Annotated in this window: 47 protein-coding genes and 1 pseudogene (2 of these 48 cut by a window edge); 26 read left to right on the top strand and 22 right to left on the bottom strand. The window is 64.5% G+C overall.

The genetic code is table 11. The annotated features are described in order from the left end of the window. The 5 genes from CH293_RS08370 to CH293_RS08350 all read right to left on the bottom strand — a co-directional run. Window positions 1-156, bottom strand: partial view of an enolase C-terminal domain-like protein gene (locus tag CH293_RS08370; protein WP_037112098.1) — the 5' end (the start) only. 1,005 nt of this gene lie to the left of the window's left edge; 156 of the gene's 1,161 nt are visible here — the first part of the coding sequence; its start codon is at window positions 154-156; its stop codon lies beyond the left edge, outside the window. A 12-nt stretch (window positions 157-168) separates the two neighbouring features. Next, complete coding sequence (locus CH293_RS08365; RefSeq protein ID WP_037112097.1) at window positions 169-1,494, bottom strand: sugar ABC transporter substrate-binding protein; 1,326 nt, start codon at window positions 1,492-1,494, stop codon at window positions 169-171. 2 nt (window positions 1,495-1,496) lie between these two features. Beyond that, window positions 1,497-2,378, bottom strand: coding sequence for a carbohydrate ABC transporter permease (locus CH293_RS08360; RefSeq protein WP_170945186.1), 882 nt, complete (start codon window positions 2,376-2,378; stop codon window positions 1,497-1,499). Window positions 2,379-2,382: 4 nt separating this feature from the next. Continuing rightward, window positions 2,383-3,324, bottom strand: a complete 942-nt coding sequence (locus tag CH293_RS08355) for a carbohydrate ABC transporter permease (RefSeq protein WP_052059452.1) — start codon at window positions 3,322-3,324, stop codon at window positions 2,383-2,385. 258 nt (window positions 3,325-3,582) lie between these two features. Beyond that, window positions 3,583-4,563, bottom strand: coding sequence for a dienelactone hydrolase family protein (locus tag CH293_RS08350; RefSeq protein WP_255122765.1), 981 nt, complete (start codon window positions 4,561-4,563; stop codon window positions 3,583-3,585). A 106-nt stretch (window positions 4,564-4,669) separates the two neighbouring features. Between CH293_RS08350 and CH293_RS08345 the strand changes: the two genes are divergently transcribed. Next, window positions 4,670-5,848 (top strand): hypothetical protein, encoded by a 1,179-nt coding sequence (locus CH293_RS08345; RefSeq protein ID WP_094719941.1) that lies wholly within the window; start codon window positions 4,670-4,672, stop codon window positions 5,846-5,848. An 82-nt stretch (window positions 5,849-5,930) separates the two neighbouring features. On the opposite strand, the gene CH293_RS08340 is transcribed toward CH293_RS08345, so the two are convergent. Then, entirely contained in the window at window positions 5,931-6,743 is an 813-nt protein-coding gene (locus CH293_RS08340; protein WP_037112091.1) for an NAD(P)-dependent oxidoreductase, read from the bottom strand. Window positions 6,744-6,914: 171 nt separating this feature from the next. Between CH293_RS08340 and CH293_RS08335 the strand changes: the two genes are divergently transcribed. Beyond that, window positions 6,915-7,994, top strand: coding sequence for an ABC transporter ATP-binding protein (locus CH293_RS08335; RefSeq protein WP_037112089.1), 1,080 nt, complete (start codon window positions 6,915-6,917; stop codon window positions 7,992-7,994). A 162-nt stretch (window positions 7,995-8,156) separates the two neighbouring features. Next, the gene (locus tag CH293_RS08330; protein ID WP_094719940.1) at window positions 8,157-9,371 is read left to right on the top strand and encodes a mandelate racemase/muconate lactonizing enzyme family protein; all 1,215 of its coding nucleotides are present in this window, start codon (window positions 8,157-8,159) and stop codon (window positions 9,369-9,371) included. 3 nt (window positions 9,372-9,374) lie between these two features. On the opposite strand, the gene CH293_RS08325 is transcribed toward CH293_RS08330, so the two are convergent. Both CH293_RS08325 and CH293_RS08320 read right to left on the bottom strand, forming a co-directional pair. Further along, window positions 9,375-10,847, bottom strand: a complete 1,473-nt coding sequence (locus CH293_RS08325; RefSeq protein ID WP_037112085.1) for a mannitol dehydrogenase family protein — start codon at window positions 10,845-10,847, stop codon at window positions 9,375-9,377. Continuing rightward, window positions 10,844-11,866: an NAD(P)-dependent alcohol dehydrogenase gene (locus CH293_RS08320; RefSeq protein WP_037139886.1), complete on the bottom strand. Its 1,023-nt coding sequence runs from the start codon at window positions 11,864-11,866 to the stop codon at window positions 10,844-10,846. The genes CH293_RS08325 and CH293_RS08320 overlap by 4 nt, the downstream gene beginning before the upstream one ends. A 123-nt stretch (window positions 11,867-11,989) precedes the next feature. Between CH293_RS08320 and CH293_RS08315 the strand changes: the two genes are divergently transcribed. The 6 genes from CH293_RS08315 to CH293_RS08290 all read left to right on the top strand — a co-directional run bounded on the left by CH293_RS08315 (window position 11,990) and on the right by CH293_RS08290 (window position 19,098). Then, window positions 11,990-13,000 (top strand): sugar-binding transcriptional regulator, encoded by a 1,011-nt coding sequence (locus CH293_RS08315; RefSeq protein ID WP_027498913.1) that lies wholly within the window; start codon window positions 11,990-11,992, stop codon window positions 12,998-13,000. A gap of 14 nt (window positions 13,001-13,014) precedes the next feature. After that, window positions 13,015-14,349, top strand: coding sequence for a sugar ABC transporter substrate-binding protein (locus tag CH293_RS08310; protein WP_094719939.1), 1,335 nt, complete (start codon window positions 13,015-13,017; stop codon window positions 14,347-14,349). Continuing rightward, a complete protein-coding gene (locus tag CH293_RS08305) occupies window positions 14,346-15,296 on the top strand; it encodes a carbohydrate ABC transporter permease (protein ID WP_019667813.1) in 951 nt (316 codons plus the stop codon). Before CH293_RS08310 ends, CH293_RS08305 begins: the two co-directional genes overlap by 4 nt. After that, window positions 15,296-16,177, top strand: a complete 882-nt coding sequence (locus tag CH293_RS08300) for a carbohydrate ABC transporter permease (RefSeq protein ID WP_019667814.1) — start codon at window positions 15,296-15,298, stop codon at window positions 16,175-16,177. The genes CH293_RS08305 and CH293_RS08300 overlap by 1 nt, the downstream gene beginning before the upstream one ends. Window positions 16,178-16,195: 18 nt before the next feature. After that, complete coding sequence (locus CH293_RS08295; RefSeq protein ID WP_019667815.1) at window positions 16,196-17,302, top strand: ABC transporter ATP-binding protein; 1,107 nt, start codon at window positions 16,196-16,198, stop codon at window positions 17,300-17,302. A 113-nt stretch (window positions 17,303-17,415) separates the two neighbouring features. Then, window positions 17,416-19,098 (top strand): AMP-binding protein, encoded by a 1,683-nt coding sequence (locus CH293_RS08290; protein ID WP_176459945.1) that lies wholly within the window; start codon window positions 17,416-17,418, stop codon window positions 19,096-19,098. 30 nt (window positions 19,099-19,128) lie between these two features. Here CH293_RS08290 and CH293_RS08285 read toward each other — a convergent pair whose 3' ends face one another. Further along, on the bottom strand, window positions 19,129-20,280 hold the full coding sequence (locus CH293_RS08285) for an LLM class flavin-dependent oxidoreductase (protein WP_094720091.1): 1,152 nt from the start codon (window positions 20,278-20,280) through the stop codon (window positions 19,129-19,131). A gap of 101 nt (window positions 20,281-20,381) precedes the next feature. On the opposite strand from CH293_RS08285, the gene CH293_RS08280 reads away from it, so the two are divergent. Further along, complete coding sequence (locus CH293_RS08280) at window positions 20,382-21,698, top strand: MFS transporter (protein ID WP_094719937.1); 1,317 nt, start codon at window positions 20,382-20,384, stop codon at window positions 21,696-21,698. Between the two features lie 169 nt (window positions 21,699-21,867). On the opposite strand, the gene CH293_RS08275 is transcribed toward CH293_RS08280, so the two are convergent. Genes CH293_RS08275 through CH293_RS08265 form a run of 3 tightly spaced genes read right to left on the bottom strand, consistent with a single transcriptional unit; the run spans window position 21,868 to window position 25,927 of the window. Next, complete coding sequence (locus CH293_RS08275; protein WP_094720090.1) at window positions 21,868-22,653, bottom strand: alpha/beta fold hydrolase; 786 nt, start codon at window positions 22,651-22,653, stop codon at window positions 21,868-21,870. A 4-nt stretch (window positions 22,654-22,657) separates the two neighbouring features. Next, the gene (locus CH293_RS08270) at window positions 22,658-24,355 is read right to left on the bottom strand and encodes a SulP family inorganic anion transporter (RefSeq protein ID WP_094719936.1); all 1,698 of its coding nucleotides are present in this window, start codon (window positions 24,353-24,355) and stop codon (window positions 22,658-22,660) included. 9 nt (window positions 24,356-24,364) lie between these two features. Continuing rightward, a complete protein-coding gene (locus CH293_RS08265) occupies window positions 24,365-25,927 on the bottom strand; it encodes an ABC-F family ATP-binding cassette domain-containing protein (RefSeq protein WP_094719935.1) in 1,563 nt (520 codons plus the stop codon). A gap of 268 nt (window positions 25,928-26,195) precedes the next feature. Between CH293_RS08265 and CH293_RS08260 the strand changes: the two genes are divergently transcribed. The 3 genes from CH293_RS08260 to CH293_RS08250 all read left to right on the top strand — a co-directional run bounded on the left by CH293_RS08260 (window position 26,196) and on the right by CH293_RS08250 (window position 30,621). Next, window positions 26,196-27,995: a penicillin-binding transpeptidase domain-containing protein gene (locus tag CH293_RS08260; RefSeq protein ID WP_094719934.1), complete on the top strand. Its 1,800-nt coding sequence runs from the start codon at window positions 26,196-26,198 to the stop codon at window positions 27,993-27,995. A 314-nt stretch (window positions 27,996-28,309) separates the two neighbouring features. Further along, on the top strand, window positions 28,310-29,872 hold the full coding sequence (locus CH293_RS08255; protein ID WP_094719933.1) for an NTF2-like N-terminal transpeptidase domain-containing protein: 1,563 nt from the start codon (window positions 28,310-28,312) through the stop codon (window positions 29,870-29,872). Between the two features lie 11 nt (window positions 29,873-29,883). After that, window positions 29,884-30,621, top strand: coding sequence for a sulfite exporter TauE/SafE family protein (locus tag CH293_RS08250; RefSeq protein ID WP_094719932.1), 738 nt, complete (start codon window positions 29,884-29,886; stop codon window positions 30,619-30,621). Between the two features lie 10 nt (window positions 30,622-30,631). Here CH293_RS08250 and CH293_RS08245 read toward each other — a convergent pair whose 3' ends face one another. The 3 genes from CH293_RS08245 to CH293_RS08235 all read right to left on the bottom strand — a co-directional run bounded on the left by CH293_RS08245 (window position 30,632) and on the right by CH293_RS08235 (window position 33,223). Further along, window positions 30,632-32,080 (bottom strand): peptide MFS transporter, encoded by a 1,449-nt coding sequence (locus CH293_RS08245; RefSeq protein ID WP_094719931.1) that lies wholly within the window; start codon window positions 32,078-32,080, stop codon window positions 30,632-30,634. 45 nt (window positions 32,081-32,125) lie between these two features. Further along, window positions 32,126-32,509 (bottom strand): DUF3054 domain-containing protein, encoded by a 384-nt coding sequence (locus CH293_RS08240; RefSeq protein WP_094719930.1) that lies wholly within the window; start codon window positions 32,507-32,509, stop codon window positions 32,126-32,128. Window positions 32,510-32,671: 162 nt separating this feature from the next. Then, window positions 32,672-33,223, bottom strand: coding sequence for a YceI family protein (locus tag CH293_RS08235; protein WP_019667830.1), 552 nt, complete (start codon window positions 33,221-33,223; stop codon window positions 32,672-32,674). 143 nt (window positions 33,224-33,366) lie between these two features. On the opposite strand from CH293_RS08235, the gene map reads away from it, so the two are divergent. After that, window positions 33,367-34,137: a type I methionyl aminopeptidase gene (map, locus tag CH293_RS08230; protein ID WP_094720089.1), complete on the top strand. Its 771-nt coding sequence runs from the start codon at window positions 33,367-33,369 to the stop codon at window positions 34,135-34,137. On the opposite strand, the gene CH293_RS08225 is transcribed toward map, so the two are convergent. Together CH293_RS08225 and CH293_RS08220 are read right to left on the bottom strand one after the other, a co-directional pair. After that, on the bottom strand, window positions 34,138-35,283 hold the full coding sequence (locus tag CH293_RS08225; protein WP_255122763.1) for a YbhN family protein: 1,146 nt from the start codon (window positions 35,281-35,283) through the stop codon (window positions 34,138-34,140). Between the two features lie 30 nt (window positions 35,284-35,313). Next, the gene (locus CH293_RS08220) at window positions 35,314-36,768 is read right to left on the bottom strand and encodes an adenylate/guanylate cyclase domain-containing protein (protein ID WP_094719928.1); all 1,455 of its coding nucleotides are present in this window, start codon (window positions 36,766-36,768) and stop codon (window positions 35,314-35,316) included. A 187-nt stretch (window positions 36,769-36,955) separates the two neighbouring features. On the opposite strand from CH293_RS08220, the gene CH293_RS08215 reads away from it, so the two are divergent. The 4 genes from CH293_RS08215 to CH293_RS08200 are packed head-to-tail and all read left to right on the top strand — an operon-like array spanning window position 36,956 to window position 40,204. Next, entirely contained in the window at window positions 36,956-38,149 is a 1,194-nt protein-coding gene (locus tag CH293_RS08215) for an AI-2E family transporter (protein ID WP_037112061.1), read from the top strand. Next, entirely contained in the window at window positions 38,142-39,290 is a 1,149-nt protein-coding gene (gene macS, locus CH293_RS08210; protein WP_037112057.1) for a MacS family sensor histidine kinase, read from the top strand. The genes CH293_RS08215 and macS overlap by 8 nt, the downstream gene beginning before the upstream one ends. Further along, window positions 39,287-39,937 carry a response regulator transcription factor gene (locus tag CH293_RS08205; RefSeq protein WP_020112333.1) on the top strand — a complete coding sequence of 217 codons (651 nt, stop codon included), beginning with the start codon at window positions 39,287-39,289 and terminating at the stop codon, window positions 39,935-39,937. Before macS ends, CH293_RS08205 begins: the two co-directional genes overlap by 4 nt. A 42-nt stretch (window positions 39,938-39,979) precedes the next feature. Further along, entirely contained in the window at window positions 39,980-40,204 is a 225-nt protein-coding gene (locus tag CH293_RS08200) for an autophagy-related protein 2 (RefSeq protein WP_241483869.1), read from the top strand. 29 nt (window positions 40,205-40,233) lie between these two features. On the opposite strand, the gene CH293_RS08195 is transcribed toward CH293_RS08200, so the two are convergent. Continuing rightward, the gene (locus CH293_RS08195) at window positions 40,234-40,623 is read right to left on the bottom strand and encodes a MarR family transcriptional regulator (RefSeq protein ID WP_037112049.1); all 390 of its coding nucleotides are present in this window, start codon (window positions 40,621-40,623) and stop codon (window positions 40,234-40,236) included. Window positions 40,624-40,778: 155 nt separating this feature from the next. Between CH293_RS08195 and CH293_RS08190 the strand changes: the two genes are divergently transcribed. The 5 genes and pseudogenes from CH293_RS08190 (at window position 40,779) to CH293_RS08170 (ending at window position 47,154) form a co-directional block, all read left to right on the top strand. Then, window positions 40,779-41,885, top strand: a complete 1,107-nt coding sequence (locus tag CH293_RS08190; protein ID WP_176459959.1) for a glycosyltransferase — start codon at window positions 40,779-40,781, stop codon at window positions 41,883-41,885. 52 nt (window positions 41,886-41,937) lie between these two features. Beyond that, window positions 41,938-42,606 (top strand): DUF1707 domain-containing protein, encoded by a 669-nt coding sequence (locus CH293_RS08185; RefSeq protein WP_094719926.1) that lies wholly within the window; start codon window positions 41,938-41,940, stop codon window positions 42,604-42,606. A 70-nt stretch (window positions 42,607-42,676) separates the two neighbouring features. Further along, window positions 42,677-42,904: a hypothetical protein gene (locus tag CH293_RS08180; protein ID WP_094719925.1), complete on the top strand. Its 228-nt coding sequence runs from the start codon at window positions 42,677-42,679 to the stop codon at window positions 42,902-42,904. Between the two features lie 94 nt (window positions 42,905-42,998). Next, a pseudogene (locus CH293_RS28510) lies at window positions 42,999-44,996 on the top strand (DUF222 domain-containing protein). Window positions 44,997-45,231: 235 nt separating this feature from the next. Further along, on the top strand, window positions 45,232-47,154 hold the full coding sequence (locus tag CH293_RS08170; RefSeq protein WP_255122761.1) for a DUF2339 domain-containing protein: 1,923 nt from the start codon (window positions 45,232-45,234) through the stop codon (window positions 47,152-47,154). Between the two features lie 63 nt (window positions 47,155-47,217). On the opposite strand, the gene CH293_RS08165 is transcribed toward CH293_RS08170, so the two are convergent. The 4 genes from CH293_RS08165 to trmB form a co-directional block, all read right to left on the bottom strand. After that, the gene (locus CH293_RS08165) at window positions 47,218-49,377 is read right to left on the bottom strand and encodes an MMPL family transporter (protein ID WP_094719923.1); all 2,160 of its coding nucleotides are present in this window, start codon (window positions 49,375-49,377) and stop codon (window positions 47,218-47,220) included. Between the two features lie 209 nt (window positions 49,378-49,586). Then, window positions 49,587-53,147 carry an MMPL family transporter gene (locus CH293_RS08160; protein WP_094719922.1) on the bottom strand — a complete coding sequence of 1,187 codons (3,561 nt, stop codon included), beginning with the start codon at window positions 53,145-53,147 and terminating at the stop codon, window positions 49,587-49,589. After that, window positions 53,148-53,852: an NYN domain-containing protein gene (locus CH293_RS08155; protein ID WP_037112035.1), complete on the bottom strand. Its 705-nt coding sequence runs from the start codon at window positions 53,850-53,852 to the stop codon at window positions 53,148-53,150. Further along, window positions 53,849-54,628: a tRNA (guanosine(46)-N7)-methyltransferase TrmB gene (trmB, locus tag CH293_RS08150; protein ID WP_037112031.1), complete on the bottom strand. Its 780-nt coding sequence runs from the start codon at window positions 54,626-54,628 to the stop codon at window positions 53,849-53,851. Before trmB ends, CH293_RS08155 begins: the two co-directional genes overlap by 4 nt. Before the next feature lie 164 nt (window positions 54,629-54,792). Here trmB and CH293_RS08145 point away from each other — a divergent pair, with 164 nt between their 5' ends. The 3 genes in view from CH293_RS08145 to CH293_RS08135 are tightly spaced (at most 5 nt apart) and all read left to right on the top strand, a layout consistent with a single transcriptional unit that may run on beyond the window. Then, window positions 54,793-55,842 (top strand): hypothetical protein, encoded by a 1,050-nt coding sequence (locus CH293_RS08145; protein WP_141217158.1) that lies wholly within the window; start codon window positions 54,793-54,795, stop codon window positions 55,840-55,842. Next, window positions 55,839-57,338 carry a hypothetical protein gene (locus tag CH293_RS08140; RefSeq protein ID WP_094719920.1) on the top strand — a complete coding sequence of 500 codons (1,500 nt, stop codon included), beginning with the start codon at window positions 55,839-55,841 and terminating at the stop codon, window positions 57,336-57,338. The genes CH293_RS08145 and CH293_RS08140 overlap by 4 nt, the downstream gene beginning before the upstream one ends. 5 nt (window positions 57,339-57,343) lie before the next feature. Next, window positions 57,344-57,671: the 5' portion of a DUF6802 family protein gene (locus tag CH293_RS08135; RefSeq protein WP_094720088.1), read on the top strand. The gene runs 11 nt beyond the window's last position; only the first 328 of its 339 coding nucleotides appear in the window; the start codon lies at window positions 57,344-57,346; its stop codon lies beyond the right edge, outside the window.

Here is a 57,671-nt window from a genome sequence, read left to right as displayed (position 1 = left end):
AACGTAACCGCTGGCTCCGTCGGAATCGGTGATGCGCAGCAACGCCTGGGTGGACTGGCTGGACGGGCCGGGGTGACGGTGTCCGTAGGAGTCGACCGACGTGCGCGCCTCCGTCTTGAACACCTGCACGGCAACTTCCGTGATGACGCTGGACATGGTGCTTATCCCCTATTTGCCCTGACGGGCATCGTATTTGGCCTTGGAACGGTTGAGTTTCTCGGCGAAGTCGTCGGCGAAGTCCTGGGCGCTGAGCTGCCCGATCAGAACCTTCTGCCACTGGCCCAGCATCTGCACCTGGACGATCTTGCCGAAGTCCGGCAGGTAGTCCGGCGGCGTGACCAGGACGGTCTTCGGGTCGTCGAGTGCGGCCTGAGCGGCCTGCACGGACGGCATCGTCTGGAACGACGGCGCCGACCGCGCGACGGTGTTGACCGGAATCTGGCCGACGTTCTCGTTCCAGTACGCCTGCGACTCCGGAGACGTCATGAACTCGAGGAACTTCCAGGCTGCAGCCTGGTGCTGACTGGACTTGAAGACCGTGTACGACGGGAACGGGTCGGTCATCACCGTGCGGACGCCGTTGTCCGCGAGCGGAAGTGCGACTGCGCCGACCTTGTCGCCGAGCGCCTTCCTGTGGTTGCTGAGCGAGCCGAGGTTGTGCTGCATCATCGCAACCGACCCGCCCCCGAAGCTGGCCACCATCTGCGGGAATCCGTTGTTGACGTCGGCGGTGGGGGTGTCGACGTCGTACAGGGCGGCGAATCGTTCGATGGCCTCGACCATCTCGGGGCGGTTGACCGTCGATTCGCTGCCGTCGAAGAAGTTCTCGATACCGGTCGTCGCGAACATGTGTTGCAGTAGCGGATAGATCGATCCCGCTCCGCCGCGGATGGTGAATCCGTACCGGCCGGCGGCCTTGTCGGTCAGTGCGTCCGACGCCTCGTAGAACTCGTCCCAGGTGTCCGGTGGTTCCAGTCCTGCCTCGTCGAACCAGTCGGCGCGGTACCACAGTGTTGCGTTGTTACTGGTGAACGGCAGGCCGTAGAGAACCTCACCACCGCCGGACTCGCGAGCGGATTCGATGATCTTGGGGTCGTAGTCGGTCTTCTGCGGCGATGCGTCGAGGAACTGGTCCAGCGGAATGACGGCATTCTGAGCGACGAGCGGCGCGAGGTATGCAGTGGAGACGATACCGAGGTCCGGGGCCGAACCGCCGGCAAGCGCCGTCTGGTACTTCTGCTGCGCGCTGTCCGACGGTAGGCCGACGTACTCGATGTCGATACCGGGATTCGCAGCTTCGAAACGGCGAATCAGCTCTTCGTACAACGGAGTTCGATCAGGTCCGGCATTGTTGTCCCAGAAGGTGAGGGTGCCGCTGTTCGGGTCGCCCAGTGCGCCGTCGGGCAACGATGTTTCCGAGCTGCAGCCCGCGAGGACGAGCGCGGCCACAGTGCCGACGAGGAACGTTCTTCTGGCCAAATGTGTCTTGGTCATGATCAGCCCTTCACCGCTCCGGCGCTGAGGCCCTGGACGAGGTACTTCTGGATGACGGCGAAGACGGCGACCACAGGCACAGCGGCAATGAGACCGCCGGCCGCGAGGACACCGAAGTCGACGTTGTAGGAACCGATGGTGTAACTCAAACCGACTGGCAACGTGAACTTCTCCTGGCTGCTGATGAACATCAGGCCGAACAGGAAGTTGTTCCAGCTACCGATGAAGGCGAACGAGCCGACGGCGATGAGGCCGGGCCGCAGCAGGGGCAACATGATGATTCGGAACGCTTTCATGCGCGAACATCCGTCGACCATTGCCGCCTCTTCGAGCTCCACCGGGATCTGGGAGATGAAACCCGCCATCAGCATCGCGGCCAGAGGTAGTTGGAACACGGTGTCGGCGACGATGAGGCCGAACAGGTTGTTCACCAGTCCCATTTCGCGGAACACCTGGAACAGCGGGATGAGCAGCATGGCGCCGGGCACGAACTGGCTGCACAACAGCGCCATGACGAGGGGGATCTTGGCACGGAACTTGAAGCGCGCCAACGCGTATCCGGTTGCCAGGGCAACGAAGGTCGTCAGGACCAGGGACAGTCCGGCGACGATCAGGGAGTTCTTGAAGAAGAAGCTGAAGCCCAGCGTGTTCCACACGGTGTCGAAATGATCGAACGTGATGGGCCAGGGAAGCATCGAGTTGGAGCCCGCGGGACGGAACGCGAACACGATCATCCAGTAGAACGGAACGAGCGTGAACAAAAGGTAGAGCGCGAGCGGGAAACCGACGCTGAAGAAACGCGGCTTGGTCTTGTGCACACGCAGTTCGGTGTGGGAATCGGGTGCCGGGGTGGCGATCACCGGTCGATCGGCGGTAGTGGTCATGTTCTCAGGCCTTGTCGCTGTTGAACTTGCTCAGGCGCAAGTAGAGGATCGAGCAGAAGAGCAGGATCACGAATGCCACGGTGGTCAGTGCCGAGCCGTATCCGAAGTCCTGGGCAGTGGTGGCGAGTTGCGAGACGTAGAGCGGCAACGTCGTCGTGACGTCTGCCGGTCCACCGGCGGTCAGTGTGTACAGCAGGTCGACGTTGTTGAACTCCCACACGCCGCGAAGCAGCGTCGAGAGAATGATGACGGCCTTGAGGTGCGGGAGGGTGACGAAGCGGAACCGCTGCCAGCGGTTGGCGCCGTCGACGTTCGCAGCCTCGTACAGATCCTTCGGTGCACTTTGCAGTTCCGCGAGGATCAGGATCGCGAAGAACGGGACACCGCGCCACAGTTCGGCCACCGACGTGGCCCAGAAGGCGGTGTCAGGATCGGCGATGGGGGCGGCCGTGCCGTCGCCGATCCCCATGTCGCCGAGAAGCTTGAACAACCCGGTCGACGGGTTGTAGATGAGGAGCCAGATACCGGTAGTCAGAACGCCGGACACGGCCCACGGCGAGAACACCAGGGCGCGAGCGAGGCCGCGGCCGCGGAATACCTCGTTGACCAGCAGCGCCAGTCCGAGGCCGAGAATCAGCTGGAAGACGACCTGGACGCCGACCCATTTGGCGGTGACGACCAGGCTGTTCCAGAAAGCGTCGTCGGCGAACATGAGCTTGAAGTTCTCGAGACCGGCAAAACCGTTGTCCCACGGCGTCGTCGGGTTGTAGTACTGCAGGCTGTAGTAGAAGACACTGCCCACGGGGTAGAAGATGAAGACCACGAGCAGTACGACGACGGGTGCGATGAGTATGTAGGGCGCCGAGATGCGGCGCTTCTTCCGGATCGGGACGGCCGCGGCGGGTGCAGGCTTCCCTCCCGACCTGGGTGGTGTGGTGGTGACCATGGGTGACGCTCCGAGGGTGAGGGCCTGTGGTGGGCCGACGGGCTGTAGGTCTTGGATCTGGCGGGGTTTGCGAAGACTGTGGGGTGCCGGAGAGAGGCAGGTACGGGAGAATGTCAGTGGTGGGCCTACCTGGGCTCAACGTGATGGGACGTTGTGCTCGTTCATCCGTATCCGTTCACATATATGAACTCACATCGTCTATGTGAATCACTGGGATTCACTATGACGGCAGTCACAAGGCATGTCAAGCGTGACGGGTCATACCGTCCGGCGCAGCCAGTCGGTCACGGCGCCCTGCATGTCCGCGCTGAACACATGTCGGTCGTCGAACCACTGCGTGACCAGGGCGTCGGTGCCGCTGTACGCCTGCGCCAGCGCTGCGTCGGCATCGCGCATTCCAGCGAGCCCGAAATGGCTGTCGCGCTGGGCGAATTGGACCAGAAGTGGAGTCGGTGCGGCGGAGGCGGCGACCGCGGGCCAATCGCACACGGCCGGCAATCCCGGAGTGATCATCAACCAGGTGGTGTCGTCGGCATGACCGTCGGCGATGTCGGCGAACGTGCTCATCATGGCGGTGATGACGGCGGCTTTCACGTCGGTCGCGGCAAGGAGATGCGCGACGCGGGCTCCGCCGCCGGAGAATCCGGTGGTAGCGATGCGGGCGGCGTCGACTCCGGGAAGTCCGCGCAGGACGTTCAACGCGACGAGATCCTCGCGAAGAACCTTTCCGGCCAGGGACGACCCGGTCAGCGCCGCGGCCTTGGCGATCCCGTGTTCGTGCTCGCGTGCGGCGACTTCGTAGCGCTCCTCGTTCATGTCGGCGGCTTTGCGGGCGCGGTCGGGGAAGTCGGCCCATGAGATACGGCGACTGCCCCACGGGAAGACGTCGTGAACCAGAACCGCAAAGCCGGCGTCGACGAGTCCCGCCGCCACGGACTGACCGTCGTAACCCTGTTTCCGCAGTTCGGAGACGCCGGGAGCGGGCCCATCGGGCCCATCGGGTCCGTCCGCGACCTTTTCCTTGCCGTAGAACTTCAGCCCGTCGTGACCGTGCATGAGGAGCACCGCGGGCAGGACGCCACCAGCGTGGTCGGCGGGTTTCAGAAACCATGCCTCGGTCGGTGTGCCCTGCTCTGGGGTGGCCCAGGTCAGTTCGGTTCCGACTACGCCGTCGCGGCGCCAGGTGCGGCCGACGACCGGTTCGGGACGGTCGTGGTGCAGGTTGGAGGAGGTGCCCAACGCGTGCAGGATAGCGGCACGTCGGTTGGATCGTGGACAGTTCGACTCTGAATGTGTTCCCATGTGTGAACTCTGTCCTGTCTGTTGAATGCTTGAAGGGCCATCCATGACCGAGAACTCCGTCGATCGCATCGTCGCGCACGCCTATCCGTGGGATGTGCTCGGCGATCCCCATTTCGTCGATCGCGTACACGCCCTGGGCGTCCGTGAAATAGCGCTTGCTGCCAGCTATCACTCGACCAGGGCCGCAACCCCGTTGCACCCGTCGCACAAGGTCGTCGACGCCCACCACGCGGCGCTGTACCGCCCGGTGCGTCCGGAGGCGTGGGGCGGGCTCACGGTGCAGGCGAGGTCGGCCGCCTGGGGCGGATCCGAGGACGCATTCGGTGACGCCGCAGCCGTACTCGTCGCGGCGGGAATCAAGGTACATGCATGGATCGTCCTGTCGCACAGCACGATTCTGGGTCACGCCCATCCGGATACGACCGTCGTCAACGCGTACGGTGACCGGTACCCGTACGCACTTCAACCCGGGCACCCCGACATCGTCGCCTACGCACGCACCCTCGCCGCGGAAGCTGTCCGGGGCGTCGACCTGTACGGCGTGTCCATCGAAGCCGCGGGTCAGTTGGGATTCGCCCACGTCGGACCGCACGAGAAGACCGACGGGGCGTACCCCGAAATCGGTGACACGTTGATGTCGATCAGCTGCACTCCTCGCGAGCTGGCCGCGTGGGCCGAACACGGCGTCGACTCGGACAAGATCGTCGCGAGACTGCGCGACGGTATCGACGCGTTGTCCGCAGGAACGTTGGCCTCGTCGTCGACGATCGAGGACGTCCTCACTCCTGATGAAGCCGGCGCTGTGCTGGCAGTGCGTCACGCCGACGCCGACACGCTGCGCCGCGAAGTGCTCGCAGCAGTGCGCGCGGAAGTTCCCGACGTTCGCGTCACGCTCCACGGGCACCCCGATCCTTGGAAGACCGGTCCGTCTCCTGCCCTCACGAGCACCGCAGCATCCGACGCCGACGCGGTACTTGTCTCGGCCTGGCCAGGAACTGCCGAGACGGTGTCGGTCGTGGAGAAGACTCGCGCGCTGGTCGGTGACGGCATTGCCGTCGGCGCATACGTTTCCGTGTTGCCGCCGAAAAAACTCGACGAGGTCGACGCCCACGTCGCAGCAACCGTCGCAGCCGGAGCGAACGAACTGCACCTCTACCACCTCGGCCTTGTCAACAAGCCGCAACTCGACTCGCTCGGCTCCGTCATCGCGAACTACTCCTAGCCGCCACCCCCGCCGCACCGAACGTGACGTTCGGTCACTTCAAGTGACCGAACGCCACGTTCGGTGCGAACAGGGCAGCCCACTAGTGCATGCGTGTGCCCAGCGGGTGGTCGCAGAATGCACCACCGACGCGCTGGAGGATCGGGTCGTCGAAGGTCCATTCGTGGTCGGCGAGGAATTCGTCGGCGAACTGCTCGGCGTCGTCCTGGGGTTCGTATCCGATGGCGGCGCCCTGTTCGCCCGACCACCAGGCGCGGGAGTTCTTCGAGATACCCCAGACGGTGTGAAATCCCTTGGCGCTGTCGGACAGGGACGCTTCGATGAGGCGTGCGGTGTCGGCCGGCGACATCCAGCTGGCCAGGCCGCGGTAGTTCGGTGGCTTCTCGAAGCTGGAGCCGATGCGCAGGTTGACCACATCGATGCCGAAGCGGTCGTGGTACAGCCTCCCCAGTGCCTCGACTGCAGCCTTCGACCAACCGTAGAAGCCGTCGGGACGTGGAGTCACATCGCCGGCCAAGGGCTCGCCGCCTGCTTCCGCGTGCGTCCAGAAGCCCACGGCGTGATTGCTCGATGCGGCGACGATGCGGGTGACTCCGTGCGCCACGGCGGCGTCGAAGATCGCCTGCGTGCCGTCGACGTTCACCGACAGGATGTTCGCCCACGAGTCCTCGGTGCTCAATCCGCCGAGGTGCAGGATGGCGTCGACGCCGTCCACTGCCCTGGCCACCGCGGCGCGATCCGTGACCGATCCTTGGACGAATTCTTCTGTGGCCGAGTCGGTATCGGTGATGTCAGCGATATCGAACAGCCTGAGCGTGCGATCCGGCCTACGCAGTAGCGGGCGGAGCATCTTTCCCATGTTTCCGGCAGCGCCGGTGATCAACAGCGTCGTCATGTTTCCTCGTTTCCATCGAAAAGTCTTGTGCTGCGCATCACGTTAGTGCATAGTTCGAGACGAAGTCACCATGTTGACTCAAGTTCACATACATGAACACACGTGAACACAGTTCGATACTCCCACTCGGATCGTCCGGCACGTTCCTGCCGGTGAAGGAGCACACTCATCATGGCAACAGTTGCATTCGAGAACGTCACCAAGTTCTTCCCCGGGGGAGACAAGCCCGCCGTCGACCAGCTCGACCTCGCGATCGAGGACGGCGAGTTCCTCGTCCTCGTCGGACCGTCCGGCTGCGGCAAGTCCACGTCGCTCCGCATGCTCGCCGGTCTCGAGGACGTCGACCGCGGCGCCATCACCATCGGCGGCAACGACGTCACCGAGTTCCAGCCCAAGGACCGCGACATCGCGATGGTGTTCCAGAACTACGCCCTCTACCCGCACATGACCGTCGGCGAGAACATGGGCTTCGGCCTGCGCATCGCAGGTGAGGACAAGGCCGAGATCAAGCGTCGAGTCGAGGATGCCGCCAAGATTCTCGATCTCACCAAGTTCCTCGATCGCAAGCCCAAGGCGCTGTCCGGCGGTCAGCGTCAGCGCGTGGCGATGGGTCGAGCGATCGTTCGCAAGCCCCAGGTCTTCCTCATGGACGAGCCGCTGTCCAATCTCGACGCGAAGCTCCGCGTACAGACTCGCGCGCAGATCTCTGCCTTGCAGCGGCGTCTCGCGACCACCACCGTCTACGTGACGCACGATCAGGTCGAGGCCATGACGATGGGTGATCGAGTTGCTGTCCTCAAGGATGGAGTGTTGCAGCAGTGCGATACTCCTCGCCGGATGTACGAGCATCCGAACAACGTCTTCGTCGCCGGCTTCATCGGATCCCCTGCGATGAACCTTCTCGAACTTCCCCTCGTCGACGGCGGAGTGCGCTTCGGCGGCGAGGTCGTCCCTGTTCCGCGTTCCGCGATCGCCGGCATCGGCGAAAGCTCGGTCACCCTCGGCGTCCGCCCCGAGGATCTCGAACTCACCACAGGCGCGGGTCTCGAGGTCACCATCGACGTGGTCGAAGAACTGGGCGCCGACGCCTACGTGTACGGCCAGGCCGACATCAACGGCACCAAGCAGCCCATCGTCGTGCGCGCCGACGGCCGCATCCCGCCTCGCCGTGGCGAGAAGATCACCCTGTCCTACGCCGCCGAGCGCACTCACCTGTTCTCGACCGTCACCGGCGAACGCCTCGTCGACTGACAGGCTCCCGGGGGTGGAAATGCATGCAGCGTGGTGTATTTCCATCCCATGGCGGTGATGCCGAACCCGTATCGATGCATCCACAAATAGTCTTGGACTTGAATGAATCAACCCCATAGCGTGTGAGGTACACCACCAGCCGTTCAAGGGAGATCAGTCGCAGTGTCCATCGACGTAGAGACAAGAACTTCGAAGCCCACCAGCGGACTCACCGCACCCGACGCGGCGATCAAGGCCCTCGCGGCAGGCGACGCGACCATCGACCGGATCGCACACGTCACGCTGAAGTCGATCACGCTGCCGCTGAAGAACCCCATCAGTGATGCCAAGGTGTTGACGGGCCGGCAGAAGGCGATGACCGAGGTTGCATTCTTGTTTGCGGAAATCCGCACGGAGCAAGGGCACGAGGGCATCGGATTCAGTTACTCCAAGCGCGCAGGCGGACCGGCTCAGTTCGCGCACGCGCAGGAGATCGCCCCCGTCCTGATCGGTGAAGATCCCAGCGACATCGCCAAGATCTGGACCAAGCTGCAGTGGGCGGGAGCATCCGTCGGACGCAGTGGCGTTGCGACACAGGCTATTGCGGCTATCGACATCGCGCTGTGGGACCTCAAGGCCAAGCGTGCCCAGCTGCCGCTTGCCAAGCTGATCGGTGCAACGCGTGACTCGGTGCAGACGTACAACACCTCGGGTGGTTTTCTGCACACGCCTATCGAGGAAGTGCTGGACAACGCGACGGCATCCCTCGCAGCCGGAATCGGCGGCATCAAACTCAAAGTGGGTCAGCCGGATTGGCGCACCGACATCGCGCGCGTCACAGCTGTCCGCGAGCACCTCGGCGACGGCGTGCCGCTCATGGTGGACGCCAATCAGCAGTGGGATCGCCCCACCGCCAACCGAATGTGTCGAATCCTCGAGCAGTTCGACCTGGTCTGGATCGAAGAGCCGCTCGACGCGTACGACGCCGAAGGTCACGCAATGCTAGCCCGCACGTTCGACACCTCGATCGCCACCGGTGAGATGCTCGCCAGCGTCGGCGAGCACGTACGCCTGATCGAGGCGGGGTCCGTCGACATCATTCAGCCCGACGCCCCGCGCATCGGCGGCATCACACAGTTCCTGAAACTCGCCGGCCTGGCCGAGCATCGCAACCTGCAGATGGCGCCGCACTTCGCGATGGAAATCCATCTGCACCTCGCGGCTGTCTACCCGCTGCAGACCTGGGTGGAGCACTTCGACTGGCTCGACCCGCTGTTCAACGAGCACCTCGAAACCCGTGACGGCAGAATGCATCTCTCCGACCGTCCGGGCCTCGGCTTCACGCTCAGCGATCAGGCCAAGGCCTGGACCATCGGCACGGCGGAGTTCGGCAAGTAACCCCTATGTGAGGCGGAGGCGTTCCAGGGTCGCGCGGGCGCCTTCGGAGTGCAGAGAGTCCAACTGCGTGCGGTATTCGGCGACGAAGCGTTCGTTGTCGATCAGGTCGCCGAAGACCGCGCGGTTGGCGATGAAGGCCGTCGGATCCTGGTGCTGGCTCGAGGCGATCGGAACGAGCGAGTCCTTCAGCGCGTCGACGATGTCGATCGGTTGACCCTGCTCGTCGACGCCTTCGGCGTAGCGCGCCCAGCTGGCGACGACGGCAGTGGACAACCGGATGTCTCCGCCCGTTTCGAGATTCTTGCGGATGACGGGCAACAGCCACTTGGGAATTCGGTCCGACGATTCCGCGCACAGCCGCGCGACGGTGTCGCGGATCTCCGGGTTGGAGAAGCGTTCGATCAGTGTCTTCTTGTAGTCATCCAGATCGATGCCGGGGACCGGCTGCAGCGTCGGAGTTGCTTCGTTGTTCATGTAGGCCAGCAGGAACTCGGAGAACAGTGAGTCCTGGGCTACCTCGTGCACCAACCGGTAGCCGCTGAGGTAGCCGAAGTACGCGAGTGCCTGATGGCTCGCGTTCAACAGTCGCAGCTTCATCAGCTCGTACGGCGTGACGTCCTCGACCACCTGTACTCCGACGTCCTCGAACGGAGGGCGACCGAGCGTGAACTTGTCCTCGAGGACCCACTGCGTGAACGGCTCGCCCGCGACAGGCCACTGATCGTCCAGCGCGTAACGCTCCGAAAGGCTCTGCACCACTTCGGGAGTGGTCACCGGCGTGATGCGATCGACCATCGAGTTGGGGAATGCCCCCTCGGCGGTCAACCACTGCGCCAACTCGGGATCTTTCAGGTGCGCGAACGCAGTGAACGTCGACTGCGCGATGTGCCCGTTGCCTTCGATGTTGTCGCACGACATGATGGTGAACGGCTTCAGTCCGCGGTCCTTGCGTCGCGCGAGCGCGTCGACGACCAATCCGAACGTCGTCGACGGAACGGCCCCGTCCTTCAGATCGGCCTGAATGGAGGGATTCGCGGCGTCGAATTCGCCCGTCGTCGCGGAGAAGTTGTACCCGCCTTCGGTGATGGTGAGCGAGACGATGCGCGTCGACTCCGCGGCCATCTTCTCGATCACGGCCTCGGGATCGTCCGGTGCGAAGAGGTACTCGACGATGGATCCGATTACTCGGGTGTCCCAGGTGCCGTCCGCGTGCTTGAGCGCCAGCGTGTACAGGCAGTCCTGGGCATCCATGACGTCCTTCATCTTCCGGTCACCGGGGAGGACTCCGACGCCGCAGATTCCCCACTCCGACGCTTCGCCCTGCTGAAGCAGCCGGTCGACGTACATCGCCTGGTGGGCGCGGTGGAACCCACCGACACCGAAGTGCACGATCCCGGCCGTCACCTCGGACCGATCGTAGGTGGGTACCGCGACGTCCTCGATGAAGTCGTCGAGAGTGCGCGAGTTCAGCTTCATACGTCGGTCTCCTTCGAGAATCCTGGGATGACAACAGCTTTGATGCTTCCAGCGACCTTGTCCGCGTTCAACGCGTCCTCGGCGTGAGCGAGATCGAACCGTGCGGTGACCATGGCGTCGAGATCGACGAGGCCTCCGAGCACCAGTTCACGAGCGATGGGCCAGGTGTTGGCGTAGCGGAACACTCCGGTCAGTACCAGTTCGCGGTTCTGGATCAACGAGATCGGCAACGCGTAGTCGGATCCACCCATACCCACCAGCACCACGGTACCTGCGGGCCGAACAGCATGAATGCCGTCGACGACGGCACGGGCCGCACCGGACGCGTCGATGAACGCGTCGACCTCGAACTCTCGAACGTCGTCCGTTGCAGGGTCGAGAACCTGCGTCGCGCCGAAGGTGGATGCGTTGACCCGACGAGCCGCGTCGATGTCGCTGACGATCACGGTCGTGGCGCCGAATGCGCGGGCGACCTGTGCGGTGACGAGGCCTACCGGGCCCGCGCCCGCGATCAACACGCTGGAGCCGGCGGTGATTCGTGCCTTCTGGGCCGACGCGATGCCGACCGACAACGGTTCGAAGAGGGCAGCGGCTTCGTCGGAGATCTCGTCGGGAATCGTGTGCGCGAAGACCGACTGGATCAACACGTACTCGGCGAGGGCGCCGTCGATCGGCGGCGTCGCGAAGAACTCCATGGACGGGCACAGGTTGTATCGGCCGGCGCGCGACTGTGCGCTCGTCGGATCCGGGCGCTGAGGTTCGATCGAGACGCGCTGGCCGATTCGGGTGTCGGCCACTGCGGAACCGACTCCGACGATCACGCCTGCAGCTTCGTGTCCGAGTACCAACGGGCCGTTCACGACGTGGTCGCCGATTCGGCCTTCCCGGTAGTAGTGCGCGTCCGACCCGCAGACTCCGACCGCGGTCACCCGCACCAGCACCTCGTCTGCCGCCGGGGTCGGAACCGGTCGCTCCTCCAGTCGAATCTCGTGGGGTCCGCTGAGAACGCTGACCTGCATCGACTGTGGCACCTCGAACTCTTCATGGGGCGGTGTTGTGTAGATCACACCTGAATGTTAGCTTAATGAGCAGAAGAACACACCCTGAGCATATGCTCACCGCCTGCAGGAGATGTCGTGACAATTTCGGTCCCCGAGGTTCCGGGACCGCAGCGTTCGTCGAAAACCACCGACGACCTGCGGCTCGCCCTCCGTGCGGCGTCGATGTATCACGTCGAGGGGGCGACGCAGGCGGAGATTGCCGCCAAGCTCGGGGTCTCCCGCCCCACCGCAGGACGGCTGGTCGCCAAAGCGCGAGCACTCGGTCTGGTCACCATCGAGATCAACGTGCCCGACGAGTTGCAGGGCACCGTGCACGCCGATATCGAGCGCGATCTCGAGCGAACCTTCGGGCTGACGGAAGCTCTCGTCGTTCCCGACGTCATCGACGGCACCGACCGGGGGTACGGGTCGCTCGGGCGTGCCGCGGCCGCCGTGCTGTCCAGGCGGTTGGCGTCGACCGACACACTCGGATTCACGTGGGGCCCGGAAACCGTGGCCGTCGCGCATTCGCTGAAGTCCAGGGGCGCGAAATGCGCCCAGGTGGTTCAGCTCGACGGGTCGATGAGTTCGGCCGACTACCAGACCGGTGTGGAGTACACCCTGGGCCGCTGCGCGGAGTATCTGCAGGCACGGCCCGTCCGGTTGAACGCGCCGCTGTACGCCGATCCGGCGACAGTGACGGCGTTGCAGCAGGATTCGGTGATATCTCGCGCCCTACAAGCCGGGACCGAGGCCGAAGCGATGATGTACGGCCTCGGTCCCGTTTCCACGTCGACCACGCTGTTCGAGGGCAGCTTCATCGACTTGGAGATCATCGACGAGCTCCGCAGTCTAGGCGCCGTCGGTGAAATCGGTGGACGATTCTTCGACGCCGACGGGACCCCGACGGGCGGTTCGCTTCCGGACCGAACGGTGTCCGTCGGACTCGACGCCATTCGGTCGTGCGACCGGGCAATTCTGATCTCCGGTGGTGTGAAGAAACACCAGGCAATACTCGGTGCACTTCGCGGTGGCTTCGCCTCCGTACTCGTCACCGACATCGAAAGTGCGCGTTGGTTGATGGCGCATACAACGGAAGGTGTGTCCCAGTGAGGTTATTACCCAAGGTGGTCGTCGCGGCCTCGCTCGCGACGACCCTGACGCTGTCCGGCTGTGCCGGCGCAGGTTCGATCGGTGGTGACGGTGACGGCACGACGATCACCGTCGCCATCGTGTCGAACTCGCAGATGTCCGACGCCATCTCGTTGGCGCCCGAGTTCGAGGCCGAGAACCCGGGTATCAATCTGAAGTTCGTGTCTCTGTCGGAGAACGAGGCTCGTGCCAAGATCACCGCGTCCGTCGCCACCGGTGGCGGTGAGTTCGACGTCGTGATGATCAGCAACTTCGAGACCCCGCAGTGGGCCGAGAACGGCTGGCTCACCAACCTGTCCGAGTACGCCGACGCGACGCCTGGCTACGACGAGGACGACTTCATTCCGACGCTGAAGGAGTCACTGTCCTACGAGGGCAGCATGTACTCCGTCCCGTTCTACGGTGAGTCGTCGTTCCTGATGTACCGCAAGGATCTGATGGAAGCGGCAGGCATCACGATGCCGGAGGAGCCGACGTGGCAGGAAGTCGCCGACGCCGCCGCGAAACTCGACAGCCCCGACGTCTCGGGAATCTGCCTCCGCGGAAAGCCCGGCTGGGGTGAGGTTCTCGCCCCGCTGAACACCGTCATCAACTCGTTCGGTGGACGCTGGTACGACGAGAACTGGAACGCGCAGCTCACCAGCCCCGAAACCGAAGCCGCCGTTCAGTTCTACGTCGACACCGTCCGCGACCACGGCCAGCCCGGCGCCGCAACCAGCGGATTCAGCGAATGCGGTACGCAGCTTTCGCAGGGGAACACCGCGATGTGGTACGACGCCACCTCCGCCGTGTCGGTGCTGGAGGACCCGACGTCGAGCAACGTCGTCGGCAAGATCGGATACGCCAAGGCGCCGAGCGAGGCCAAGAGCGACAACGGCTGGCTGTACTCCTGGGCGCTCGGAATCCCCACCACCTCGGAGAATCCCGACGACGCATGGAAGTTCGTGTCGTGGATGACCAGCAAGGAGTACCTGAACAAGGTCGGCAACGAGCTGGGCTGGGAGCGTGTTCCGCCCGGAAGCCGCTTGTCCACCTACGAGATTCCCGAGTACAAGGAAGCATCCGCAGCCTACGGTCAGGTGACGTTGGACTCCATCAACGGTGCCGATCCCAACAATCCGACGGTCGACCCCGTTCCGTACACGGGTGTGCAGTTCCTGACCATTCCCGAATTCCAGGATCTCGGAACCCGTGTCAGCCAACAGATCAGTGCAGCAGTAGCAGGACGAATCAGCGTCCAGGACGCGCTCGAACAAGCGCAGCAGTACGCCGAAGTGGTCGGTAAGACGTACCAGGAGGGCCAGGGATGACCACCACCGAAACGCGATCGGCGGAAGCCGATTCCGAGAAGTTCGTACCGAGACCGAGAACCATCTCCAAGGCCGAGGGGTGGCGTCGACGCGGCCCGCTCCTGCCCGCGATGGTGTTCGCTATCGTCGTCACCCAGATCCCCTTCCTGTTCACGCTGTACTACTCGACTCAGTCGTGGAACCTCGTCCGACCTGGTTCGCGAGAGTTCAACTGGCTCAACAACTACGTCGACGTGTTCCGCGACAGTCAGTTTCGTGAAGTCGCACTGAACACGGTGATCATGATCGTCGGCACCGTCATCATCTCGGTGATCCTCGGTCTGTTCCTGGCGTTGCTGCTGGATCGAAAATTCATCGGCCGCAGCCTGATCCGTACGCTCTTGATCACACCGTTCCTGATCACTCCGGTCGCCGGTGCGCTGATCTGGAAGACCACGATGTTCGATCCGGTCTTCGGCCTGATCAACTTCGTGCTCAGCCCGTTCGGCGTGGACCAGATCGACTGGGTCTCTCGCTACCCGCTGCCGGCCGTCATGGCCAACCTGATCTGGCAGTGGACGCCGTTCATGATGCTGCTGATTCTCGCCGGTCTGCAGTCGATGCCCAAGGACATCTCCGAGGCGGCGCGAGTCGACGGCGCAGGGCCCTTCAAGCTGTTCCGGGAGCTCACCCTCCCGCACCTGCGGCGGTTCATCGAACTCGGTGCCGTCCTCGGTGCGATCTACCTGGTCAACACCTTCGACGCGGTGTACATGATGACCTCGGGCGGCCCGGGTGTCGCCTCGGCGAACCTGCCGTTCTACATCTACCAGCGCGCCTTCCTCGGATTCGACATCGGGCAGGCCGCGGCCATGGGCGTGGTCACGGTGGTGGCCACCATCATCGTCAGCACCTTGGCGCTGAGACTGATCTTCAAGAGCTTCAGTGGAAACGAGGAGGCTGCGTGATGAGTACCGCTACCACGAACAAGAAAGCAGTACCGCAAACATCCGACGGTGTCGCCATCAAGCGCAAGAGCAAGTGGGGCCCGGGCACCATCTGGTCGTTCGTCGCCTGGGTCGCGGGCATCACGTTCTTCTTCCCCGTGCTGTGGATGGTGTTGACCGGTTTCAAGCAGGAGGCCGACGCCTACTCGGACCCACCGAAGCTGTTCTTCACCCCGACGCTGGATCAGTACCGCGGAGTGCTCGAGAGCGGTATCGGCACCACCCTGCTCAACTCGGCGTTCGCGACCGTGGTCTCGACGCTTCTCGTTCTGCTGCTGGGTGTTCCGGCTGCGTTCGCTCTGTCGCTGCGACCGGTGAAGAAGACGAAGGACGTGCTGTTCTTCTTCATCTCCACCAAGATGCTCCCGGTGGTCGCGGCAATCGTTCCGCTGTACGTCATCGTCGGCGACATCGGCATGCTGGACAACATCTGGACACTCGTGATCCTCTACACCGCAATGAATCTCCCCATCGCGGTGTGGATGATGCGGTCGTTCTTCCTGGAAGTTCCGAGCGAGTTGCTCGAGGCCGCCAGCATGGACGGTGCTTCGCTGTGGACCTCGGTGCGTGAGGTGATCCTGCCGCTCGTCTCTCCCGGTATCGCCGCGACGTCGCTCATCTGCGTCATCTTCTCGTGGAACGAGTTCTTCTTCGCCGTCAACCTCACCGCCGTTCAGGCACAGACCATTCCGGTCTACCTCGTCGGCTTCATCACCGGACAGGGCCTGTACTGGGCACAGCTGTCCGCCGCTGCGACATTCGCAGCCCTCCCCGTCGTCCTTGCCGGATGGTTCGCGCAGAACAAGCTCGTGCGCGGTCTGTCCTTCGGCGCCATCAAATAGGTACAGGAGCTCACTGAAATGGCTGCAATCACGTACAAGAAGGCATCCTGCGTCTACGAAGGTGCCGACAAGCTCGCCGTCGATTCACTCGACCTCGACATCCAGGACGGCGAGTTCGTCGTCCTCGTCGGACCGTCCGGTTCCGGCAAGTCCACCGCTCTGCGCATGCTCGCCGGGCTCGAGGAGATCGACGGCGGCGCCATCGAGATCGGTGGCAAGAACATGGTGGGCGTGCCGTCCAAGGACCGCGACATCGCCATGGTCTTCCAGAACTACGCGCTCTACCCCAACAAGACCGTCGGGGAGAACATGGGCTTCGCGCTCAAGATGCGCGGCGTCCCGCTGGAGGAGCGCAAGGCGAAGGTCGCGGAGGCCGCCAAGATCCTCGACCTGACGGAGTACCTCGACCGTAAGCCGGGCAAGCTCTCCGGTGGTCAGCGTCAACGAGTTGCCATGGGCCGCGCCATCGTTCGTGAGCCCCAGGTGTTCTGCATGGACGAACCTCTGTCCAACCTCGACGCCAAACTGCGCGTGCAGACGCGCACGCAGATCGCGGCCCTGCAGCGTCGTCTCGGCACCACGACCGTGTACGTCACCCACGACCAGGTCGAGGCCATGACGATGGGTGACCGGGTTGCCGTGCTGCGCGGTGGCAAGCTGCAGCAGTTCGCGTCGCCCACGGACCTCTACGACAATCCGGTCAACGCCTTCGTCGCCGGCTTCATCGGCTCACCCGCGATGAACCTCATGACGGTGCCCATCGGGTCCGGCGGAGTGCAGATCGGCAACTTCCTGTTGCCTCTCGAACGCGACGAACTGACCAAGCTCGCCTCGCTCGGACTGGACAACGTGACTGTCGGGCTTCGGCCCGAGCAGCTCGGGATCACGCGTGGAAGCGGGGAAGGTTTCGAGGGCAAGGTCGACCTCATCGAGGAGCTGGGCAGCGAATCGTACGTCTACGCCCACCTCGACGACCCCAAGGTCAAGGGACTCGACGGCGGACCGGTGTCCCTCGTCGCACGCTCGGCCGTCCGCGCTCCCGCCAAGATCGGCGAAAGCGTCGCCCTCACACGGCTGGACGGTGCGATTCACCTGTTCCACCCGGAATCGGGTGAGCGGATCTGATCACTCTGCGGCAGGGCGCTACCCCCGTACCCCTGTTCGGGGGTAGCGCGCTCACCACTCGACTCAATAGCGTGGAGAGTAAGTGAGATGTGCGCCACAGCTAGGGAGTGATCATGACGGACGGAACGGGCTACACCGCATTCAAGCAGGCCCGCGACCTGCTGCTGGACGCCTACGGCAATTACGACGCCGCGACGGCGAACTTCCAGTGGCCTACCTTCGGTGAGAAGTTCAACTGGGCGATCGACTGGTTCGACGCGTACGCACGCGGCAACGACGGTATTGCCCTGTGGATCGTCGAGGAGGACGGGTCCGAGGGCAAGTTCACGTTCGACTCCATGTCCCGGCGTTCCGACCAAGTGGCGCGGTGGTTGGAATCTCTGGGCATCGGCCGCGGCGACTCGGTGATTCTGATGCTCGGTAACCAGGTCGAGCTCTGGGAGTCGATGCTGGCCGTCATGAAGCTCGGCGCCGTTCTGATGCCGACGACCACGGCGATCGGCTCCGTGGACCTGACCGACCGCCTGCAGCGAGGGAAAGCCAAGGCCGTCATCGTCAACCCCGCCGATGCACCGAAGTTCGACGAGGTGCCGGGTGAGTATCTGAAGCTGTCGGTCGGTGCGCACGACGGGTGGACCGACTTCCGATCGGCGTACGACGTCCAGGACGCACAACCGTTCGAGACGGTGACAGCCCCCGACGATCGCCTTCTGCTGTACTTCACCTCGGGAACGACGAGCAAGCCGAAACTGGTCGAGCACACTCAGGTGTCCTACCCCGTCGGCCACCTGAGCACCATGTACTTCCTCGGCGTCAGGCCGGGCGACGTCCACCTCAACATCAGTTCACCGGGGTGGGCCAAGCACGCGTGGAGTTGCTTCTTCGCGCCGTGGATTGCCGAGGCGACCATCTTCGTCTACAACTACACCCGGTTCGACGCCACGGCGCTGCTCGCGCAGATCCGTCGCGCCGAGGTGACGACGTTCTGCGCACCGCCGACGGTGTGGCGCATGCTGATTCAGGCCGACATCTCCGGTGGCCGGGGTGCGCTGCGTGAGGCCATCGGTGCGGGCGAACCGTTGAACCCGGAGGTCATCTCGCACGTGCAGAAGCAGTGGGGGCTGAACATCCGTGACGGCTTCGGTCAGACGGAAACCACTGCGCTGGTGGCGAACACGCCAGGCGCGGAGCTGAAGTTCGGTTCGATGGGTCGACCGCTCCCCGGTGTGCCCGTCGTGATCATCGATCCGGTGACCGGTGAGCGCGCCGACGAGGGTGAGATCTGCCTGGACCTCGAGCAGCATCCGTTCAACCTCATGACCGGCTACCTGGACAACCCGGCTCGCAACGCCGAGGTCATGTCCGGCGGGTACTACCACACCGGGGACGTCGCGTCGCGGGATGCCAAGGGCTACATCACGTACGTCGGACGCACCGACGACGTGTTCAAGGCGTCGGACTACAAGGTCTCGCCCTTCGAGCTCGAAAGCGTGCTCATCGAGCACCCGGCCGTGGCCGAAGCGGCCGTGGTCCCTGCTCCCGACGAGACGCGCCTGGCCGTGCCGAAGGCCTACGTTGCCCTCGCCGCCGGCTGGGAACCGAACGAGGACACAGCAATCGAGATTCTGAAGTACGCCCGCGAACATCTGGCGCCGTACCTGCGGGTGCGTCGAATCGAGTTCTTCGAGCTTCCGAAGACCATCTCCGGCAAGATTCGACGCGTCGAGCTTCGAGCCCGCGAGAACTCCGGTGAAGTCCTGTCCGGGGAGTATCGGGACGACACCATCCGCATGTGAGTGGAATGTAGGCCAGGGCCTGCATTCCACTCACATGAAAGGTGTTCCGACCGAAACATTTCTCGAGTCACGGGCCCGCGTAAGACCGCGCTTCTCGAGGATCGGCCGCACGCCTTCGCCGAAGTGGTAGGCCTCCTCGAGGTGCGGGTAGCCGGAGAGAACGAAGTGATCGAGCCCGATCGACGCGTACTCGGCGATGCGATCGGCCACTTCCTCGTGCGAGCCCACCAAAGCTGTGCCCGCCCCTCCGCGGACCAGGCCGACACCCGTCCACAGATTGGGCGCGATCTCCAGTGAGCGGGCGTCGGCGCCTGCCGTGTACGCGCTGCCGCCGCCGTGCAGTTCACGCATACGACGCTGGCCCTCGGACACCGAGCGGGACAGGCTTTCCTGCGCCGCTTCGACGGTCTTGGGGTCGAGGGCACCGAGCAGGCGGTCCGCCTCTGCCCACGCCTGCTCGGACGTGTCTCGTGAGATGACGTGCAGCCGAATGCCGTAATCGAGGGTGCGGCCCTGCACCTCCGCCAGGTCTCTGATCCACGCGATCTTCGATGCCACCGCCGCTGCCGGTTCGCCCCACGTCAGGTAAGTGTCCGCGAACTGCGACGCCACCGTCCCCGCGGCCGGAGACGAACCGCCGAAGAAGATCGGCGGCACCGGATCCGGATGACGCTGCAGCACAGCGTCTTCCACCTTGATGTATTTGCCGTCGAAGGACACCGGCCCGTCGTTCGCCCACAGGCGGCGGGTGACGTCGAGGAATTCACCGCAGCGCTCGTAGCGCTGGTTCTTGTCCAGAAAATCACCGAACCGTCGCTGCTCGTGGTCCTCGCCACCGGTGACGACGTTCAGCAGGAGGCGTCCGCCGGACTGCCACTGGAACGTCGCGGCCATCTGAGCGGCCAACGTCGGACTGAGCAGACCTGGCCGTAGAGCGACAAGGAACTTGAGGGTCTCGGTGGTGTCGATCATCATCGCCGTCGTCAACCACGCGTCCTCGCACCACGCACCCGTCGGCGTCAGGACCGCCTCGAATCCGTTGCTCTCCGCTGCGGCGCCGATCTGGTTGAGATACTTCAGCGTTGCGGGTCGATCCCCGGACATCGACGATCCATGTCCACCCGCCATCAGATTGCGGGAGTCGCCGTACGTGGGCAGGAACCAATGGAAGCGCGCAGACATGCTGAGCAAGTCTGGCAGGGTGGGATGCGCAGGTCCAGCGTTCGAATCAGCATGATTTCAATGGGTGAACCAGTCGGTCTGTCGTCTTACTCTGGCTCCACATGACCACATTTGCCGAGGCCGCGTCGGCCGAATCGGAGCCGGCCCGACGCAAGCGACTACGCACCGTCGTTGCCGCGTCGCTGTTGGGGACGACAGTCGAATGGTACGACTTCTTTCTCTACGCGACGGCCGCCAGCTTGGTGTTCAACCGACTGTTCTTCCCGGATCAGAGTTCGTTCGTCGGCACGATGCTGTCCTTCGCGACCTTCGCCGTCGGATTCGTCGTGCGACCCATCGGCGGCGTCGTGTTCGGGCACTTCGGCGACCGGATCGGGCGAAAGAAAACGCTCGCGTTGACGATGTTCATCATGGGAATCGCCACGGCGCTCATGGGCGCCTTGCCGACAACCGAACAGATCGGCGTACTCGCGCCGATCCTTCTGCTTCTGCTTCGGATTCTGCAGGGCTTCGCACTCGGTGGCGAATGGGCGGGAGCAGTGCTGCTCGCCGTCGAGCACAGCCCCGAGAAGAAGCGCGGACTCTTCGGCAGCATCCCGCAGATCGGACTTGCACTCGGTTTGGCATTGGGGACAGCGGTGTTCGCACTGCTCCAAACCGTGTTCGACGACGAGGCCTTCCTCGCCTACGGATGGCGTATCGCCTTTCTTCTCAGCCTTGTGTTGGTGGCCGTCGGGTTGGTCGTGCGTCTGAAGGTCGAAGAAACCCCTGCCTTCCAAGCGGTTACCGACCTGAAGCAACGCTCGTCGGCGCCCGTACGCGAGGTATTCGCACGCAAATCCATTCGCAGCACCGTCCTGGGTTTGCTCTCCAGGTGGGGCGAGGGGGCCGCGTTCAACACCTGGGGTGTCTTCGCCATCACCTACGCAACGACACAACTGGACTACGAGAAGGTGCCCGTCCTGCTCGTCGTGACCGTTGCCGCGCTGGTGATGGCAGTGCTCCTGCCGGTTTCCGGTCTGTTGGTCGACCGATTCGGGGCCAAGCGGATCTACATCATCGGTATCGCGTTGTACGGCATCGCAGTGTTCCCGGTCTTCGCCTTGTTCGGCACCGGCAGTCTGTGGCTGTTCGGCCTGGGACTGGTATTGGTGTTCGGATTCGTCCACGCCCTGTTCTACGGCGCACAGGGAACGCTCTACGCAAGCCTCTACCCGACGGAAATTCGCTACACCGGATTGTCCATCGTCTACCAGTTCTCCGGCATCTACGCCTCGGGCGTCACACCGTTGATCCTGACGGCTCTCATCGCAGCAGGCAGCGGATCACCCTGGCTTGCCTGCGCCTTCCTCGTCGGAACCTCCGTCATCAGCGTCATCGCCACAGCCCTCGTCCGTAAGCGGGATCTGTACCTCTGACCGTGTCTATTCCGGACCGAACGTGGCGTTCGGTCACTTCAAGTGACCGAACGCCACATTCGGTCCTGAAAAGCGGGTGTCCGAAAGCGGGTGCCCGAAAGCGGGTGTCCGAAAGCGGGTGCCCGAAAGCGGGTGTCGGAAAAGCGGGTGTCCGAAAGCGGGTACGACGCTAAAGCTTCAGGAACGGTTCGACGACGGCGAGGACTTCAGCGCTTGCGGCGGGGGTGGTCGAGTGGTCGAATCCGCGGATGGTGTGCAGTTCGGAGTTCTTCACGAGTGCGGCTGCGGCTGCGGTGTCGTCGAGCCGCGTGGTGTCCTGGGATCCGACGTAGAACAGTGACGGGATCTTCAGGCCGCGCAGGTCTGCGTCGGACAGTCCGGGTTCTGCGTCGGATGCCCGGAAGTAGGCCGCCATGGCGTCCGAGTCGTTGGCGGAGAACACAGCACGTGTGGCTGCGTCGACGGGGAACAGCCGGTGCTTGTTCCACTCCTCGATGAATCCGTCCATTCCTCGGTCGGCGAGGACGTCGGCGCAACCGGGGAAGAACAGCCGGTCGAAGGCGCCTTTCTGCGGTCCGTGCGAACCGCCGCCGGAGATCAGCTTGGTCACCCTCTCGGGTGCGCGTGCTGCCAGGGTCAGGCCGGCCCGGGCGCCGTAGGAGTAGCCCCAGTAATCAGCGCTGGGGACGCCTACCGCGTCGAGGACTGCCACGAGGTCGCCGACGATGGAGTCCATCGTGTACGCCTCGATCTCGTGCGGCTTGTCGCTTCGCCCGTGGCCGCGCATGTCGACGAGGATCAACGTCCGGCTGGGTCGAAGTGCCTTGACGTAGCCGAAGGTTCGCCAGATCGTGTGCGTCAGCAGGCTGCCGTGCACCAGCAGCAACGGTGGTCCTGATCCCACGACCTGGAAGGCGATGCGGGTTCCGTCGGCGGGGTTGGTAGCGAAGTCCACGTGTTCATTGTGCTCCACCCCGGCGATGGAAGGCATCGACGGCTGCTTCGACGGTGTAGTGGAATCTGGACCCGTCGAACCTGCTGCCCACGCCGAAACGGATGAGCCGATCCTTGATCGGGCCTTTCATCTCGGCGAAGGCAAGGCGAATTCCTTTGTCCTCCAGGAACTGATCGAGCTCGACGAGTTCGTCGACGGCTGTGGTGTCGAGCCCGGTGATGGGTTCGGCGGCGACGACCACCCATTCCACCGGCACCGGAGCAGCTGCGACGGCAGTGCGAATGTACTGGTCGAAGATGTCGCCGTTGGCGAAGAAGAGCGGCGCGTCGAATCGGACGAGAAGCAGACCCGGGATCCGTTCACCGTCGGGATGCCGGTCGATGTCGTGGAAGCCAGGACGGTCCGACGTTCGGACCAGCTCGGTGCGGTACGGCTGCCAGGCGCGCGCGACGACGGCGAAGAACGACAGGGCGATCGCGACGAGTATTCCCTGCAGCACCCCGACGAGGACGACGCCGAGGAAAGCGGCTGCCGCCAGACCGAATTCGACCCGACTCATGTGCCACATCCGTACGAGACCGGACACGTCGATCAACGACGTCGCGGCCACGATCACGACGGCACCGAGCGCCGCGTCAGGAAGGTAGGCGGTGATCCCGGGAGCAGCGAGGACGAACGCGAGGACAGCGAGAGCTCCCACGACCCCGGTCAGTTGAGTTCGAGCACCGTTCTGTTCGGCGACCGGTGTCCGAGATCCACTCGCCGAGATCGGGAATCCGCCGAACAACCCCCCGGCGACGTTGGCCACGCCGATGGCTTTCATCTCGGTGCTGCCGTTCACCTCCTCGCCGTGTCGGGCGGCGAAAGTGCGGGACAGAACGCCGGTGTCGGCGAACGCCAGTAGGGCTATCGCTGCGGCGGGCCCGATCAGCGACACGACGTCACCCCAGTCGACCCCACCGAACGAGGGGAGAGGCAGACCGCGGGGTAGTTCGCCGACCATCGACAGTCGATCGGTGAGATCGAGAAACGCGACTGCGACCATTGCGCCGACCACCGCAACGAGAACGCCGGGGATGCGCGGGATCCACCGTCGGAAAGCGGGAATGACGAAGAGGCATCCGAGTCCGACACCAGCGGCGACCGGGTCGATGTCGCCGCCCGGAACGGAACGGACGATCTCCGTGAACTGCCCCGTCACACCGTCCGCAGCCACGGAAAACCCCAGTACTTTCGGCAGCTGGCCGACGATGACGATGAGTGCTATCGCATTCAGATAACCGAGCCTGATGGGTTTCGACAGCAGTTGGGTGACGAACCCGAGCCGAAGGTAACCGCCCGCGATCAGGATCACGCCGACCAGCACGCCGAGGATCCCCGCCAACGCCAGAGCGCTCGCCGGGTCGTCGGTGACGGCCAATGGGATGACGGCGGCGGCGATGAGCGGCGCCAGCGACGAATCCGGCCCCAGGACCAGAATCTTCGACGGACCGACCACGGCGTACGCGAGCAGTGGAACGATCGTGGCGTACAACCCGGCGTATGCGGGTAACCCTGCTGCCTGCGCATATCCCATCCCGGCTGGAATGAGAAGAGCCGTCAGTACCAGGCCTGCCGTGATGTCGTTGCGTAGCCACTCGCGGCGGTAACCACGGGCAGTGACTACTCCGGGCAGCCGGCCGACGATTCCCGCTACGGTCATCGCTCGAACCTACAGCGACTCGGGCAAATCGGTCTCCTCGTCTCGGCCCAACTCCACCCATCTCGTCGGCTGGAGGTCTCGTAGGAACGGCAGATCATGGCTGACGACGACGAGTGCGCCCCGGTAGCTCGCCAGCGCCTCGGTCAGATGCTTCTTGCTGGCGAGGTCGAGGTTGTTCGTCGGTTCGTCGAGCATGAGCAGTTTCGGGGCAGGGTCGGCAAGCAGGATTCGGGCGATCGCCGCCCGCAGGCGCTCCCCGCCCGACAACGTCGACACCACCGCGTCCGCGTCGCTGCCGCGGAAGAGGAATCTCGCGAGCTGGGCGCGGATCTGCTCGTTGGTGGCGTGAACGGCCACATCGGCGACATTCTCTGCCACCGTTCGTGACTCGTCGAACACATCGAGGCGCTGCGGCAGGTACCGCCACGGTACCGACGGTCCAGCCCTGTCGATCGTGCGCAGCAGGGTGGTCTTCCCACTGCCGTTCGGCCCGATCAACGCAATGCGCTCCGGACCGACGATGGCGAGTTCGTCGACCACCGAGATCTGCTGACCGGCAAACACTTCCGTGTCGGGTAGATCGACACGAATCTCCTTGTCGTCACGGAGTCGTTCCTCGGCAGCAGCAAGTACGTCCTGGGCGTCGTCGACCTTCTCGATGTGGTTGTTGCGCAATTTGCCCGCCGATACCTGAGCTGCCCGTTTACGTGCACCCATGACGATCTTGGGCTCGCGCTTCTGCTCGTACATCTTCTTGCCGTACCGCGCCCGTCGATCGATCTTCGTTCTGGCCTCGACCAATTCGCGTTCCTGTTTGCGAACGTCGTTCTTGGCATCGTGCAGTGCGGCCCGCGCAGCCTCCTGCTCGGCATCGATCACCGACCGATAGTGCGTGTAGTTGCCGCCGAACATTCGCAGCCGAGTGGGCCCGGATCGGTCGGCCCTCAGCTCGGCCGTGGAGTCCATGAGATCGAGAAGCTCGATGTCGTGACTCGTCACCACCAGGACGCCGTCGAACGACTGAACTGCCTGGTAGAGCCGGGCGCGGGCGCGCAGATCCAAGTTGTTCGTCGGCTCGTCGAGCAGCAGTACGTCCGGCTCCGCCAGCAACTGTGCCGTCAGAGCCAACAGCATCGATTCACCACCCGACAGGGTTCCTATGACCCGATCCAGATCGGTTCGGACAGAAACGATGTGACCGAGGCCGAGTTGCCCGAGCAAAGCGACGGCCTGGTCCTCGGCGTCCCAGCGGTTGCCGACCACGCCGAAGTCGTCCTCGGATCCGTTCCCGGATTCGATGCGGTGCAACGCTTCTCGGAGAACGCGCAGCCCGAGGATGTCGTCGACCCGGCGATCGGTGTGCAGGGCGACGTCCTGCGGAAGGTATCCGACTACTCCGTCGACGGTGACCGAACCGCGGGTCGGTGTGTACTGGCCCGTGACGATCTTCAGCAGCGTGGACTTACCGGCCCCGTTCGATCCGACGAGTCCTGTTCTGCCCGAGGAGAACACAGCGTCGAGACCGTCGAAGACAGGATCGCCGCTCGGCCAAGCGAAGGTGAGATCGGACATACGGAGAGAGGGAGAAGTAGACATGATTGCTCCAGAAGTGTGCGTGCAGGGATGCAGGCGAAAAACCTCTAGAAGAGCAACGGCCTCTCCGATTCTGTTGGCAGCAAGGCGAGAACCACGATAGACCCGCGTCGGATCCCCCGCAACCCATTTACGTGAGTGGAAATATAGGCCAGCGGACAGGAGCGGAGCCTGCGAAGCGACCAGAAATCACCTGTCATTTCCACTCACGTAGGAATCGGGCATGATCGGACGGGTGCGCACATCCATGAAGACGGTTCCCGCTCTCTGTGCTGTGGTGGCACTGGTTCTTGCCGGCTGCGGGGACGACGGTCCACCGGAACCCATGACCACCGCGCAAGCGTTCGTGGACGCGATCAACAGCGGGTCGGCCGACGCGGCGGCCGCGCTCACCACCGACCCCGCCGCCGCGACGGCGTCGCTGAACGGCCTGTACGACGGTTTGAGCGGGGGCGGCACCGTGACGGCGACTCCCGATTTCGAGGTCGCCTCGGCATCCGAGGAGGGCGGCGCGGTGACCCTCGACGCCACCTGGCGGTTCTCGACGACCGACGACGGCACCGAAGAACCCGACGGCGAACCGAAGCAGTGGCAGTACGACACCTCCGCCACGGCAACCGAAACGGAGCAGGGCTGGCGCATTCAATGGGACCCGGCCGTACTGGCACCGGGACTGTCCGCGGACACCACCGTCAGATACACCCCGACCGACGCGCTCGTCGCTCCGCGAGTGTTCGATCGAAGCGGCGCCGAGTTGATGTCGCAGCAGACGGTCACCCTGGTGAACGTCGACTCCACCGCCGATCCGGCGGCCGTCGCGTCGTTCATCACGCCGATCGTGCCCACCATTACCGCAGAGTCGATCGCCACCGATCAGGCTGCTTCTCAGGGGAATTCCACGACGGTGGTGTCGCTCCGGCAGTCGGACATCGATCCGATCGCCGCGCCCTTGGCCGCAACGCCGGGCGTCACGCTTGCCCCGCAGCTTCGACTGCTCACCACCGACCGAGCGTTGGCGTCGCCCGCGTTGACCGGGGTGTCCGAGCTGTGGCAGTCCCAGGTCGACGACAACAAAGGCTGGTCCGTTCAGTCGGTGAACGCCGACGGCACGGTGACGCAGCTCGCCGGGCTCGACGCCACCCCCGCGCCGGACATCGCGACGACGCTCGACACCGGCCTGCAGCTCAAAGCGGAGAATGCGCTTGCGTCGATCCCGCAGCAAGCGGCGATCGTCGCGCTGCAACCATCCACCGGCAACGTGTTGGCGGTCGCGCAGAACTCGGCAGCCGATGCTCAGGGGCCGATCGCGCTGACCGGTCTCTACCCGCCCGGATCCACATTCAAGACGGTCACCACGTCCGCCGCGCTCGAAGCCGGTACGGCCACCCCCGACACGGTCCTGCCGTGCCCCGGCACCGAGAACATCGAAGGTAGGCAGATACCCAACGACGACAACTTCGATCTGGGCGACGTACCCCTGCACACGGCGTTCGCGCGCTCGTGCAACACGACGATGGGACGCCTCGGCGTCGGCCTGCCCGCCGACGGCTTGCAGCAGACGGCACTGCAGTACGGCCTCGGCGTCGACTACGTGACGCCTGGCCTGACCTCCGTCACCGGCAGCGTCCCTCTCGCGGACACCCCGGCAGCACGCGTCGAGTCGGCCATCGGTCAGGGAGCGGTCACGGCAACACCGTTCGGGATGGCGCTGGTGGCGTCGTCGATCGCCGGTGGATCGCTGAAGCCCCCGACCCTGGTCCAGGGTCAACCGGGTGTCGCCGACAAGACGGTGGCGCCGGTCGACGTCACCGTTGCCGATCAGGTCAAGACGATGATGCGAGAAACGGTCACCGGCGGAACAGCCACTCAACTGCAGGACATCCCCGGCTTGCTCGGCAAGACCGGTACCGCCGAATTCGGCCCCGACAACGAAGGTGCTCACGGTTGGTTCGTCGGCATCCAGGATGACCTCGCCTTGGCGGTCTTCGTGTACGACGCCCAGAGCTCATCGCCGGCCGTCGACGCTGCGGGTCGATTCCTGCGCTGATCCGCTGACGGGTGCATTGACCGAACGGCACATTCGCTCGTCTTGCCCCTGGCCGCGCAGGTTTCAGCGGGTGCGCAGGTTGCAACCCCTGCGCTGGGCAACAACCCGCGCAGTCGGCGATGAAACACGAGCGAACGTGCCGTTCGATCCGGAAAGGGGAGCCGGCGACGCCGAATCGTGACCGTAGCGAGTGAATACCGTGCTTGTTACTCGTGTGACTCTAGTGAATATTGTGACTCATGAGTTCTGTGGGGATGCCGGTTGTGCGCCGGATACGCGGCCGCTACGTGGTTGCTGTGGGGGCAAGTCTTGCCGTGACGTCGACTGTTGCGTTCTGGACGCTGGACAGTCCGCCCAGTGAGGGCGAGCGCGTCGTGGACCAGTTCGTTGCAGCACTCAACGACCGTGATGTCCAAGCCGCGGCGGCGTTGACCACGTATCCCAACGCTGCGGCTGCGAGTCTTCAGCAGATGTTCGACGGTTTGGCGGCGGGCGGGCAGTCGACGGGCGACTTCGAGGTCGGCCAGTTCATCGATCTGAGCGGCGACTCGGGATTCTTCACCGTCGATTCCGACTGGCATTTCCGTGACGGTCAGGATTGGGCCTACGACACTCGTGGCACGGCCAAGAAGCTCAGTGTCGGCTGGCGCATCGCGTGGGAGCCGGCTGTCGTGGCGCCGGACATGGTGCCGGGTGGTTCGGTCCGGTACGTACGCACCGATGCCGCACCGCCGTTGGTCTTCGATTCGGCTCGGAACGTGCTGATGAACGAGCGGACGATCAACGCCGTCCTGCTCGACCCTGCGCAGATGCCGGACCCAGCGGCGTCCGCCGCGCAGCTTGCCGACGTCATCGACGTCGTCGCACCGCTGATCACGTCGGACTCGTTGCTCACCGAGTTGGCGGCGACGCCGGGCAGTTCGGTGCTCGCCGTCAATCTGCGCGACGACGACTTCGCGGTGCTCGAAGACGATCTCAGGGCCATTCCCGGTGTTGTCATCACGCAGACGCCGAAGCTGATCGCGGGGGACCGCCGGATCACCTCGCCGCTGCTGGACTCGTTGCGCGACGCATGGCAGCAGAACCGCGATGCGACGGCAGGCTGGGCCGTCGACGTCATCGGCCCGGATGGGACGTACGTGCGGCAGGCAGGCTTCCAGGGGCCTGCCGGTCCGGATCTGCACTCGACGCTCGATCCGCGGGTCCAGCTCGCGGCCGAGGAAGCCGTGGTCAGTGCTCCGTCGTCGGCCTCGATCGTGGCGATTGCACCCTCGACCGGTGCGATAGTCGCCGCCGCGCAGAACAGTTATGCGAACGAGCAGGGACAGATCGCGTTCTCGGCGATGTATCCCGTCGGATCGGCGGCCGATCTGCTGGCCGTCGAGGGAGTGGATCCGACGAGTCTCGGTTTCGGCGTGGACTATTCGATGCCGGGCCTGAACGCCTACACCGGGCAGTTCCCGTCGAGTACTAGTTCCATCGACCGGTTCCGGAACGTCGGGAACACGTCGTCCGACGTCACGGTCACCCCGTTCGGGCTGGCCCAGATGGGTGCTGCCGTGGCGCGAGGTGGCGCGACGCTGCCGTCGATCGTCTCGGATCAGACGGCGACCGCCAGCAAGGAGACTGCAGCGATTCCGGAGTCTGCACTGCAGCGTCTGCGCGAAATCTTCCAGAACTCCGCGCACGACGAAGGCTTTGCGGCCTACGACGGGTTGACCGGTTTCGCCGGTAACAGCGACGATGATCGCTGGTTCATCGGCACCCGAGGTGACCTGGCGTTCGCGGTGTACATCGAGGACGCGTACGGCACCGATCAGGCCGTGAAGATGGGCACGCAGATGCTGACTGCATTGGACTCCGGCACCACCGAGTAGCTTTACCCTTCGTGACTCTGCTCGAATTCGGACTACTCGTCGTCGCCGGTTTCTTCGCCGGCCTCGTGGGTTTCGTGACCGGGTTGGCGTCACTGGTGTCCTATCCGGCGCTGTTGATGGCAGGCGTACCGCCGGTCGCCGCGAATGTCACCAACACGGTGGCGATGGTGGCGGTCGGAGTCGGGGCCACCACCAACGCGTCGAGCGAGATCGCCAAGGACGGAAAGAAACTCGTTCGGTTGGCGGCGATCTCCGCTGCGGGTGGGCTAGCGGGTGCACTGTTGCTGCTGTTCGCGCCCGAGGGTTCGTTCGAGGCGGTCGTGCCGTTCCTGGTTGCTTTCGCTGCGATCGCATTGCTGGCACAGCCGCGTATTCGAAAGCTCGCTGCCGGAGGCGAATTTCCTCGTTTGTATCCCGTCTCGCTGTTTTTCGTGGCGATCTACGGCGGCTACTTCGGTGCAGGCGCGGGCGTGATCTTCCTGGCGCTGGCGTTGATCTGCACGTCCGACTCGATCTGGCGCGCAAGCATTCTGAAGAGCTTCTTCCTCGGTATAGCCAATGCAGTTGCGGCCCTGGTCTTCGTCTTCTCCGGTGACGTGCACTGGCTCGCTGCGCTTGCCCTCGCCCTCGGGGCGTTCGCGGGCGGTTACTGCGGCCCCCCGGTGGTGAAAGTCATCCCGCCGACGGTGTTGCGGATCGCCGTCGGAGTGCTCGGACTCGGCTTGGCCGTGTGGCTGTACCGGGGTTAGCGAACTCCGCTCAGCGAACTCCGCTCATCATCTTCTTGATCCACGGCGTGAGTGCGACGAGGACGACACCGACGGCAATGGACACACCGCCGACCGTGTAGAAGAACGGATCGGGGTTGTCCTGGTCGTAGTAACCCGCAAGCGTGCCTGCCATGGCCGAGCCGAGCGCAACGGACAGGAAGAACAGCGCGACCATCTGCGTGTGAAAGTTCTCGGGAGCGAGTTTGGTGGACAACGAAAGTCCGACCGGCGACAGGAAGAGTTCTGCGAACGTGAACAGCAACAGAATGCCGATGAGCGCCAGCAACGGCATCGACGCACCCGCGAGTGAGGGCACGAACGCCAGGAACGCGAGACCCATGATGGATACGCCCGCTGCGAATTTCAGAGGCGTCGACGGTTGGCGGTCGCCCAGTTTGGTCCAGACGGCCGCGAATACGCCGGCAAAGATGATGATGAACACCGGATTTATCGACTGCACCCAGTTGGGCGGGAACTCCCAGCCGAACAGGCTGCGGTCCAGCTTGGAATCGGCGATGAGCGGGACGGTGGTGAACTGCTGCTGGAACAGTGACCAGAACGCCGCGCTCGCTATGAACATGGGAATGAACGAAATGACGCGGCGACGCTCGATCTTGGTGATCTGCTTGCTGGAGAGAATGATTGCGAAATATCCGATTGCAGCGACGACGGTCACTCCCACCACCACGTCGGACAGATTCGATGCGGTGAGTGCGCCGAAGATCGCGAGTAGTGCGACGGCAACGATCGCAACGACTGCGATGATCGCCCACCGCGCACGCTCTGCGCTGGGCAGCGGATTGGGAGGTGTGGCTCCGATAGTGCCGAGGTGTTTGCGGCCGAGGGTGTACTGAATCAGTCCGAGCGCCATACCGACTGCAGCCAAGCCGAATCCGGCATGGAAGCCTGCAGTGTCCCACGCGAGGCCGGTCAGCAGCGGGCCGACGAATGCACCGAGATTGATGCCCATGTAGAACAGCGAGAACCCGGCGTCGCGACGATTGTCGTGCTCGTCGTACAGATCGCCGACGAGGGACGTCGCGTTCGCCTTGAGGCCACCACTACCGAATGCGACGAGGACCAGACCGACCCCGACTCCGAGGAACCCGGGAAGAAGCGCCAGGGCGATGTGACCGAGCATGATCATGACGGCGCTGTAGAAGAGCGTGCGTTCCGAGCCGAGGAGCCTGTCTGCGATCCATGCGCCGAGGATGGTCGAGAGATACACCGTGCCGCCGTAGGCGCCCACGATCGACGTCGCCGAACTCTCGGCGATTCCGAGTCCGCCGTCGGCCACCGAGTAGTACAGGTAGTAGATGAGGATGCCTTGCATCCCGTAGAACGAGAACCGCTCCCACATCTCCACGCCGAAGAGGTTCGCCAGCGCGAACGGCTGCCCGAAGAACGCTGTGTCTTGCTTGCTCTGAACATCGGCCATTAGTGAACTGTCCCATGCTCAGGCGGCGAATTGGGGGAGATACGGTCAGTTTTTCGGGGTCGGTAACAACTTCGCGAGTGCGCGCCACCCGAGCAGGAAAACAGCAAGCACCGTCGCCGCGACGACGACGAAGCTGAAGGCCGTTCCCTGCCCGCTGATCACCCTGAGAATCATCCCGACGACAACCGTCGACACCCAGACGACGACTCCCGTCGGGAGGATCAGGTAGGCGTCGAACTTGTCTCGATACAGCGCCCATGTAGCAGCCCAGCCGACCGCGGCACCCGCCACGAACGGCCACGCAGTGTGCACGAGGCCGGTGATCGCACCCGCCTCGTCATGGCTGCGCCGGCCGATCGCGCAGAACACGATCACGAGAATCAGATCGACGACGGCGGCAATGATCGGGCTGCGCTTGGTCACCCACACAGAGTAAATGGGTCGTTCCTGCCGGCTCCACTCCCGTCCAAACGGGTCGTTCCTGCCGGCTCCACTCCCGTCCAAGTGGGTCGTTCCTGCGGGCACACGAGAGCACCGGGCGACCGAAGAGGTCACCCGGCGCTCAGGTGAAGAGGAGAGAGGCGGGCTGCATCAAGCAGCGAGGCCGGCCTCGATCTCGAGGGTCAGTGCGATCTTGTCGCCGACGACTGCGCCGCCGCCTTCGAGGGGCATGTCGATGGAGATGCCGAAGTCACGACGGTTGATGGTGGTGCTGGCCTCGAAGCCTGCGACCGGGCCTGCGCCCATTCCGGGGTTGACGCCGTTGAACTCGAGCTTCAGGTCGATGGACTTGGTGACGCCGTGGAGGGTGAAGTCGCCCGTCACCACGAAGTCGCCGCCGTCGGCCTTGACCGAGGTGGAGGTGAACGTAGCGGTGGGGTACTTCTCGACCTCGAAGAAGTCAGCCGTCTTGAGGTGGCCGTCGCGCTGCTCGTTGTCGGTGGTGATGGAGGTGACGTCGATTTCGGCATTGACCGAAGGGGTGCCGTCCTCGGCAACCGTGATGGCGCCGGAGAAAGCCTGGAAGCGGCCACGGACCTTGCTGACGACGAGGTGGCGTACCGAGAATCCGACGGTGGAGTGCGCCGGGTCGATGTTCCAGGTGCCTGCGGACAGTTCGGGCAATGCGATGGCGGTGGTCATGACAACTCCTGTTTGGTTGAAGGTTCAAGTTGTATCTTACACAACCGGACCGCGGTCCGCATCTATTCCCGCAGATACTTTTCGATTTCCGGACCGGTATAGTTCGGCCGGTATAGTTATTGGACCGCTCGGGAAGGGCTACCGTGATCGAGATACTGAACCCCAACCAGGTTGCCCTGGCGCGTGAGACCGGCGCGCTCGTCGGCGAGATCCTGCAAACCATGAAGAGTCGTAGCGTCGTCGGCACCAACTTGCTCGACATCGACCGGTGGACGAAGGAAATGATCCTCGGGGCCGGTGCGGAATCCTGCTACGTCGACTACGCGCCGTCCTTCGGTAGCGGCCCGTTCGGTCACTACATCTGCACGGGCGTCAACGACGCTGTTCTGCACGGCCGCCCTCACGACTACACCCTCGCCGACGGCGACCTGCTCTCGCTCGACCTGGCAATTCTCCTCGGAGGTATCGCCGCGGACTCCGCCATCAGCTTCGTCGTCGGCGAGACGAAGCCCGCGGAAAGCGTCGCGCTGATCGACGCCACCGAGCGCGCGTTGGCCGCCGGAATCGAGGCTGCGGGCCCAGGGGTCAAGATGGGTGACATCTCGCACGCCATCGGATCGGTTCTCACCGGTGCGGGTTACAAGGTCAACACCGAGTTCGGCGGTCACGGAATCGGTTCGACGATGCATCAGGATCCGCACGTCTCCAACAACGGCCGCAAGGGCCGCGGATACGCACTCAGGCCGGGGCTGTTGCTCGCCCTCGAACCGTGGGTGATGGCCGATACCGACAAATTGATCACCGACACCGACGGATGGACCCTCAAGAGCTCCACCGGATGTCGCACTGCGCACAGTGAGCACACCATCGCCGTCACCGACGACGGAGTCGAAATCCTTACGCTCGCAAGGTAATCAGGCGGGTTCCGGATCCGATCTGTCGATCTTCGGCTGCGCATCGCGGTGAAGGTTCTTGGCCTCCTGCTTCTCCAACGCGATGTCGTACCCCAGATCCTCGTGCTGGTGTTTACGGAACAACACGAGAAAGACGATCCAGCCGACGACGGCGACAAGGATGAAGCTGACGGCGCGGTAGACGAACGCCGCAGCCACGGCCTGCGAGGCGCTGATCGACGCCGCGCTGGTCAGCAACGCGATCAGGGTGGCGTCGACGATGACGAGTCCTCCGGGAGCGAGCGGGACCGATCCGACGGCCTTGGCGGCGGCGAACGCGAACAGCAACCCCGACAAGCGCGGATCCGAGCCGACGGCGAAGCATGCGAAACCAAGGCAGGCGACGTCGGCGACACGATGCAACGCCGACCAGCCGAGAGTCAGACCGGCGTCCTGCTTACCGAGCTGTACCGACTGGACCTGTTCGATGACCTCGTCGATCCGCTCCTGCCCGGCGTCGGCAGGCTGATTGCGAAAGTCGTTCACCTTGTGCAGAACCCACCGTGCGGCACTGCGAATGGACCGTGGGTGCGCCGAGACGTATCGGACGGCCAGAACGATCGCCAGCACGCCGGCGATCGGAAGCACCAGCGTGAACGTGTTGACGGACCCGCCGACGAGCAACGCCCCCGCGACGCCGAGGACGGCCAGCCCGGCAGCGGCAATGACACCCGATATCGCGAGCTGCCACGACGCGACGACGGGACTGGCACCCCAGCGTCGGGTCTGGCGGTAGGTGAACGCCGTCGAGAACACCTGACCGGCGGGCAGCGTCAGGGACATCGCAGTGCTGCCGTAGATGACGGCGACGGACTTGGCCTGGCGAACCCGCACACCACCTGCCTGAAGCAACTGCTTCTGCACCCGACCGAACGCGCTCAGCGACACGGCCTGGGTGAACACACACGCAGCGAGCCACCCCCAATGAATCTCGGTGAGCGCCTGCCAGGACTCGTGCAACCGCGGCCACAGGTAAATGCCCTCGCCGACGAGAAGAGCGATCAACGCGACCCCGGCGATCCACTTCAGCCAGCGGAGGCGGTTTCTCCGGCCTCGGTTGCCTGCCTCAGGAGCGCCGGCTACGTGCTCGGGTCTCGGTTCGGCCACCTTCACAGGGTAACCACACGAGACGAACGTTCATGGGTGCTCAACAGGCCAGGCAAGGTGAGTGAGGCGTCGTCTGCCGCGTAGTTGGACCTGATCTCCGAGCTCCCAATGTTCCTGTTCCTCGTCACTCGCGAAGTACAGAGCGGACGTCGACGCCAGCACGCGGCCGGGCCGAAGTTTGGACAATTCAGTCAAACGAGATGCTTCGTTGACCGGGTCTCCGATGACTGTGTACTCGAACCGCTCCTTCGCGCCGATGTTTCCTGCCACAGCGAGACCGGCCGACACACCGATGCCGATGTCGAGTCCGACGATGTCATCGAGAGCAAACCGCAGGTCGCGCGCCGCAGCCAGCGCTGCCGTCGGAGCGTCGGGCCGGTCGAGGGGCGCCCCGAAGATCGCGAGGGCAGCGTCGCCCATGAACTTGTTGACGAAACCGTGGTGCTGATCGATCACGTCGACCACTACGCGGAAGAACTCGTTCAGAAGCTCGACGACTTCGCTCGGCGGGCGCTCCGACGCCGTGGCCGTCGACCCGACCATGTCCACGAACAGGACCGCGACGAAGCGGGTTTCTCCGCCCAATTCGGTACCGAATTGCAATGCGCGTCGGGCCACGTCCTCACCGACGTGCTGGCCGAACAGCTCCCGAAGCACCCGACGCTCGGCCGATTCCTCCATCATCCGGTTGAAGCCGACCTGCAGCCGACCGATCTCGCTGCCGTCGAAGACGTCGACCTCCACGTCGTTGTCTCCGCGCTGAACACGCTCGATCGCCCGGCGCAGCTGCCGAATGGGATCCGAGATCTGACTCGCCGTCAGCATCGACAGAATGAACGCCTGACCGACCGCCAGGACACTGAGCAGGATGATCGCGACGGCGAGCGAATCGGTGGAGAACACCAGATCCGTCGTCAACTGCGTCGCGCAGAGCAAGATGATGCCGATGACGGGCATCAGCGTGCCGAGACCCCACGTCATCGCCATTCTGGTCCCGACGCCCGGCGTCATCGTCCGGTCGAATCGGCCCTCACTGAGAGCCATCGCAGCCACCGGCCGCAGAATTCTCTCGCCGAGCATGTAGGTGAAGCCGAACGTCACCGTCGCCGCCATGATCACCGTGACGATCACCGCCACCGCCAGCGACGGCATCTCCGTCACCGTGAGCAGCACGAACAGCACGCCGCCGATCACCCACAGGACAAGATGCACGATCGCCTGACGCAGCGGAGCATGCAGCGTCGCCATCTGCTCCTTACGATTCGGCGGCCCACCGCGCAACTGCCACCGAATCACACTCCGCAACGTCCGAGCCGCGTAATACAGACTCACCGCACCGGCCGCGACCAGATACGCCCCGAACACGTACACATCGCGAACACGATCCGCGACGATCGACTGCGACTCCTCGATGGGAAGCCCGTACCGCACGAACGCGAACACCAACACCGCGCCGAACAGATTCGACAGCAACATCGACAACATATAGAGAGGCCAGCGACTCTTCAGGGTGAGCGAGACCGCTCTCAAAGATGCCAGCACGGGTTAAATTTACCGGGTGACCGAACGCGAGCCGCAGGCAGAAGCGTCAAAGGTACTTCCCAGCCGTCCAGCACCCCCTCCAACAGCGGCCCCCCTCGGTCATTCCGCAGGCTCCACTCCTGCCGATTCGGTGCATCCTCTCGTCCGGATCGGCGCCGAATGGACCTGGCGACTGCTGGTCATCTTCGCCGGCTTCATCACGTTCTGTTACGTCGTCGCACGGTTGGACACCGTGGTCATCCCCCTCGGCCTTGCGTTGCTGGCGTCGGCGATGCTGCTCCCACTCGTCGACTGGATGCAACGACGCGGTGTACCGAGAGCCGCGGCGGTCGTGGTCGTCATCATCGCCAGCATCGGCGTCGTCGCCGGGATCATGACGTTCGTCGTCGAGCAGTTCATCGAAGGGCTGCCGCAGCTGGGTGATCAATTCACCACCTCGATAAACGACGTCCAGCGGTGGCTGGCCGACGGGCCCTTCCACATCTCGCAGGATCAGATCAGTCAGGCGAGCGAGAACCTCGTCAAGGTCATCCAGGACAACCAGGCCGCGGTGACGTCGGGTGCGTTGACGACTGCGACAGTCATCGGCGAAATACTCACCGGCGCCGCTCTGACGCTGTTCATCCTGATCTTCTTTCTGTACGGCGGCGACCAGATCTGGGAGTTCGTCACCCGGCTCGCCCCCACCGGAGCGCGACGGCGGATCCGCCTCGCCGGCAGCCAAGGATTCGGGTCCCTCGTCGGATACGTGCGCGCGACGGTCGCCGTGGCCGCTGCCGACGCCATCGGAATCGGTGCCGGTCTCGCGATCCTCGGCGTGCCGCTCGCACTTCCGTTGGCATCGCTGGTGTTCATCGGAGCGTTCATTCCGATCGTCGGTGCCTTCCTCACCGGATTCGTGGCCGTGTTCATCGCCTTGGTGACGAAAGGCTGGCTGACGGCACTGATCACGCTGGGCATCGTCGTCGCCGTCATGCAGCTGGAAGGGCATGTGCTGCAACCGTTGTTGCTCGGCCGTGCAGTGCGGCTGCACCCGCTCGCGGTGGTACTGGCCATCACCGTCGGCATTCTTCTGGCTGGAATCGTCGGTGGCCTGCTGGCCGTCCCCATCGTCGCCGTCCTCAACACTGCAGTTCGGTCTTTGCTCGCCGACGATCCCGACGAGGTCTACGAGGAACTGGAGGAGCACGATCCGGGGGAGCCTCTGTTCCCGGCCGAAGCTGACAGCCCGCACCCCCACAATCGCGAACTCGATCCGGGCAGTCTGAGCACCCCGGATTTGTCGAAAGAGACCGGCTCGGAACGGAAGCCGACCGATGAGTGATGCGGTCACACCGCTGTGGCGGGCGTCGCAGGCGTTTCGTCTGATCACGTTGATCTACGCGATCAGCTATCAGGTGGCCTCGATGTCCTATTACAGCAACGTTCGGTTGAGCTGGTTCTTCGTTGCGCTCATGGCGGTGTGGACCGGTCTGTCCGCGGCACTGCTGTCGAGGGCGACGTTGCCGCGGTGGAAGGTGGTGCTCGCCGACCAGATCGTCGTGATCGGGCTGATGGCGTCGACTCGCCTCGTGTCGGAATACGATTGGTACAGCACTCACCAAACCCTCCCGACGACGCTGTGGGCAACCAATGCGGTCATTTCGGCGGCAATTCTGTTCGGGCCCAAGGGAGGTATTGCGTCAGGCATCCTGCTGGCGGCGGTCAGCGCTGTGGTGCGCGATCAGATCGATCTGGATCTGTGGACCGATGCGACCGCACCGGTTCTGGTATCCGTCGGTCTTGCCCTCGGGTTGGCGAGCAACACCGCCCATCGTGCGCACGCCGAACTCCAGCGCGCCGCCCGACTCGCGGCAATCACCGAGGAAAGAGAGCGTCTCGCCCGGCAGGTGCACGACGGTGTGCTGCAGGTTCTCGCGCTCGTTCGCCGTCGTGGATCGGAAATCGGCGGCGTAGCAGGAGAACTCGCCGAATTAGCGGGCGAACAGGAGGTAGCGTTGCGGATGCTGATCTCCGAGCAAGGAGAGCCGAGCAGAGTCGACGCCACCCAGGCTGAAGTGGATCTGCGAAGCCTTCTGCGCCCTTACGGCAGCACCACTGTCTCGGTGTCCTCACCGCCGGATCCGGTGTTGGTCGACAGGTCGGTCGCCGAGGAGCTCTCCGCCGTGGTCGACACTGCACTGTCCAATGTCGCGCTTCATGCAGGCGAGGGTGCTCGAGCGTACGTCCTACTGGAGGACGTCGACGACATGGTCATCGTCAGCGTGCGCGACGACGGCGATGGTATCGCTCCCGGCCGACTGGCGGCCGCGGAAGCCGAAGGGCGGATGGGCGTGTCGAAGTCGATACTGGGCAGGGTCTCGTCGATCGGCGGCACGGCTGTGCTGGACACCGACGTGGGCGCCGGAACCGAATGGGAGATCAAGGTGCCGAAACAGCGGAACGACCCGAGGGGCAAGCGATGACGCAGGAGCAGATTACCGTGATGGTCGTCGACGACCACCCCATGTGGCGAGACGGCGTCGCACGGGACCTGGAGGCCGCGGGTTTCGACGTCGTCGCGACGGCGGACAGCGTCGGCGCTGCAGGAAGGCGGGCGAAAGCCACACAGCCCGACGTCGTGCTGATGGACATGCATCTGCCGGACGGAAACGGAGCGGACGCGACGAGCAAGGTCCTCGAGGGCTCGAAGAACAGCCGAATACTGGTGCTGTCCGCATCGTCCGAACGAGAGGACGTACTCGACGCCATCAAAGCGGGTGCGACGGGATACCTGGTCAAGAGCGCGTCGGCCGACGAACTGTACGAGGCCGTTCGTTCCACCGCTGCGGGGCAGGCGGTGTTCACACCCGGACTTGCAGCGCTGGTTCTGGGTGAGTACCGGCGGATGTCGAGCGCGCCGGAGGGGGAACGAGACTCTCGCCCGACCCTGACCGAACGCGAGACCGAGGTTCTTCGTTTGGTCGCAAAAGGATTGAGCTCCAAGCAGATCGCGACGAAGCTGACGCTCAGCCATCGAACCGTCGAGAACCATGTGCAGGCCACTCTGCGCAAGCTGCAACTCGCCAATCGAGTCGAGTTGACGCGCTACGCGATCGAACAGGGTCTGTAACCGAGTGTTTGCATGCCCGGGCAGACGGGCACACCAGAACGCATGACCGATACCGACAAGCCCGTCGACACCACCGTCGATCCCACCGAGAAGACGCGCGGTCAGGATGCCGACACCGGGCAGAGCGCGAACGAGCGCGGACGCGCAATCGAGGAGTTCGACGAGCACATCGACGGATCCGGTGACGAACCGTCGTTCCCGACGCCTGATCCCGACGACGTCACGGACACTCCGACGGACCCGAAAACCACCACCCGCACCGAGTGACGCCTCGAGGCCTCAGGCTGAGGTGCTGATCAGCGGCGGACCAGTCGGCCGATGGCGCACCTCGCGTACGGCAGGTACGGGAGCACAAAGGCCGGTGAACCGTCCATGGTCAACCAGGTGCGGCTCCCGTCCGGCCGCGACGCCACCCCGTGGGTGAGCGTCAGCCCCAGCTTGCGACTCTTGAACCAGACTTTCGATGTCCACGTCCAGCCTGCTTCGTCCACTTCGGTCACCTCGAAGTCCAGTCGAAGCCACAGTGGGCCTTCGAGCCGGCCGAACGACTGCGTGCACAAGCGCGACATCGAATATTCGACGGACACGATCTGCGTTGCCCACGACGACCACTGGCGTGGGTCCATGTATCGCTCCCACACCGCACCGGCTCTTGCCTCCCCCACGGCATCGATCGTGATCTCCATCTCACGAATTTACCCGGCGATTTGCCGGGAAAAACGTGGTGAGCGGTCTATTTGGCGGTTCGGCAATGCGGGGCAGATCGTTGTCCCGACTCTCGACGTTCAAAGTTCTCCTCCTCGTCGACGACCGGTCACGGCGCGTGGTCACACTCGACGCGGTGCGCATCGTGCAGCTGGCCAATTTCTACGGACCGCGTTCCGGCGGTCTGCGGACCGCCGTGGATCAACTGGGGGCTGGGTACACGGCGTCCGGCCACGAGGTGGTTCTGGTCGTGCCGGGGGAGCGAGCGACCGAGACGATCTTGCCGTCGGGAGTCCTGCGCATCACCCGTCCCGCAGGCAAGATTCCGTTCACCGGTGGCTATCGCGCGGTCAATCCTCGATCCACGGCCGGACTTCTGAGCGGGCTGCGCCCGGACGTCGTCGAAGTATCGGATCGCCTCACGTTGCGCGGAATGGGAACGTGGGCAGCCCGGCGCGGAGTTCGGAGCGTGATGATTTCCCACGAGCGCCTCGATCGTCTACTCGGGCAGATGATGCCCGACGCGACGGCACGAGCACTCGCCGACGTCGCGAACCGTCGCTCAGCCGAGACGTACGACGCCGTCGTGTGCACCACTGCTTTTGCGCGACGCGAGTTCGAGCGAATCGGCGCCACCAACGTCTCTCAGGTTCCACTCGGCGTCGACCTCGACATGTTTCATCCGGGCCGGCGCGTCGGCGATTCCCTGTCGCCCTGGCATCGGGGCTCTGGGCGACTGCTTGTCCACTGTGGCCGATTGTCGGTGGAGAAGCGGGTGGACCGCAGCATCGATTCGGTTGCTGCGCTTCACCATTCCGGATTCGACGTCCGATTGGTGATTGCGGGCGACGGACCGAGGCGCGCCGGGCTCGAACGTAGAGCCCGAGGACTCCCCATCGAGTTCCTCGGATTCGTCGACGGGCGTGAGGAACTCGCATCCCTGCTCGCGTCGGCGGATGTCGCTGTGGCGCCGGGGCCGCACGAGACGTTCGGGTTGGCCGCGCTCGAGTCACTGGCAACTGGAACCCCCGTCGTCGTATCGCGGTCGTCCGCGCTGGCCGACATCGTGACCACGGACTGCGGTGGGCGCTTCGACGACACCGCAGACGGATTGGCGACGGAGCTGTCGAGGGTGTTCGACCTACCCGCTCCAGCCCGTCGGACGGCGTCGCGGGCGAGGGCGGAGCAGTTCGGCTGGCCGCTGTCGGTGGCGGGGATGCTGAGCGTGCTCGAATCCGCATGATGGCCAGGTTCGGCGTCGACACCTATCCTGGAACGCATCTATCCTGGAACCCATGGAGGCGAGGGATCTACGAGTGTCCGACGCAGAGAAGGAGCATGTGGGCCAGCTCCTGCAGCGCGCAGTGGGGCAGGGAATGCTGTCGCTCGGCGAATTCACCGAGCGGATGGACACGGCTCTGGCGGCCAAGACCCGCGGTGAACTCAACTCCGTCCTCGCCGACCTGCCTGGCATGCAGATCGCCGAAGAGCACCGCCCGCCCAGTCCCACCCCGTACAACGCCGGCACGGCGCCGTCCTACCAGCCGCCGACGCATTCGCCCTGGCAGGGGCATGCAGGAAACGCTCACGGTGGTCCGGGCGACGTGGTGCGCGGAACGATGTCCACGGTGTCGCGCAAAGGGCCGTGGCACGTACCGCCGACATTGTCGATCCAGAGCAAGATGTCGACGATCACGCTCGATTTCACGCAGGGCATCATGTCGACCCAGGTGGTAGAGGTGACTGTCGACGATTACTGCAGCACAATCTCTCTCGTTGTCCCCGAGGAGGCGACGGTCGACCTCAACGGCCTCGACACAGTGGGAGGCAGCGCGAACAACAAGGTCCGCACCGGCCCGCCCATCGGCCGTTTGCACGTGGTCGTGCGTGGCAAGGTTCGCTTCGGCTCCGTCACCGCCAAACACCCACTCGGAACCTCGTTCCGACGGATGTTCGGACACTGATCGCGCATCGGGGTGGATCTCAGGGTCGACCCCGATTGACGACGCCCGGACCCGGCGAAACGATGAAGCGATGCAGATCCAACAAGTGTGGCCACTACTGGCAGTCCGTACGCGGTCGTGGTTGATCGAACACAACGGTGAGCCGCTCGACCCGCATGTCGAGGCCGAACTTCTCTCCGTCGCGGGAGATTCGCCCGACCCGTCGTGGTGGGCCGGGCATTCTTCGGCGGATCAGTCGGAACTGACCGACACCGCCGTCGACTGGATCGAGTCGGTGGCAAACGGCGAATTGGATTGATGGAGAGCAAATTTCAGGCTGTTGCTCGATCAGCTTCCTCGTCCGGTTCGCTTGTGTTCGCGGCCGGGCCGAAGCATCGAGCAATCCCCACCGCATGGGAACGTGTGTTCGAAAACTTGTCGGTGGGTCTGGTTATGGTGGTGTCATGCTCATGGGGGATGAGGGTTCGGGGACAGCAGTCGGTGACGGGGTAGTCGGTGACTCGGTAGTCAGTGACTCGGTAGTCGGTGATTCGGTAGTCGATGGCTCGGTAGTCGATGGCTCGGCGGTCGAGAGCGCGGGGTCGGGGGTGACCGGTGCGGGGTCTGTGTTGCCGATCGAGGCGGCGTATCTGGCTCAGGTGGTGGCGACGTTGGAGCGTCAGGTGGAGATTCTGAGTCGGATGAACATGCGCGGCGCCAGCACGGCGGATCAGCGTGCGGTGTTGGTGCGTACCGAGGCGGTGACGCGGTCGTTGTTCGGGCAGTCGCACACCTGGCTGGCGGATCTGATGGATCTGCATGGTCTCGACGACATCTGGGGATCGGTCCCCGACGCTCTGGCGGTGTTGCTGCGGATCTCCCGCAGGCGGGCCGGGCAGCGTATCCGTTTGGCGGAGACTCTCGGTACGCGCACAGCGATGACGGGGGAACGTCTGGCTCCGGAACTGCCCGCGACAGCTGTTGCCGCGCAGGAGGGGGTGCTCGACGAGGAGCCGCAGGAGGTGATCCGCAAGTTCTTTCGGCGTCTGGGTAGCAAAAGCGATGTCGAGACGCGGGCGAGCGCGGAGCGGCAGTTGGCGCAGCTGGCTCGGGAGCTCGGTCCGGACGAGTTCGCCGCTGCCGCGCGCCGGTTGTACGACCTGCTCGACCCGGACGGGGATCTGACCGACGAGAGCACTCTCGCCGACCGCTGCTACGTGCGGATGGGTAAACCAGGGCCCGACGGTCTACGCAAAGGCAGCTTCGTCGTCGACCCCGAAACCGGTGCCTACATGGAAGCGATCTTCGAGAAATGGGCCAAACCCGGCATGCTCGACCCCGACGACGCCTCACCCCTCACCGACCCACCCGAACCCACACCGAAGACAGACACAGCCGACACCGCCTCGACCGAACCGACACTGTTCGGCAACGGCAACGGCAACGGCAACGGCAACGGCAACGGCAAAGACAGTGCCAGTGACAGTGACGAGGACGCCACCGGCAGCGGCAGCGGCAGTGGTGGGGGCAGTGGGGGTGATAGCGCCGGTGATGCTGAGGGTTCCGGTGGGTCCAGTGGTAGCGCCGGTTCGGAGGAGCATCCTGAGGTGGTCGAGCGGGCGCGGCGGGATCGTCGCAGTGTGGGACGTCGACAGCATGATGCGCTCAAGGCGATCACGCGGCAGATGTTGGCGTCCGGGAAGCTCGGCAGTCACCGCGGGCTGCCGGTCACCGCGGTCATCGTCATGCAGTGGAAGGACCTGTAATCGGGTACCGGGCATGCAGTCACCGCGGCCGGGACCACCATCCGGATGCGTGATGCGATCCGAATGGCCTCCCACGCGTATCAGTACCTCGCGCTCTTCGACGACGACGGCCGGCCTCTGCACCTGGCCCGCAACAAACGACTCGCCTCCGCTGATCAACGCATAGTGCTCATCGCCGCCGACCGCGGCTGCAGTTTCCCCGGCTGCACCCGTCCGGCGACGCGATCGCAAACCCACCACATCAAGGAATGGGCGCAGGGCGGGCACACCGACATCGGGGATCTGACGTTCGGCTGCGATATCCACCACCCACTCGTCGGACCGGGAGACAACGAGTGGGCGACGACGAAAGCCGGACCCGATCACCCCTATCCCGGGCGGACACTGTGGCATTCACCGGTCTCGGTCGACCCCCAGCGCCGCGGTCGGGTCAATCACTTCCACCACCCCGGGGAGTACATCGTCTCCTCCGACATACCCCTACCCGGACTCGAAAACCACACCACCGGTACCACCGGCACCACTCGAAACGGCACTATCCGACCCCAGGACGGACAACCCACACACCCACCCACACCCAGCACCCCCACACCCAGCGCCACTGAACCGAGCCCACCGGAACAGGATCCGCCACCAGGTCGATGACCACCAGCAGACAGTCAGCGGCACACACGCTCCACGTGTGCCGCTCACAGTCAGGCCCGCAGCAGGAAAAGCGATGGGCAGCAGGCCGTAACGTCGATCATCGCGGCCGACAGCGCGACAAGGCGAGGTGAAGTTGGCCTGAGCCTGAGCCGTGAACAGGTGCCGAGGAATTACCCACGTCGCCCGGGTAGTTCTACTCAGGACTCGGGGGTGGGCGAGGACAACACTGAACCGCATGACAACACCAGGGATCGATCCGCGATTGGTTTCCGGCCTCGCGAGCCAGTTCGCCTCCTTGAGCGAGCAGATGCGTCGGGTGTCCGGCGACCTCGGCGTCCTGCAGAGCCAGCTGACTGTGCCTCGGACAGAACAGCCCAGCTCGGCTTCGCAGCCAGTGGTTCAGTACCCGCCGCAGGGAGTGTCGTATGCGTACCCGGGTTCGCCGCAGCAGATGCGTCCGCAGGCGCCCATGCACCCGCAGGCGCCCATGCACCCGCAGGCATCCATGCATTCGCAAACGCCCGTACATCCGCAAACGCTGGTACGCCCCCAGGTATCGACGCAGCCTCGGACGCCGGTGACGTCTCCTGTTTCCCCGAGGCCGCCGGCGCCGAAGGCGGAGCCCTGGTGGCAACGCGACGGTGTGATCAGCCGCGTACTCGCGGTCGCGGGCGCGGGCGTCACTTTGGTCGGCGTGGTCATGCTTCTCGTCCTCGCGGCGCAGGCCGGATGGTTCGGCCCGGAGCTCAGGGTCGTAGCCGGGGGAGCGTTCTCCCTTGCATTGCTGTACGCAGGGTCGCGGATCTACCGCAAGTCGGGTGGACGGGTCGGTGGAATCGCAACCGCAGCAACAGGTATCGCCGGGTTGTATCTCGACGTCGTGGCGGTGACCGTCATCTACGAATGGTTGGAGCCCGCGATCGGACTCGTAGCGGCATTCGGGATCGCAGCGGCGGGCGTCGGGCTGGCCGTCTCGTGGCGGTCGCAACCGATGGCAGTCCTGATTCTCGCCGGCGTTGCGGTATGTGGACCGGTGGTCACCGGTGGGATCACGTTGTCGCTCATCGCATTCTTCACCGCTACGTTCATCGCGAGCTTCGCTGCGCAACTCGACCGCGACTGGCCGTACCTTGCAGCCGTGCGGACGCTCCCCGTTGTGGTGGCCACCCTTGTCGGGATCGCACAGGCGGTCAGCCTGGATATGGTCGGGACCGACGCGCTGCCGCTCCTGATCGTCTCGGCCATCGTCGCCGCGTTCGGCATTGGTAGCTCGGTGGAGTTGTTGCGTCGCAATGCAGCCGACGTGATGGCGTCGGTCATGGCCGGAGTCTCCGCCGTTCCAGTCCTCGCGGTGGGAACGCTGTTCGAGCCGTGGACAGTGACCTTGGTCGAGGGTGTGGTCGCGATGGCCTGCGTCGTCGTGATCGCGATGGTCTCCTGGTTGCCTGCCCTCGCCCGCACGATCCTGACGATCGTCGGCTCGCTTGCGCTGCTGCAAGCAGTGCTCGTACCGACGACGACCGAACTGCGGCCGCTCGCCCTCCTGGTCGTGTCCGCTGTACTGCTCGCTGCGGCGCACCGCGGAACCTCGAAGCCGGCGTACTACTCGGCCCTGGCGTTCGGCCTGTTCGGCGCACTGGGATATCTGGTGGTCTCCCCGCCCGCAGCGATGATGGATTCGCGATACGCGACAGACGAATTCGGTATCGTGCTCGCCGGCGTGCTGCTGGCAGTCGTATCGACCGGGCTGGTGCTGGTCGGTATCCATCTGAAGATCGTGGAGAAGAACGCGCAAGCGTGCTCGGTGGTTGCCGGACTGGCGTCCCTCTACGCACTGGCGTCGGCGACGGTTGCCCTCGGTGTGGCGGCGATCGGTGGAACCACCGGATTCGTCGCCGGACACTGCGCCGCAACCATCGAAGCTATGGCGATCGCGATGGCACTGTTGGCCTTCGGCCTCAGGAGCGAAAAGTATGCGCACACTGCCCTGTTGGCAGGACTGTCTCTGACCGCGGTGTCCGTCGCTAAACTGTTCCTCTTCGATCTCGTTGCCTTGGATGGACTGTTCCGAGTCGGAGCATTCATCGTTGTCGGTCTGCTGCTGCTTTTCGCGGGCACACGCTACGCAAAGGTGTTCGCAGACCGCGCCGCGAGCTGAACCAGCACGACGCTACCCGTCGCGGTTCCTGTTGATCAGGAGCTGCGACGGGTAGCGGTGGTTCTACAGGTACTTCTCGCCGAGACCCAGCTTCTGTTGAACCTTCTTCATGGACTTCGGTGCCCACCAGGCGCTGTCACCGAGCAGTTTCATGACCGACGGCACGAGGAACATCCGAATGACCGTGGCGTCGATGATGAGTGCGGCGATCATTCCGTACGCGATGTACTTCATCATTACCAAGTCCGAGAATGCGAACGACCCGGTGACGACGATCAGAATCAGCGCCGCAGCGGTGATGATTCGCCCGGAATGGGCTGTCCCGATGCGCACCGCATCCGTGGTGCTTGCACCCTTCTCTCGCGCTTCGACCATCCGTGAGAGCAGGAACACTTCGTAGTCGGTGGACAACCCGAACACGATGGCGCCGATCAACAGCAGAATCATCGCCATGATCGGCCCGGGTGTGAAGTTCATCAGGCTCGCGCCGTGGCCGTCGATGAAGATCCAGGTGAGGATCCCCATCGTCGCGCCGAGCCCCAGGGCGGTCATCAGTACGGCTTTGATGGGCAGGACCAGCGATCCGAATGTCAAGAACATCAGCAACGTCACAACGAGGACGACGAGGACCGCCGTCAATGGAAGTCTTTCCTCCAACGCCTCGATGGAGTCGTATTCGATTGCAGGCGTACCGGTTACGGATACCGTCGCGCCGTCGGGAACCTCGATTCCGCGTAGGTACTCGATTGCCTCGGACGATTCGTTCCTGTCTTCGAGACCAGCTTTGAAGACGATGATGCCGTCCTTGCTGGTGCCCGTCGGCGAGAATTTCTCGACGAGACCGGGTGCTTCGTTCGCCTGCTTGGTGATCTGCCCGAGCGAAGAACCCTGTGCGCCCTCGATGACCAACTTCAGCGGCTCGGTACGTTGCCCGGGAAACAACTCGTCGAACTGAGCCTGGGCGACGCGTGTGGGGTTGTCCGGCGGCAGGTAGGTCTCGTTGATTCCGCCGAACTCGATCTTTCCGACAGGAAGAGTCAGTACCAGCAGGCCGAGAACGATGACGACGGCCACCTTGATCGGACGCCGCATGACCCAGGAAGTGAGCTTGCCCCACATTCCGTTCTCGATCTCCTCGGACGAGCGGGTCTTGCGCATGAATTTCAGACCCAGCGCGTCCACGCGTGGCCCGAGAATCGCGAGCAGCGCGGGGAGCACCGTCACCGCGGTCAGGGCCGCAAGCGCAACCGTCGCAATCGATCCGTAAGCAACCGATTTGAGGAAGCCGTGCGGAAAGAGCAGGAGACCGCCGAGGCTGGCCACGATCATCGTCGCCGAGAAAACCACCGTGCGTCCGGCGGTCATGACCGACCGCTTGACGGCGTCTTCGGTGGTGCGGCCGTCTCCTAGTTCCTCACGAAAACGCGACACGATGAACAGGCCGTAGTCGATGGCGAGGCCGAGACCGACCATCGAGACGACCGGGGCCACAAAAGTGTTCACCTCGGTGAAATCGGTGAACAGGCGCACGATTCCGTTGGCTCCGACAACCGTCAGGCCACCCACGATCAACGGCAGCGCCGCAGCAACCACACCGCCGAAGACGAAGAACAGCAGGACAGCGACAGCAGGGATGGCGAGGATTTCCATCCGGTGAATATCTTCGGACATCGTCGACTGCAGTGCCCCCGCCACCGCCTGCAGACCGGCCACCTGAACGTCGCCGCCCTGCTCATTGATCTCGGGGATGTAGAACGCGTCCTTCACGTCCTGGAAGTTGTTCGTCAACTGTGTGTCGTCGTCTCCGACGATGGCGATGCTGGCGATTGCGTGACGCTTGTCCGCGGTCGCGAGCGCCGCAGCGCTGACGACGCCGTCGACCTGGAAGTAGGTGCCGTTGATCTTGGCGATTCGATCCGGATGGTCGGCAACGAGCGAGCCGAGGCTACTGGTCACAGCCGCTGTGAAGGCCGGATCGTCGACGGTCTTGCCCTCGGGCGCCGTGTACAGAACGATGACGTCACCCTCGGTGTCGCGTCCGAAGGTGGTGTCGGCGAGTGTCGCTGCAGCCACCGATTCCGAACCTGGATCGTCGAACCCGCCCTGGCTCAGATGGTTCTCGAAACCCACTCCGTACGCAGCCATGGCAAGCAGTCCGGCGACCATCACACCCAGAACCGTGTACCGCCAGCGATGGACGAGATCTCCCCAGGTGGCGAACACTCAGTCTGCTCCTCGTTGTCGTCGAAAATCGGCCACCGACGCCGACGAACGAGCAGCGTGGCGGGGTCCTAGGGGACAACGGTCGAGGATGCGCCCGCGTTCCGATCGAGCGTTGTGACACCGAACAATGCTGGCCGGCGAATCTGTGCCCGAACACGACGAAGGCCACCCGAGCTTCCTCGAGTGGCCTCCGACCGTGTGAAGAATCGCTACTTGCGACGCTCGCGCGCCAACAGCTCGCTGACGCTCAATGCTTGACGGCTGTCGCCTCCGCGGTGCCGGCCGCTGTCCGGGTCCTCGGTAACGGCCTTACCGTCGGCCGGTGCAGTCTGCTCATCCGCGCGGCGTGACGAACCGACCGGACGATCGTCCGGTGTCGGTGTCGGTGTCGGTGTCGGTGCAGGCCACGACCTGGTCGACTGATCTTCCGGCGCAGGAGTGCGCGGAGCATTGCGCGTCGAGATGTCGTAGCGAGCTCGGGGCGCGGCCTGCGTCCGCGGCGGCGTCGGCTGCTCTTGTTGCGAGGCCTCCGGGCGTGAAGCTGCAGAAGAAGCCTCAGCGTCACGGCTCTGATCCTGCGAGTACCCGCGAATCCCACCGGTCCTCGGCGCAGTCGGCCCTGCTTCCGGCGGCCGGCCGGTGCCGCGTGCGCCATAGGCCGAGCCGTTGGAGCCTTCAGCGTGACCGTTGCTCGAGCGGTATCCCGAGCCGTTGCTGCCCGACGTGGAGGTACTGCGGCCGCCCGAACCGCTGCCGTTCGAGCTGCTGCCGTTCGAACCGCTGCCGTTCGAGCTGCTGCCGTTCACTCCGGGGCCGTAGTAGCTGTTTCGTCCGGAGCCATTTGTGCCGGATCCGTTCGCGCTCGAGCCGTTGGTCGCTGAGCCGTTGGTCGCTGAGCCGTTCGGAGTAGGACCGTACGCAGCTGAACCGTTGCGGCGTGGTTCGTCCGATCGACTGGATGCGTTGACGGACGTCCGGTCGGCGTCGGTCCTGGTGTCGTCCGGTGTCGAGCTGACGGGCGCCTGAGTCTCGGGCTTCGGCGCGGGTTTCTGCGTTTCGGGTTTCTGTGGCTCCGACGGCGCGCGAAGGTCGGCTAACCAGCTCTCGATGGATCGCGGGTCGGGGGAAGAGCTTCGGGTGCTCTGTGCGCGGACCGGTTCACGCTTCGGCGGCTCGGGACGCGGCACCGGCGGAGGGGTCGGTCTCTCGACGGCGGGCTGTTTCTGGGTGGCCGGCGGCAGGGGGCCGGGAGCGGAGCCGGCGGAGTGACCCGAGAGACCGGGAGCGGAGCCAGTGGAGTGACCCAGGGGGCCGGGAGCGGAGCCGGCGGAGTGACCCAGGGGGCCGGGAGCGGAGCCGGCGGAGTGATCCAGGGGGCCGGGAGCGGAGCCGGTGGAGTGATCCTGAGTTTCGGGGGCTGCGGACGGCCTGCCGGTGGCCGATCGACGTTCGTCCTCTCTGGCGGCGTGCGTTGCGCGGATCGGCCCGGATCCTGTCGGTGCGACGACAGGGATGGGTTCGGTCAACGGTTCGCTTCGGCGCGGGGCGGTGCGCACCGGGGGTGCGACGGGTGCAGGTGCGCCCGCGGTGGCGAGTTCGGGGACGTCGGTCGGCATCAGTTCGTCCTCGAGAATGGTCTCGCCGAGGCCGAGCTTCTCCTGAATTCGCTTCATCCACTTCGGTGCCCACCAGCAGTCGTCGCCCAGGAGTTTCATGGTCGCCGGGACGAGGAACATGCGGATGAGGGTGGCGTCGATGATGAGCGCAGCGATCATTCCGTAGGCGATGTACTTCATCATCACCAGGTCGGAGAATGCGAATGCGCCGGTCACGACGATGAGGATCAAGGCGGCAGCGGTGATGATGCGTCCGGTATGCGAGGTTCCGACGCGAATGGCCTCGCTTGTGGACGCACCTCTCTCCCTGGCTTCGACCATGCGTGAGAGCAGGAAGACCTCGTAGTCGGTCGACAATCCGAAGACGATCGAGATGATCAACACCAGCACCGGGGCCATGATCGGCCCGGGTGTGAAGTTCATGAAACTGGCGCCGTTGCCGTCGATGAATATCCACGTCAGGATGCCCATCGTCGCGCCGAGTCCCAGCGTCGTCATGAGCACTGCCTTGATCGGCAACACCAACGATCCGAACGTCAGGAACATCAACAGCGTCACGACGAACACGACGAGTATCGCCATCAGTGGCAAATTGTCGATGAGGGCCGCGATGGAATCCTGCTCGATCACCGGAGTGCCGGTGATCTGCACGGACGAGCCCTCGGGGACATCGATGCTGCGCAGGTAGTCGATGGCAGGCTTCGAGTCGTTTCGATCGACGAGGCCGGCCTTGAAGACGATGATTCCGTCTTTGCTGGCGCCGGTCGGGGAGAACTTCTCGATCAGCCCAGGAGCCTCGTTGAGTTGGCTGGTGATCGCGGCGAGGTTCGGGCCCTGCGCGTTCTCGATGACGGCTTTGATCGGCTCGGTGCGCTGACCGGGGAACAGTTCGTCGAACTCGTTCTGGGCTTGACGGGTGACGTTGTCCGGCGGGAGGTAGGTCTCGTTGATGCCGCCGAACTTGATGTTTCCGACGGGCAGCGTCAGCAGAACCAGGCCGAGGACGATGGGAATCGTGACCTTCAGCGGGTTGCTCATGACCCACCGGGTCAGCTTGCCCCACATGCCGTTCTCGATTTCCTCGGACGACTTGGTCTTGCGCATGAACTTGAAGCCCAGCGCGTCGACCCGTGGACCGAGGATCGCCAGGATGGCAGGCAGGATCGTGACCGCGGTGAGAGCCGCGAGTGCCACCGTCGCGATCGATCCGTAGGCCACCGATTTGAGGAAGCCCTGCGGGAACAGCAGGAGGCCGCCGAGGCTGGCGACGATCATCGTCGCCGAGAACACGACGGTCCGACCCGCGGTCATGACCGACCGTCGAACAGCCTGCTTCGTCGAATAGCCGTCGCCGAGTTCCTCGCGGAATCTCGACACGATGAACAGTCCGTAGTCGATCGCGAGACCGAGTCCGACGAGCGAGACCACGGGCGCGACGAAGCTGTTGACCTCGGTGAAATTGGTGAAGACCTTGACGATGCCGTTGGCGCCGACGACGGTCAGGCCGCCCACGATCAGCGGAAGGGCCGCGGCGACGACGCCACCGAAGATGAAGAACAGCAGCACCGCTACCGCCGGAATGGCCAGCAGTTCCATGCGGTGGATGTCGCCTGCCATAGTCGACTGGAGGGCACCCGCGACGGCTTGCAGTCCCGTCACCTGCACGTCGACGCCGTCTATGTAGAAGACGTCCTTGACTGCTTGGAAGTTGTTGGTGAGTTCGGTGTCGTTGTCACCGAGCATCGCGATGCTGGCGATCGCGTGGGTGCGGTCCTCGGTCGCCAATGCGTTGACGCTGACCACACCGTCGACCCGGAAGTAGGTGCCGTTGATCTTCTCGATCTGCTCGGGGTTGTTCGCGACGAGCGAGTTGAGACTGTCGGTGACCTTGGCGTTGAACTCCGGATCGTCGACGGTCTTGCCCTCGGGTGCCGTGTACAGGACGATCACGTCGCCCTGTTTGTCGCGGCCGAACGTCTGGTCGGCGAGGCGCGCGGCCTGCACCGACTCGGAGCCCGGGTCGTCCCAACCGCTCTGGCTCAGGTGGTCGTTCAGGTCGAGGCCGTATGCGGCGAAGCCCAGAAGCGCGGCCACCATGACTCCGATGACCGTGAACCGCAAGCGGTAGACGAGATCTCCCCATCTGGCGAACACTTAAGAAACTCCTTGGCGCCCGACGAGCAGGGCGGACAGTGGGCGGAACGGCTGCAACCATGCGCCCTCGTCCGGAAGCGAGTCCAGGCTCACCCGTGGCAGGGGCTCACGGAAGACGCCGGGGATGTCCTCCAGGTCGAGGAATTCCAGCGTCTCCGACGTCACCGCCCAGCTTGCGTGCTCGCGGAATCCGAGCACCTGGACGGGGATGCCAGTTGCAGCGATGTCCTCCAACGGCTCACGAAACGCTTGGCCGTCCGCAGACGCGACCATGACGCCCGCCAGCCCGCCACCGCGATTACGCAGTTCGATGTGGTCCAGCATGTCGGCGTCGACATCGCTGTCCTCGTCGACCTTCGGCTTGGCGAACACCGCGAAACCCACGTTACGCAATGCCTCGACCCACGGTCGAACCACATCGGCGCTGCCAGGGGCGATGTTGGTGAACACCGTCGCCTCGGGTTCGAGCGTCGACGTGCCGGTGGCGGACAGTTCCGCCGTCCGTTGAAGCAGCCATCGGCCCAGCGCATCGAATCGGGGGCGGTAGGCAGCCGTCGGCCGACCGCCGAGAATCGCGCCGAGGCCCATGTCGAGATTCGGCGCATCCCACACGAGGAGTACTCGTCTGGTGTGTCGAGTATCACCCGTGTCGATGTTCGGGATCGGGGCCAGCGACGTGTCGACGCTCTGCTCGCTGTACGTCATCGTGGACTCTTCCCCCATATCAGCTCCGTCACCGAGCTACCCACCAGTTGGGCTTTGCCCTCGAACTTGGTGACGGGCCGCTCGTGTGTCATCGGAGATTCCCAGTCGAGAACGGTCAGACCGGGCTCTGCGTTCCCGGCTTCGGCAATCCATTCCGCATAGTCCGCGTGATCGGTCGCGACGTGCAGTACTCCGCCCGGTTTCAGACGGTCGACGATCATCGCGAACGTGGGGGCCTGCAACAGGCGACGCTTGTGGTGACGCGCCTTCGGCCAGGGGTCGGGAAAGAACACGCGGACGCCGGTCAGCGACTCGGGCGTCAACATGTTCTCCAGAACGTCCATCGCATCGCCGCGGAGCAGCCTGATGTTCTCGATGTCGTCGCGCTCGATCTGCTGAAGGGTCTGAGCCAACCCGGGCCGGTAGACCTCGACCGCCATCAGGTTGACGTGCGGCTCGGCCTTGGCCATGGACGTCGTGGCAGTTCCGGTTCCCGATCCGATCTCGAGGATCGCCGGGGCGGAGCGACCGAACCAAGCGTCGACGTCGATCTTCTCGTCGGCGACGTCACGGCCGATGCGCGGCCACAGCGAATCCCACGTGGCTTGCTGAGCATCGGTCAACGCACCGCGCCTGGACCGGAAACTGGTGACACGCGGGTACAGCCGAGAGCCTCGATTCGAGTCTCCACCGGCCACGTCCGGCGTGTCCGGGGTCTCCGAATCGAGTTGTTTGGCTGTGCTCCGTGCGTCGTTCACCGCACCATTGTCGCGCATCGACGGACTGTGTGACAGGTGGGTCTCGAGTTGAAGTTGAGACTTGGCGTGAAGGCGCAGGCCAGAGCCCGCGACCTCACGCCCGTGTCGCCGAATGTGTGCCAGAATTGCCCCGCGCGACGGGGTGGGGACCGCGTACGCGTGACGATGTGAAGGGGGATCACATGGGTGGGGACAGTGCGGGTGGGAATCGTGAGGCGGGTGGGGATCGCGATATCTCGGAGGGCCGGGTGCGAGCGCTCGCTCCGAGCGGAACCGTGCTGAGGCGGGAGGTCGACGCCGAGGCCGACGCGTGCTTTCGGGAGATCCGCATCCAGGTGACCGGACGCGCAGGCGTCGGGAAGACGACGGTTCGGTCGGTACTTTCGGCCCATCACGAGCTACGCACGACGGACGCCGCGATCGAGGAGACGGCGTCGATCGATGTCCCACGGGTGCCGGATCCCGAGCTCGACGGCGATGTCGTCGTGTACGTGGTGGCGGGAGACGCCCAGGCCGTCGACATCGACGCGGCACGCGGCGCACGCGGCGTCGTGGTCCCCGTTCTTGCGAAGGCAGACGCCGTGGACCGCCTTCAGGACGTCGTCGACGGTGTGTCGTCCAAGCTGGGGTGCACTGTTCACCCGCTGATGGGAACGATCGCGATCAGTGTCATGAGCAGCCGGCCGCCGACGTTCGAGCCGCTGCGAGAGTCGGCTGCGGCGGTGACGCCGGAGATGCTGCTGACTCCCGAGCGGTTTCTTCGAGCCGGCATTCCCATGTCGAAGCAATCACGGGCCGAGCTCGTTCGCAGTGTCGAGGTGGCGGGAGTCGGCATCGCGGCGCGGGCTCTGACGGAGTCTCCCGGGATGGACGACGCCACCGTTCGGTTGCTGCTGGCGGAGAAGAGTGGACTCGACGCCGTCGTGAAAGCCGTCCGGCGAGCAGTGGAGGACGTTCGCGCGGCACGACAGGGCCGGTTGTTGGTTCGGCTGAACCAACTCGCAGCCCGGCACCAGGAGGCGATGGAGATCGAGAGGTATCTGGCGTCCGACGAAGCCGTGTTCGCAGGCATGCGGGCGGCTCTGCACACCCTCGGGGAAAGCGAACACCCCAACCCGACCCTCGCCACCGTCCGCTCCTGGCGCGAACGCCGCGACACTGCTCTCGAACCTGCGGCCGCGCGAGCAGCGACAGCCGTCGGCCGCGGGTACCTGAGGATGCTGTCGCGGTGATCGACCTCCCGAGCGACATGGACGGCGTGATCAAACGGTGGTACCCGGCAGGAGTCGACGAGATCGCGTCGGGCCGCGCAGCGGATCCCGTAGGAGTGTTCGTGCACGGATCGAGCGGGGCCGGTGTGTCCACCGTCGACGCGCAATTGGACCTGTGGTCCGTGGACGGGGTCGACCGGGCGCCGGACATCGAGTCGGCGGCGGTGGTGCTGTTCGTCCTCGACGCGTCGGCGCCCATCGGTCGGACAACGCTCGCCGCTCTCGAGCCCGTGCTCGAATCGACGGCAACCGGCGTTCTCGTCAACAAGGTCGACGCGCATCGCGGCTGGCGGGACGTGGTTCGTTCGGTCACCGATTCCATCGCCGAGTTCGTTCCGCGGGCAGTGGACATCGTTGTGCTGCCCACTTCCGCTCTTCTGGCCGAAAAGGCCCGGGCAGTGCAGGATCCGCTGACTCGTACGGCGATGGTCGAGGAATCGGGAATCAGGGACGTCCTCGATTTCGTGGAGAGTGCCGCGACGCAGCACACCGAGGTGCTCCGACGACGCAAGTACGACGCGGCCGTTCGGCATGCCGCAGCCGGGGCGCGGCAGGAGATCGTCCGCAAGGCCAGAGCGGTCACGAGCGCGTCGAACACCGCAGCGCTGCGCGCCGAACGAGCCCGGTTGACCGATATTCGCGATCGGACCAGGGCCGAACGGACCGCTGCACTGCGGACCGGGCTACAACTCGCCCGTGCGGAATCGGTGCACGACGTGTCCGAGGCCGTTCGCGAATTCGCCTCGTCCGCACGAGAATCGATCGACATCGCCGGCCGCGCCGAGCTTCGTCACCTCCATCCGGAGATGACAGCACGGCTCGACGCGGTTGCGTCGGCGGTCGACGCGCGGTTGTCCGACAGGCTTCGCGCGATCGACACCGATCTGGAACTGTCCGTCGAACTCTCTTCGGTCACCGGTTCGCCACTCGCGCACCCCGAGCCGTCGATTCGGCGCGGAGGGGTCGAGGACAAGATGATGATCGTTCTCGGTGCGTCTGCGGGAGTAGGTCTTTCGCGCCTCGCAGTGTCGCCTCTGTCTGTCGTCCCGGCGCTGGAGATCGCGGTGATTCCGCTGTCGCTGGTGTTGGGTGCGTTCTGTGCGTGGTGGCTCGTCGGGTCGAGGAAGCTCGTCGCGGACCGGGCTCACCTGAGAACATGGGTCGCCGACGCGTCGGCCGCGGCGAGGTCGACGCTCGAGCAGCGTGTCCTGGCCCGAATCCTGACCGCCGAGTCCGCGTATTCGGCCGCTGCACGCGAGACCTCTCGCGTAGCTGCGCGCGCGGCCGACACCGAACTCGAGAGGGTCGAAGCCGAGCTGCGGGTTGTGTCGGAGAACCGCGCGTCCGTCCTCGCTGCATGCGACCGAGACCTCGCGGCACTCGACCGCGGCGTGGAGAGGTTCACCGCCGGCGGCCGCGCGGAACCGGAGACGCCGCCGATGCGTCTGAACCAGTAGAGGTGGTGTCCGCGGAGATCGGAGATACAGGCGTGGAGTGGAACGAGCTGTTCGACGGCGGCGGCGACGGCTCTGCTGTCGACCCTGCGGACGATTCGCTCTCGGGGGCATCCGGCGTCGGCTCGGTCGAGTTGTTCGACCTCGACGACGACGGGTACGAGGAGACCAGGGTCAGCCACACCGAGGCGGGCCTGACCGTCGCCAGGGATCGTGATGGGGACGGTGTGATGGATACGTTCACTTCCATCCAGAGTGGTGGCCGTTACCAATCCTGGGAGATTTCTCGTGCCGACGACGGCACGGCGAGGTGGGAGCAGACGGCATCGGGGGAGA

The organism is Rhodococcus sp. 14-2470-1b, assembly GCF_002259415.1.
Lineage (GTDB): Bacteria > Actinomycetota > Actinomycetes > Mycobacteriales > Mycobacteriaceae > Rhodococcoides.
The sequence above is the reverse complement of the archived record's forward strand: the minus strand, read 5'-3'. Positions and strand labels throughout refer to the sequence as shown.

Coding starts and splice junctions, on each gene's coding strand:
- CH293_RS08365 (WP_037112097.1), bottom strand. CDS start 1,494: ATGACCAAGACACATTTGGCCAGAAGAACGTTCCTCGTCGGCACTGTG.
- CH293_RS08360 (WP_170945186.1), bottom strand. CDS start 2,378: ATGACCACTACCGCCGATCGACCGGTGATCGCCACCCCGGCACCCGAT.
- CH293_RS08355 (WP_052059452.1), bottom strand. CDS start 3,324: ATGGTCACCACCACACCACCCAGGTCGGGAGGGAAGCCTGCACCCGCC.
- CH293_RS08345 (WP_094719941.1), top strand. CDS start 4,670: ATGACCGAGAACTCCGTCGATCGCATCGTCGCGCACGCCTATCCGTGG.
- CH293_RS08340 (WP_037112091.1), bottom strand. CDS start 6,743: ATGACGACGCTGTTGATCACCGGCGCTGCCGGAAACATGGGAAAGATG.
- CH293_RS08335 (WP_037112089.1), top strand. CDS start 6,915: ATGGCAACAGTTGCATTCGAGAACGTCACCAAGTTCTTCCCCGGGGGA.
- CH293_RS08325 (WP_037112085.1), bottom strand. CDS start 10,847: ATGAAGCTGAACTCGCGCACTCTCGACGACTTCATCGAGGACGTCGCG.
- CH293_RS08320 (WP_037139886.1), bottom strand. CDS start 11,866: ATGCAGGTCAGCGTTCTCAGCGGACCCCACGAGATTCGACTGGAGGAG.
- CH293_RS08305 (WP_019667813.1), top strand. CDS start 14,346: ATGACCACCACCGAAACGCGATCGGCGGAAGCCGATTCCGAGAAGTTC.
- CH293_RS08300 (WP_019667814.1), top strand. CDS start 15,296: ATGAGTACCGCTACCACGAACAAGAAAGCAGTACCGCAAACATCCGAC.
- CH293_RS08295 (WP_019667815.1), top strand. CDS start 16,196: ATGGCTGCAATCACGTACAAGAAGGCATCCTGCGTCTACGAAGGTGCC.
- CH293_RS08290 (WP_176459945.1), top strand. CDS start 17,416: ATGACGGACGGAACGGGCTACACCGCATTCAAGCAGGCCCGCGACCTG.
- CH293_RS08285 (WP_094720091.1), bottom strand. CDS start 20,280: ATGTCTGCGCGCTTCCATTGGTTCCTGCCCACGTACGGCGACTCCCGC.
- CH293_RS08280 (WP_094719937.1), top strand. CDS start 20,382: ATGACCACATTTGCCGAGGCCGCGTCGGCCGAATCGGAGCCGGCCCGA.
- CH293_RS08270 (WP_094719936.1), bottom strand. CDS start 24,355: ATGACCGTAGCGGGAATCGTCGGCCGGCTGCCCGGAGTAGTCACTGCC.
- CH293_RS08265 (WP_094719935.1), bottom strand. CDS start 25,927: ATGTCCGATCTCACCTTCGCTTGGCCGAGCGGCGATCCTGTCTTCGAC.
- CH293_RS08260 (WP_094719934.1), top strand. CDS start 26,196: ATGAAGACGGTTCCCGCTCTCTGTGCTGTGGTGGCACTGGTTCTTGCC.
- CH293_RS08245 (WP_094719931.1), bottom strand. CDS start 32,080: ATGGCCGATGTTCAGAGCAAGCAAGACACAGCGTTCTTCGGGCAGCCG.
- CH293_RS08235 (WP_019667830.1), bottom strand. CDS start 33,223: ATGACCACCGCCATCGCATTGCCCGAACTGTCCGCAGGCACCTGGAAC.
- CH293_RS08220 (WP_094719928.1), bottom strand. CDS start 36,768: ATGTTGTCGATGTTGCTGTCGAATCTGTTCGGCGCGGTGTTGGTGTTC.
- macS (WP_037112057.1), top strand. CDS start 38,142: ATGAGTGATGCGGTCACACCGCTGTGGCGGGCGTCGCAGGCGTTTCGT.
- CH293_RS08205 (WP_020112333.1), top strand. CDS start 39,287: ATGACGCAGGAGCAGATTACCGTGATGGTCGTCGACGACCACCCCATG.
- CH293_RS08200 (WP_241483869.1), top strand. CDS start 39,980: ATGACCGATACCGACAAGCCCGTCGACACCACCGTCGATCCCACCGAG.
- CH293_RS08195 (WP_037112049.1), bottom strand. CDS start 40,623: ATGGAGATCACGATCGATGCCGTGGGGGAGGCAAGAGCCGGTGCGGTG.
- CH293_RS08185 (WP_094719926.1), top strand. CDS start 41,938: ATGGAGGCGAGGGATCTACGAGTGTCCGACGCAGAGAAGGAGCATGTG.
- CH293_RS08180 (WP_094719925.1), top strand. CDS start 42,677: ATGCAGATCCAACAAGTGTGGCCACTACTGGCAGTCCGTACGCGGTCG.
- CH293_RS08170 (WP_255122761.1), top strand. CDS start 45,232: ATGACAACACCAGGGATCGATCCGCGATTGGTTTCCGGCCTCGCGAGC.
- CH293_RS08155 (WP_037112035.1), bottom strand. CDS start 53,852: ATGACGTACAGCGAGCAGAGCGTCGACACGTCGCTGGCCCCGATCCCG.
- trmB (WP_037112031.1), bottom strand. CDS start 54,628: ATGCGCGACAATGGTGCGGTGAACGACGCACGGAGCACAGCCAAACAA.
- CH293_RS08145 (WP_141217158.1), top strand. CDS start 54,793: ATGGGTGGGGACAGTGCGGGTGGGAATCGTGAGGCGGGTGGGGATCGC.